The sequence below is a fragment of the Gordonia asplenii genome (assembly GCF_012933505.1).
Taxonomy (GTDB): domain Bacteria; phylum Actinomycetota; class Actinomycetes; order Mycobacteriales; family Mycobacteriaceae; genus Gordonia; species Gordonia asplenii.
Genome location: NZ_JABBNB010000002.1, coordinates 173,015 through 230,186 on the forward strand (window position 1 = coordinate 173,015; position 57,172 = coordinate 230,186).

Consider the following 57,172-nt stretch of genomic DNA (forward strand, 5'->3'; position numbering starts at 1 on the left):
CGCTGTGGGGCGTCGACGATGCCGCGCTCTTCGGCTCGCAACTACGTGATGCGTTGCGGGAGCAGGGAGTTCGGCGACTGCAGATCAACATGTCCGACGACGCCGTGGGCGCGGCGATGCGCATCGGCCACTACGCCGAGCCGATCGAGGCGGTGGTGTTCTGCGACGGCGGCGCGGCGTCGAACATCGTCGAATCGCTGTGTACCGTCGCCTCCGACGTCGCGGCGTGGGAAGCGGAAGTTCGCAAACCGCTCGACCCCGACCTGCCCACCGGAGTCCGCGTCGACGCGCTGTCGAATGTCGCGTTTCTGCGACGCCCCGCGGAACTCGAATACGCTCAGTGGCGTCGACGCTGGCTCGACGAACACACGCAGGTCGCCATCGACACCCAGTCGACGTTCGGCTACTACCAAAACATCGTGGTGAAACCGTTGACGGACAACGCAATCGGCGTCGACGCCGTCGTCGAGGAACTGTTTCCGATGGCCGCGATAGGCGATCTGCACGCCTTCTACGGCAGCGGCGGCGACAAAGCGCTGCTGCAGCAACGCCTCGCGGCGATGATGGCCAGCGTCGGGCGGATGGGCGCCGACCGCGACCTCGACCTGGTCCCGACGTCGCGTTACGACTTCCCGCTCGGCGAATGAGCGCGACCCTCGCCACCGACCTGGAATCGGCTGCGACGGCGGTCCATCACCTGGGCGAGGTGATCGGGACGGTCGCGTTCGCGGCGTCGGGGGCGTTGACCGCGGTGCGCCGCAACCTCGACATCGTCGGGATGGTGGTGCTGGCGAGTGCGACGGCGCTGGGCGGCGGCATCATCCGCGACGTGATGATCGGGCAGTTCCCGCCGACCGCGTTCACCAATCTGACCTTCCTGATCGCCGCGACGGTGACCGCGCTGATCATCTTCGTCAAACACCCGGCGCGGATTCTCACCGGTTGGTCGCTGGAGTTCACCGACGCCGTGGGGCTGGGCCTGTTCTGCGTGACCGGAACCGTCGTCGCCTACGACGGTGGGTTGGGCGCGCCGACCGCGGCGCTGCTCGGCGTCACCACCGGGATCGGCGGCGGCGTGGTGCGCGACGTGCTGTCGGGGGAGGTGCCCACCGTGCTGCGCCCCGACTCGCTGTATGCGATTCCCGCGACGGTCGGGGCGGTGGCGACCGCGATCCTGCTCAACTTCGGGTTGTACAACGCCTGGGTGGGGTTGATCTGCGCCGCGGTCACGACGTCGGTGCGGCTGCTCGCCGTGCGGTACGGCTGGCGCGGGCCGCTGCCGCACTACGTTCGGCGGCAACGGCCGGGGGAGTGATCAGCCGTGGCCTCGCGTCGCCCTTTGCCGGCTTGGCCCTGCCCACCGCTCGCCGAGTAGATCAAGCGAGCTTGCGAGCTTGATCGTATCGAGGTGCGGCGAGGTGCCTCGTCTACTCCCGCACCGGGAGGACGGTCGGGAGTGTTTTTGGCTGCGTTGGCATTTCGGCTCGCGACACCTCGATACGTGAGATCTCGCAAGCTCGATCTCCCTACTCGGCGGGCGGGGTGGCGGTGCGTCGTGACTCGTGAGCTCGATCTGTCTAGACGGCCGGCGCTATCCGCCGAATTTCGCGCTGGTGCCGAGGTCGACGGGCAGCGCGGCGCCGGTGATGCCGCGGCCGGTGTCGGCGACGAGGTAGAGCACGGCGTCGGCGATCGCCTCGGCCTCCACCCAGGGGAGGGGGAGCAGATTGAGTTTCTGCATGATCTCGGCGGTGTCGTCGAGGACGGGATCGTCGAGGTCGGGGCGGAAGCCGCGCACCATCGGCTCGTTGTCGATCATGGTGGTGCGCACATTGCCCGGGTGGATGGAGTTGACGCGGATGTTCGCCCAGCCCACCTCGTTGGCGATCGACTTCGCCATCCCCGCCACGGCATGTTTGGCGCTGGCGTAGTGCACGATTCCCGGCACGCCGCGCAGCCCGGCCATCGACGAGACGAGGATCACCGAACCACCGCGGCCACCCGCCAGGATGTGCGGTATCGCGACCTTGGTGGTCTGCCATACGCCGGTCACGTTGATGTCCATCATCTCCCGGAATGCCTCCGGTGCGAGATCCCACGACATGGTCGGAGCTGCGGCGATGCCGGCGTTCGCGACAGCGATGTCGAGTCGCCCGAATCGCTGGACCCCCGCGTCGACCGCGTTCTGCAGGGCGTCGAGGTCGCGGGTGTCGGCGATCGAAGCGGCGACGGTGCGCCCGGTGGCCTCGACGAGGCGGACGGTCTCGGCGAGATCGGCTTCGGTGGCCATCGGATACCGGGCGGTCTCGACGTCGGCGCAGCGGTCGACCGCGATGATGTCGGCGCCCTCGGACGCGAGCTTGACCGCGTGCGCACGTCCCTGACCGCGCGCGGCGCCGGTGATGAACGCGACCTGACCGGTGAGCTTGCCCATGGTTCTCCTGTCGTCGAGCAAAACTAGAACGTGTTCATTGTTACCCGACGAGGGTGGGCCCGCTCTCGTCGACCGCCGAAACACGAGCCGGAGCGACGACGACCCGGTTCCTGCCACGGTGCTTGGCCTGGTACAACGCGCGATCGGCACGCTCGAACAGGTCGTCGATCACGGCATCGAGATCGTCGAGACCAGTACTCGGCCGAGCGATCGCGAGCCCGGCCGACGCCGTCACCGCACCGCGCATCTCGCCGGACCGCTCCGAGCCGCCGCCGATCGCCGCGCGAACCCAATCGGCGCGACGAGCCCAGTGATCGGCATCAGCTGACTCGCCAGAACCGACGGGCGGGCCGACCAGCAGCGCGGCGAATTCCTCGCCGCCGACCCGGGCGACCGTGTCGGCCGGACCGATCGCCGCGGCGAGTGCGGATCCGGTCGCGGCGAGGAAGCGATCTCCGGCCGCATGACCGAACCTGTCGTTGTACGCCTTGAGGTGGTCGACGTCGAGCAGCAGGAGCGCCACCGGCTCGGAGCCGGACAGCCGGGCGCGCAGTGCGTCGATGAAGGCGCGTCGGTTGGGCAACCCGGTGACCAGATCGGTTCGGCCGAGTTCGTCCAGAATCCGGGTGCGCTCCCAGTCGATTCGCAGGAGCCGCTCCATCGCGAACGAGAATCGCGCGACGATGATGATCACGATCGCCCCGACGCCGACGGCGATGAACCGCTCGGCGTCGCCCGGCAGCACCCACATCTCGGCACCGAGTACACCGGCACCGAGCACGGCGATACTCGGCAGGAGCACGACGTGTCGGATCTGTACGAGCGCGAGGCTGACCAGGATCGCGACCGGGGCCAGCAACGGTACGAGGTCGGTTCCCACCGGAACGACGAGTCGCTGCGTCATCAGACCGGCGATCACCACGGCCATCGCGAGGATGTGCAACTGTGGGCCGAACCGGCGCGGACGCATCCGCGCCACGGCCATCGCCAGTACGAGCCCGGCCGCGTCGCAGCCGATCAGGGCGATCCGAATCATCTGGTCATGTGCGGTGAGGTCGGTGATCAGGAATGTCTGAACCGTGATGGTGACGGCGAACGCGGCCAGCGTCGCCATGGCCAGGACCAGTCGACTGCCGCATCCGTGCCGTTCGAACTGCTCTCGAAATTGTGCTTCCAGCGGGGGATCGGCGAATCGCATCCGGCCGCAGCGGGCGCGGAGGTTGCTCACCGTAGAGATGTCGTCGGCGCCGCGTGCCCGCTTCCGCCGCGAGGAGCCGGCGGCCGTCGGCACACAGGCAACCGGGGCCACGGTCTTGTCGCGACCGGTCGCCTTCGCTTGGTACAGGGCCTGGTCGGCGGCTCGGGTGAGGCTTTGCGCGGTCTCGTCGGCGGCGTCGTCGGGGCAGGTGCCGACCAGCGTCGCGACACCCGCGGACGCCGTCGTCGACCGCTCGACCGAATCCGCGGCGCTCACCGTTGCGACTTTCGCGCGCAGTGCTTCGGTTCGCAGCCGGGCGTCGGCCGGCGTCGTACGACAGAAGAGCACGGTGAACTCCTCGCCCGCATGTCGAGCGACGAAATCATCGGGCTTCGCCGCGTCCTGCAGTGCGGTGGCGATCGACCTGAGCCGGGCGTCGCCCGCGGGATGGCCATGGCTGTCGTTGAACGCCTTGAAGTCGTCGAGATCGAGGATCGCCAGACTCACCGGGGCCATCTCCGGCGAGCAGACGGCCGCGCGTAGTCGCTGCTCGGCGTGACGCCGGTTGGGGATCGACGTCAGGCTGTCGGTGTTGGCGAGCGCGCAGTAGGTTCGATCGGCGTCGAACGTGCGCCGGGAGGTGATCTCCACTCGGTGCACAGACACCAACGCCGCGACGGCTATCGCACATCCGAGAACGACGGTGTTGCGCTCGACGACGCCCATCGGGATGGTCAGCGCCTCGGTGACGGAGATCGCCGCGGCGAAGGTGATGATCACCGGTGCCACGATGATCAGTCGAAGCTGAGTCACGATCAACACCAGCGACAGGGCGATCGGGTAGGTCACCGGCAGCGGATCGTGGCCGGCTCGGTAGAGCACGATGCGGGTGGCCATCAACACGGCGACCTGCAGGCCGACGGCGCCGACGAACAATGCAGCCGAGATACGTCGGTGCAGTGGACGCGCCTGGCTGGCGAAACCCAGGCCGCTCGATAGGGCGACCGCGACCAGGAACAACGGCCCCAGCGTCGATCGATCCGATTCCGCGGGGCTGAAGAAGGTGAGATAAGCGCCGACGATCAGCGAGAAGATCGACACCGCCGTCCACGCCTCCAGGCGCAGGCGTCTGCCGTCCGCGTAGAAGGATTGGCGGAACCGCTCCTCGGTGGCCGGGTCGTCGAAGGCGGCGATGAGCATGGGGAGGCGGGGTCTCACCGGCGATCGGGTGCTCGCGTGAACTATCGCACTACCTCCCCTGAGACACCTGGATGATCGAAAACTCTTACCTGAACATCGTGAATCGAGGCTGCGACGTTATCTCCGGTCCGCCGATTTGGGATCAGACACGGACTTCTCTACACTAGAGCGGTTGCCTGTGCCCTCAGTGCACCGGTTTCCCATAACTGAATAGTCTCCGGTGCCGGCGAAAAGCCAGGGGCATCGGCGGCGAGAACCTATTTACAACTATCCGCTTCGTAGAAGGCCCACCGGAGAGAACGGGACGTCGAACTCCCGCGACCTGCGTTGCATGGGAACCGCTACGAGAAAGGTTGACGGTCAACCATGACCATGACTGACCCGATCGCAGACTTCTTGACGCGTCTGCGTAACGCCAACTCGGCGTATCACGACGAGGTGAAGTTGCCCGCCTCGAAGATCAAGGCGAACATCGCCGAGATCCTCAAGCGCGAGGGCTACATCACCGATTACCGTACCGAGGACGCCGAAGTCGGCAAGAACCTCGTCGTCACCCTGAAGTACGGCCCGAGCCGTGAGCGCAGCATCGCTGGTCTGCGCCGCGTCTCCAAGCCCGGTCTTCGGGTGTATGCAAAGTCCACCAACCTGCCCAAGGTGCTCGGCGGCCTCGGCGTGGCGATCATCTCCACGTCCTCCGGCCTGCTGACCGATCGCCAGGCAGCCAACCAGGGCGTGGGCGGCGAAGTCCTCGCTTACGTCTGGTAGGGGAAGCGTAGATATGTCGCGTATTGGTAAGAATCCCATCGCAATCCCGGCCGGCGTCGACGTCACCATCGACGGCCAGGACGTCACGGTCAAGGGCCCGAAGGGCGAATTGAGCCTGACTGTCGCAGAGCCCATCGCCGTGGCCGTGGAAGAGAAGAACATCGTCGTCACTCGTCCCAACGACGAGCGTCGCAACCGCGCCCTGCACGGGCTCAACCGCTCGCTGATCAACAACCTGGTCATCGGCGTCACCCAGGGTTACACCACCAAGATGGAAATCTACGGTGTCGGTTACCGCGTGCAGGCCAAGGGCCGCGACCTCGAGTTCGCCCTCGGTTACAGCCACCCCGTTCCGATCGAGGCCCCCGAAGGCATCAACTTCGCCGTCGAGTCGCCCACCAAGTTCTCGGTCTCGGGTATTGACAAGCAGCAAGTCGGCCAGATCTCGGCGAACATCCGCCGCCTGCGTCGCCCCGACCCGTACAAGGGCAAGGGCATTCGCTACGAGGGTGAGCAGATCCGTCGCAAGGTCGGAAAGACGGGTAAGTAGGAAATGGCTGAAACAACCACTGAAACCAACAAGACCACCAAGCGCAAGCCGGTCGGCAAGGACGTCTCGACTCGTCGTCGCGTCTCCAACTCGCGCCGCCACTTCCGCCTGCGCAAGAAGGTCTCCGGCACCGCCGAGCGGCCGCGTCTGGTCGTCAACCGCAGCTCGCGGCACATCCACGTGCAGCTCGTCGACGACCTGGTCGGCAAGACCCTGGCCGCGGCGTCGTCCATCGAGGCCGACGTCCGGGCAGCGGGCGGCGACAAGACCGCGCAGAGCCGCAAGGTCGGCGAGCTCATCGCGGCTCGGGCCAAGGCCGCCGGCGTGACCGCCGTGGTCTTCGACCGTGGTGGACACGACTACCACGGCCGTATCGCGGCGCTGGCCGACGCCGCCCGCGAGGGAGGCCTCGACTTCTAATGAGCATGTTCGCAACTTTCACCACCAAGACCGGAGGAGTCCTCTGATGCCCGGACGTCAGCGTGACGGCGGGAACGGACCCGCCGGAGACAACAACAGCAACAACGGCAACGACCGCCGTGGCGGCGGCCGCGGCCGCCGCGACGATCGGAACAACGGCCGCGACCAGGATCGCAACCAGCTCGAGCGCGTCGTAGCGATCAACCGGGTGTCGAAGGTCGTCAAGGGTGGTCGTCGGTTCTCCTTCACCGCTCTCGTCGTCGTCGGCGACGGCCAGGGTCTGGTCGGTGTCGGATACGGCAAGGCCAAGGAAGTTCCCGCGGCGATCCAGAAGGGCGTCGAAGAGGCTCGCAAGAACTTCTTCCGCGTTCCGCTGATCGGCGGCACCGTGACCCACCCCGTTCAGGGTGAGGCCGCGGCCGGTGTCGTGATGCTGCGCCCGGCCAGCCCCGGTACCGGTGTGATCGCCGGTGGCGCGGTGCGTGCCGTGCTGGAGTGCGCGGGCGTCCACGACGTCCTCGCCAAGAGCCTCGGCTCGGACAACGCGATCAACGTCGTCCACGCAACGGTGGCGGCCCTCAAGATGCTGCAGCGTCCCGAAGAGGTCGCCGCACGCCGCGGGCTGCCGATCGAAGATGTTGCGCCTGCAGGCATGCTGCGTGCACGTGCGCTGGCACAAGGAGCGAAGTGATGGCACAGCTGAAGATCACCCAGATCAAGGGCACCATCGGTACCAAGAGCAATCAGCGTGACAGCCTGCGGACCCTCGGCCTTCGCGGCATCCGCAAGTCGGTCACCCGCGAGGACACCCCGGCCAACCGCGGCCTCATCAACGTGGTGCGCCACCTCGTGACAGTCGAAGAGGTTTAAGCAATGACCATCAAACTCCACCACCTTCGCCCCGCGCCGGGCGCGAAGACCGAGAAGACCCGCGTGGGTCGCGGTGAGGGTTCCAAGGGTAAGACCGCGGGCCGCGGCACCAAGGGCACCAAGGCACGCAAGAACGTGCCTGCCGCCTTCGAGGGCGGGCAGATGCCGCTGCACATGCGGCTGCCGAAGCTCAAGGGCTTCAAGAACCGCAACCGGGTCGAGTACCAGGTCGTCAACGTCGGCGATCTGGCCGAGCTGTTCCCGGCCGGTGGCACCGTCGGCGTCGCGGAACTCGTCGCCAAGGGCGCGGTCCGCAAGAACCAGCTCGTCAAGGTTCTCGGCGACGGAGAGCTGTCGGTGGCGCTGAACATCACCGCTGACAAATTCTCGTCTTCGGCCAAGGAGAAGATCTCCGCGGCCGGCGGCACGGTCACCGAACTGTAGTCTGCTCCCGTCGGGCGAGTGGTGGGCGAGGCCGGCCTGCAACTGCAGGTCAGCCTCGTTGACCACCTCGCCCGACGGTTTGCTTTTTCGCGTGCTGTTAGAGTTTCAAGCGTTGCCTGTTCGACTCGGCGGGGGTTGCCTCGCGTTTCCCGCGCCCGCGGTCGGACTCGAGAAGAACTTTGTTGTCAGTCGTCGACGCCGCGTCACCGCCAGACGCGCTCGTCCGACGCAGCCTAGGAGGAATTAGTGCTCTCGCCCCTCGTCGCGGCCTTTCGCACGCCCGATCTGAGGAAGAAGATCCTCTTCGTCGTCGGCATCTTGATCCTGTACCGGCTCGGTGCGACGCTTCCGTCGCCCGGCGTCGACTACCGCGCGGTCAATGCGTGCCTCGACGAAGTCTCGAAGGGGTCGTCGGCTGACATCTACTCGCTGATCAACATGTTCTCCGGCGGCGCGCTGCTGCAGCTGTCGGTGTTCGCGATCGGCATCATGCCCTACATCACCGCCAGCATCATCGTGCAGCTGCTGACCGTGGTCATTCCGCGCTTCGAGCAGTTGCGCAAGGAGGGCCAGTCCGGGCAGGCCAAGATGACGCAGTACACGCGGTACCTGACCGTGGGTCTGGCGATCCTGCAGTCCACCGGCATCGTGGCCCTCGCGGCCCGCGGCGACCTCCTGCGCAACTGCAGCCGCTCGAACGACATCATCCACGACAAGTCGATCTGGTCGTACATCGTGATCGTCGCAGTGATGGTCGCCGGAGCGTGTGTGGTCATGTGGTTCGGTGAGCTGATCACCGAGCGCGGCATCGGCAACGGCATGTCGCTGCTGATCTTCGCCGGTATCGCCTCCCGCATCCCCGCCGAGGGCAAGAACATCTACGACTCGGGCACCCTGCGCTTCGTGCTGGTGTGTGTCGCCGCCTTGGTGATCCTCGCCGGAGTGGTATTCATCGAGCAGGGCCAGCGTCGGATTCCGGTGCAGTACGCCAAACGGATGGTCGGGCGCAAGATGTACGGCGGATCGTCGACGTATCTGCCGCTGAAGGTCAATCAGGCCGGCGTCATCCCGGTGATCTTCGCATCGTCGCTGCTCTATCTGCCGCAGTTGATCCTGCAGCTGACCGGCAGCAACGACGGTGAGCAATCCGGGTGGCAGAAGTTCATCAGCAATTACCTGACCGATCCGGGTAACTGGGTGTACATCCTGGTGTACTTCGCATTGATCATCTTCTTCACCTACTTCTATGTCGCGGTGACCTTCAACCCCGAAGAACGCGCCGACGACATGAGGAAATACGGCGGCTTCATCCCGGGTATCCGCCCGGGGCAGCCGACGGCCGATTACCTCGGGTATGTGCTATCGCGTATCACGCTGCCGGGATCGTTCTACCTCGGTATCATCGCGGTGTTGCCCAACCTGTTCCTGGAAATCGGCAACTCGGGCGTTCAGAACATGCCGTTCGGCGGCACTTCCGTGTTGATCATGGTGGTCGTCGCGCTCGACTCCGTTAAGCAAGTCAATAGCCAGTTGATGCAGCGCAAGTACGAAGGATTCCTCAAGTGAGACTCGTTATCCTGGGACCCCCCGGAGCCGGTAAGGGCACACAAGCCGAACTGCTGTCCGAGGCCCTCGGCATCCCGCACATCTCCACCGGAGATCTGTTCCGCGCGAACATCTCACAGGGCACGCCGGTCGGCGTGGAGGCCAAGCGTTATCTCGACGCCGGTGACCTCGTCCCGTCGTCGATCACCGTCGACATGGTGCGCAATCGGGTCGCCGAGCCCGACGCCGCCAAGGGCTTCATCCTCGACGGCTTCCCGCGCTCGACCGAGCAGGCCGACGCGCTCAAGGGAATCCTCGCCGAGCTGGGCAACAAGCTCGACGCCGTGCTGTCGTTCGTCGTCGACTCCGACGTCGTCGTCGAGCGGATGCTGGCTCGCGGCCGCGCCGACGACAGCGAAGAAGTGATCCGCAACCGCCTCTCGGTGTACGCCACCGAGACCGCGCCGCTGCTGGAGTACTACGGCGACGACGTCACCACCGTCGACGCGATCGGCGAGGTCGCCGAGGTGCACAAGCGTGTCCTCGGTGCGCTCGGCGTCGGCGAGTAGGAGAACCCGCACCCATGGGCTTTCGCGGCCGCAGCAAGCAGGTTCCCTTTCGTTCGGCAGGTGAGGTCGATGCCATGGCGGCCGCGGGAGCGGTCGTCGGTGCGGCGCTGGTAGCCGTGCGGGAGGCCGCGAAGCCCGGGGTGAGCACCCTTGACCTCGATGCGATCGCCGAGGACGTGATCCGTTCCGCGGGCGCGGTGCCGTCGTTCAAGGGGTACCACGGCTTTCCGGGGTCGATCTGTTCGTCGGTGAACGACGTCGTGGTGCACGGCATTCCGAATGCGCAGACCGTACTCGCCCAGGGCGACCTGGTGTCGATCGACTGCGGCGCCATCCTCGACGGCTGGCACGGTGACTCGGCGTGGACCTTCGGCGTCGGCGACCTCTCCGACGCCGACGCCGACCTCAGCGAGGCCACCCGGTTGTCGATGGAGGCGGGCATCGCCACCATGGTCGACGGCGCGCGACTGACCGACATCTCGCACGCCATCGAGCTGGGCACCCGCGAGGCCGAGAAGAAATTCGGCCGGTCGTTCGGGATCGTGGCCGGCTACGGTGGGCACGGCATCGGCCGGGAGATGCACATGGAGCCCTTCCTCGCGAACGAGGGCAAGCCGAACCGCGGGCCGCGGCTGGTGATCGGGTCCACGCTGGCCATCGAGCCGATGCTGACCCTGGGGACCACGGAAACCTCTGTCCTGCAAGATGACTGGACCGTCGTCACCGACGACGGTTCGCGTGCCGCGCACTGGGAGCACACCGTCGTGGTCACGGCGGACGGGCCGCGGATTCTGACGACGCGGCCGGTCTAGGACTCGCTACCTCCGCCAGAAATCTGCAGACCGTCTCAGGCGTCAAGGGCACACCGCCCTTGGCGCCTTTGTCGTCTACCGATCTCCGTCCACCATCAGCCGCTCCACCAGGTCCGACACGATCTCTTCGGTGTCGGTGGCCGGGTCGATCGGTGTGGTCAGTCGGTCGAACATCAGTCCGTCGAGCGCGTAGTGGAACAGCGCGATCTCCCGTCGGCCCGCCGGGAAGTCCCGCGGCGTTATTGAATTCGACGTCGTCGTCGAAGCCGGCCTGGCGCCAATCGGTCAACGCGGCCCCGACGTCGGGCCGTCGGGCCGCTTCCAGCCGCAGTTCGAACAGCGCCAGCGTCACGTCACGCTGCGTCGTCAGCCGTTCGACGATGTACCGCACGAAATCGCCGAAGGTCCGCTTCGACGGCGGCTGTGCGGACAGTCGTGCGACGACGTCGGGGTCGGGGGCCAGCCGCTGCCCGATACGTTCCACGAGTGCGCCGATGAGTGCCGCACGAGTGGGGAAGTAGTTCGACGCCGTGCCCATCGGCAGGTGCGCGGCCCGGTCGACCGCACGGTGGGTGTGCGGCGGTTCGGTGCTGGCCGGTGCGCTGATCGGGCAGGTGGATCGGGTGGTCGTCAAGACCTACCCGGTGCTGCTCGGTGCGGGACTCCCGTTGTTCGCCTGAGCATCGTCGAATCACGTCGGACTCGATCACCTCGAGCACCGCTGGCTCGCACCGGGAATCGCGATGAATTGCTATCGTGTCCTCCGCTGAACCACGCGTCGTATCGAAGGTCGGGCAGTCCGGTCGCGTACGATTTGTAGATATTTCGGCGGCTGACGAGACGGGAATGCAGATGACGGATGACCGCGACGAGCGCCCGCGGTCATCCGCCGCCCGCCGCCCCCGCATCACCGTCGGCGAACTCCGTGAACGCATGCTCGACGCCGCGCTGGCGATGGTCGCCGACGCGGGGGGACTCACCGTCAGCCTCGCGCATTTGAATATGGAGGAAATCATTCGCACGGCGGGGGTGCCGCGCAGTTCGGTGTACCGCGAATGGGACACCAAAGAGGATTTCTACGTCGAATTGATGATCGCCCTGACGGCACCCGACCCCGCCCAGTCGGCGGGATTCGACGCCGAGACGATGCGTCTGGCGAATTCGGTTATTTCCGACAACACCCATCGCCTGACCTGCGAGGAGGGACGTCGGGCGGTGTTGTACGAGGCCATTCGCGTCGGAGCGAAACGGAATTATCAGGCCCTCTCCGGTTCGCTGAAATACCAGACGATCACGGCTCTCGTCGCGGCTCTGCCCGCGTTCGAACATCAGCAGCGCGCGCAGATCACCGCGGCGATGAATACCACCGAGCGATTCTTCACCGGGCGGATGGAAATGTTCTACAAATCGCTGCTGCCCCGCGTCGGATTCCGCATGAAACCGGGACTGACCGAACTGCAACTGGCCACCGCGGGAGCGTCGATCATCGAAGGAATGGCGCGTCGCAATTCGACGACGCCGGAGCGGGTGAATACGCCGGTGCGCTATCCGGGTATCGACGGAGAGATCGTGGACTGGCACCTGGCGGCGTTGACGTTGGTCGGGGTCATCGAATTCATGCTCGAGCCGATTCCGGGGTGGGTCGCGGCGAATCCAGCACAATCGTCACCGGGCCGTCGTTGACGAGTTCGACGTGCATGTGTGCGCCGAACGAACCCGTCGCGACCGTTGCGCCGGCCGAACGCAGGGCATCCACCACGGCGTCGACGAGTGGTTCGGCGACCGGACCGGGCGCGGCCGCGTTCCACGACGGGCGGCGTCCCTTCGCGGTGTTCGCGTACAGGGTGAATTGACTGATCACCAGGATCGGGGCGTCGGCGTCGGAGGCGCAGATCTGCCCGCCGTCGAGGCCGTCGAGGATCCGCAGCTGCCAGATCTTCTCCGCCAGCCAGGCCGCGTCAGCTGGGGTGTCGTCGTGCGTGACGCCGACGAGCGCAACCAAACCCTGTGCGGGAGAGGCTAATTCGAGAGCGCCGACGATCTCGCCGTCGACCGTGACGGAGGCATTGCTGACCCGTTGAAGAACTGCGCGCATGGCCTCGACGATGCCAGAGCGGTGTCGGAGCGGAATAGTCGGACCGGCGCCGCGGTTGGCAACGACTATGAGCCAGGACACCGACGTTCGCGAAGCAGCCATCAAACAGTTCGGCACGCACGGCGCATGGGGGTGGTTCAAACAGTTCTCCGCCGAGCAGGTCGCGCGGATGGAGGAACTCGGGTTGGGGACCGTCTGGCTGGGCGGCTCGCCGAAGCATCTGCAGCCGGTACGCGACGTGCTGGCGGCGACGTCGTCGATCACCGTCGCCACCGGCATCGTCAACATCTGGAACACCGATGCGCGGGTGATCGGGGAGGAATTCCTCGCGCTCGACGCCGAGCATCCGGGCCGCTTCTATCTCGGTATCGGAGCCGGTCATCCGGAGGCCACGCAGGAGTATGCGACGCCCTACGAGGCGGTGAGCCGCTATCTGGACGTGCTCGACGAGGTCGGGGTGCCGGTTCATCGCCGCCTGCTCGCCGCCCTCGGCCCGCGCATGCTGCGACTGTCGGCGGACCGCTCGCTGGGCGCGCACCCGTACCTGACGCCGCCGCCGCACACGAAGATCGCCCGGGAGACGCTCGGGTCGTCGGCGCTGCTGGCTCCCGAGCACAAGGTCGTCGTCGACACCGATCCGGTCGCCGCGCGTGCGGTGGGACGGCCGCCCGTCGACCAGCCCTACCTGCATCTGCGCAACTACGTCAGCAATCTCAAGCGGCTCGGTTTCACCGACGCCGACATCGCCGACGGCGGCAGCGACGCACTCATCGACGCGTTGGTGGCACACGGCGATGCGGCGACGGTGCGCGCGAAAGTCGACGAGCATCTCGCGGCCGGTGCCGATCACGTGACCATTCAGGTGCTGGGATCGTCGGACCCGACGGTCGAATTGGCGGCGATCCTGGGCAAGTAGCGGGCGGCAGCCTAGTCCAGCTGGTACTTCACCGTCACGGTGAACGTCAGGGTCTGCTGCCCCGGCTCCACCGGGATCGGTGCCGCGGCGACGTCGGCCCGGCTGAAGGTGCCCGGCGTCTTGGCGGCCTGATCCTGCCCCGTCGTCGCCTCGGTGATGGTGAGGACTTTGCCGAGGGAATCGCCGGCGAGGTCGGCGTACTGTCCGGCGCGCGAGCGGGCATCGTTGAACGCGGCCTCGCGGGCCTGGCGCATCAGGTCGGAGTCGTCGTCGATGGAGAACGACACATTGGAGATGCGGGTGTTGTCCCCGCCCGCGGTGGGCGCCGCGGCCAGAATCGTCGACGCCTTGGTGAGGTCGCGGATGGTGATCCGCAGCGAATTGGTGGCCTGGTAGCCGGAGATCTGCGACGTCCCGCCGGGCAGTGGCGAGGAATACTGCGGGTTCAGACTGACCGTCTGCGTCTGGATGTCTTTGCGTTCGACGCCCGCTGCGACGACGGCGTCGGTGACCTTCTTGACCTTCGCGCTGGCCTGATTGAGCGCCGACGTCACGTCGGCTCCCTCGGCTTCGATCCCGACGTCGGCTTTGAGCGTGTCCGGGGTGCCGGTCACCTTGCCGCTGCCGATCACGGTGATGCTGCGCGCCTGATCGACCGGGTCGTCGGTGCCGCACGCGGCGACGCCCCCGATGAGCACCGCCGCCCCGAGCGCCGCGGCGAGTCGTCGAGTCCAGATCTTCATCGAGTGCACCTTCCCATCGGTGTCGATCCCACCGCTGTCGGTCCCATCGCTGTCAGTCATTCGACGTCAGGATCGACAGCGCCCAGCTGACGGCGGAGATGACCAGCGCGCCGAAGATCGCCGACCAGAAGAAGTCGTCGACCTGCAGGCCCCAGTGTGTGGTGTTCTTGGTGATCCACGCGGTGATCTCCAGCATGAATGCGTTGATGACGATGTGAATCAGTCCGACGGTTAGAATATAGAGCGGGATCGCGACGATCTGTACGATCGGCTTGATCACCGCGTTGACCACCCCGAAGATCAGCGCGACGACGAAGATGATGCCCGCCTTCTGCCAATTGTCGTGGTACCCGACGAAGTCGATGCCGCCGACGATCAGCGAGGCGATCCACAGCGCGAACCCCGTGCAAACGGTGCGAATCAGAAACGGACCCATACCGAGATAGTGCCATGAACGTGTTCTCGATGTCGGCAGCCGCGCCCGGGGAGAGTTCGGGGTGCAGTTCAGGGGAACGACCGGTGGCGAGCGGCCGGTTACTCCGGTTGGATGACTACGGTCGTCCAAACAACACACGTGTCAGGGGGATATGACAGCATGGCGGATGTGTCGTCGTTCAATCCCTTTGGGCCGTCGAGCGATTCGGGGAACCACCCGGGCGCACGCCCCGGCCCGCCGTCGGGCTCCCCGTTCGGGCCGCCGTCGTCGGTGCCCGGACCCTCCGCAAACCAGCCGAATCCGACACCGGGTCGGGCATTCGACGTCGCCGGACCGCCGAGCGGACTGCTGTTCGCCGCGGGCGCGTCGGCGCTCGTCGGCCTGGGCGCCGCCATCGCGGGCGTGATCGAGCGAAACTGGATCTCGGTGATCGGGTGGGCCTTCGCGGGACCCGTCGCGATCATCGTGCTCGGGCTGTTCGTCGCCGCCGACACCAAGCGGCAGGCCGAGCCGGTCTACGCGCGGCCGGGCTGGTTGTCAGTGGTGTATGGGATCGTCGCCGCATTGATCGTGATCGGGATCGTCGTGGCGTCGGTGGGTGTCGCCCTGTGGATCGGACACATATGAGAATCGTTCACACCGGCCGCCGCGTCGGCGCGTTGATAGCGGCAGTTCTGCTGGTCGCGCTGACGTCGGTGCTGTGGTCGGCCACCGCGCACGCCGACTCCGACGACGCGGGTGTCAACCGGTTCGGAGCCTGCCTGGCCGCCAACAAGTCGGGTCAGGTGCTGTTCCTGATGGACGAGTCGTACAGCCTTCATGACACCGACCCGCAGGCCGCGCGTGTGACGGCGTCGAAGTACCTGGCCGAACAACTGCAGACGTTCGCCGCCGACACCGGTGCGAAGATCGACGTCGCCGTGTCCTCGTTCGCGCAGGACTACACCGAACTCAAGGGGTGGCAGGAGCTGAGTTCGTCGTCGATCGGGTCGATCACCGACACGCTCGCGACGCTCAAGACCCGCAACACCGGCCAGGACACCGACTATCTGACGGCGCTCAGCGGAGCGCAGAAGACGCTCGCTGCGCGCAAGCCGGCCAACGGGGCGTCGGGCTGCCAGCTGATTGCCTGGTTCACCGACGGTTCGATGGATTTCAACGTCGACAACCGGCAGGGACCCAAGACCAAGGACTACGCGCCCGGGGTGGAGCTCAACGGGCCCGCCGACGTCGCGAAGGTGACCGCCGCGGCCACCAAGGGCATCTGCCGGTCCGGTGGTGTCGCCGACCAACTGCGGTCGTCGGGCGTGATCACCATCGGCATCGGCCTGCAGAGCACCGCGGGCGACTCGTCGACCTTCGATCTGATGAAGTCGATCGCCACCGGTCAGCAGACCTCGACGGGGTCGTGCGGCGACATCACCTCACCGACGCCGGGCAGCTTCTATCCGGTGTCGAACATCGACGATCTGCTGTTCGCGTTCGACAAACTCAGCACCCCCGGTCAGCCGCCGATCACCTCCGAAGCGGGTGCGTGCGTCAAGACCGTCTGCGAAAAGGGCAAACACAAGTTCGTGCTCGACACATCGGTCGGCAGTGTCTCCATCCTGGCCTCTGCCGATCGGGAGGGCCTGGTCCCGGTGCTCGTCGCGCCGAACGGCAGCGAGACCCGAATGACCTCGGCCGGCTCGTCCGACGTCGCCGGGGTGACCGTCGGCTATCGCAACCCGTCGAGCAAGACCGTCGCGGTGCGGATGACCAACCGCGACGCCCCCGGCTGGTCGGGCGTCTGGGCGCTGGTCTACATCGCACCCGACGGCGCCGCGGCTGCGCAGACCAGATCGAGCATCCACATCACCGGTGACCTGCTGCCGTCGTGGCCGGGCAAGGCGACCACGAAGCTGCACAGCGGTGACACCTCGGTCGGCATGACCTTCGCCGTCACCACCACCGACGGCAAGGCGGTCGACGCCGCGGCGATTCCGGGCAAGGCGGCGCTGTCGGCGCAATTGGTGACCGCCGCGGGCAAGACCATCCCGATCACCTCCACCGACCTCGACAAATCTCAGATCACGCAGAAGCAGACGGTCAGCCTGGCCGGCGTCGCGCCGGGTAATGCCACCCTGCGGATGACGCTGAAGGTCACCACCGCGCCCGCCCGAGATCGCACCGGAACGATGGTCGCGGGCACGGTGCTGTCGCCGCAGAACGTCGATCTGCCGGTGACCGTCTCCGCGCCGGTGGGCTATCCGCAGCTGGGTTCCTCGATCGACTTCGGCCGCCTCGACGGCGCCGGTTCGTTGACCGGCGCGCTGGCGATCACCGGCCCGGGCTGCGTCTGGATGAACTCCTCCACGCCGGCGAAGATCCTCGCCTCACCGGTGGACAACCCGACGGTGACGTCGGGCTCCGACGCCAAGTCGAACTGCGTCAAGGTGGCCGACGGGCAGACCGGCCAGTTGCCGCTCACCCTGTCGGTACCGGGCGAGGCCAATGGCACGGTCAACGGCAAGGTGTCGATCATGGTGGCACCCACCGACGGTTCGGCCGCGCCGGTCGCCGTCGACGTGCCGTTCACGGCGTCGTTGAGCAAGAAGCTCGACGTCGAGCGCGCCATCGGTGCATTCGTGATCGCGTTGATCCTCGGACCGCTGATTCCGCTGCTGCTGCTGTATCTCGTCAAGTGGCTGAGCTCGCGCATCCCGGCGAAGGCCTTGCGGTCCGAGCAGATCCGCGTGCAGGTCAACGGTTCGACCGTGCTGCGCGACGGCGCGCCGTTCGCGCTGCGCGACAACGACCTCGTGCGGATGGTGCCCGGGCTCGACGCTCCGGCCCGCCGACTCGACCTCGGCGGGGTGGCGCTCAAGGTCCATCTCGGCCTGGCCCCGTTCGGTACCGGCTTCGTCGTCGCGTCCGCATCGGGGGCGGCGGGTGCCGCCGGTAAGACCGGGGATACGCACGGCACGACCCCAGACGCGAAACTGCCGCTGGCGGTTCATAATTCGTGGTTCATCCTGCACGACCCGAACGGTCCCGCCGACGCCGCGACCGTCGTCGTGCTGGCCGGCGCCGACGCGACGGCGACGGTGCGCGCGCGGATCGAGTCGGAGATCAACTCGACGCTGCCGCGTATTCTCGGCGAGCTTCGGGCGAAAGCTGCTCCGGGACAACCGAATTCATCCGGTGGCCCGGGGGATCAGCCCAACCCGTTCGGTACCGGGCCCAGCGCGCCGCCGCCGACGAACCCGTTCGCGGGAGGGGCGCCGAGCGCGGACCCGTTCGGGCACACGCAGGTGCGGCCCGGCTCGGGTCAAACCCAGTACGGTCAACCCCCGCAGGGGCGGCCCCAATACGGTCAGCCCCAGTATGGTCAGCCCCAACCCGGCCGGTATCCGCCCGGGCCGCAGCAGGGTGGACCGAATCCGTTCGGACCGAGCGGACAACAAGGCGGGCAGCAACCGCGAAATCCGTTCGAGCGGTAGCGGTCAGCCCATGCCTGCACATTCGTCGATTCCAGTGAGGACCGCACCGGCTATGAAGAGAGTTCCGTGATGAAGAGATTTCTGATTGTCGGTTGCGGCGGCTCCGGCGGCGCCACGTTGGCCTACATGATGGATCAACTCCGGTCCGACCTCGCGGCGCACGGCATCAACCGGCTGCCCGCCGGATGGCAGTTCGTCCACCTCGACGTCCCGACGGCGCCGTCGCCGGTCGAGGGTGTCGGGAGCGTGCGCGATCAGGGCGGCGTCTACGTCGGCACCGGACCGGAGAGCGACAGCTACCGCGTGCTCGACAACGCGTTGAGCCAGCGGCTGGCGGCCAATTCGGCCCTGGACACCGTCGCCACCTGGGCGCCGCGCGATCCCGACACCGTCTACACACCGCTGTCTACGGGTGCCGGGCAGTACCGGGCGCTGGGCCGGATGATCACGCTGAGCCGTCTCACCGCCGTCCGCAACGCGCTGCAGCGCGCCTGGGACGAGCTGTACCTGAACTCCACCGACACCGAGATGCGTTCGCTGCACATCCCCGGCACCGGCGGCTACAACGCCGAGGACCAGCCGATCGTGCTGGTGGTGTCGTCGATGGCGGGGGGCGCGGGCGCATCGATGGCCCTCGACGTGTGTCGCATCCTCACCCTGGTGTCCGGCGTGGACCCCAAGCTGATGGGCGTGTTCATGGTGACGCCCGACATCTTCGAGTCGCTGCCCGATTCCGCGGTCACCGGAACCCGCGCCAACGCGTTGGCGATGCTCGGTGAGATCGTGGCGAGTCAGACCGGGTCGGCCCGCGAGACCGACGTCGCGCTGCTGCGTGCGCTGGGCCATGAGAACGGCCAGGGCGAACGCATCCCGTTCGCCCGGGTGTTTCCGGTCGGACGCTACGTCGGGGCTCAGCGCACCGTCTTCGGCGACGGCACCCCCGGCGCGGTCTATCGTGGCCTCGGTCGCGGACTGTCCGGATTGATCCTGTCCGGTCCGGCGACCCAGCAATTCGTCGAATGGGATCTGACCAACGCCGTCGGCGATCAGGGGTCGCTGGAGTACCTCGGCTGGGGCAACCAGCAGTGGAACAACGTGCCATGGGGCACCTTCGGTTTCGCGAGTCTGTCGATGGGCCGCGATCGCTACGCCGAATACGCCGCCCAGCGCCTGGCCCGCTCCGCGGTCGACAAGCTACTGCACGGCCACCTGCAACGCGGCAACGAGGCGTCCGACGAGGAGCAGGTCAACGCCATCCTCGACAATCAGTGGGGCAATATCTGCGCGACGCTCGGCCTTCCGGCGGTCAACGATCCGTCGTCGGCGGGTATCGGTCCCTGGCTGGCCACCACGGTGCTGCCGGGCAACCAGGTCGCCAACCACGCGGTGAGCATCCTCAATTCCGCGGTGCGCCCGTACATCGACCAGACGCCGGGCGTCAACGGCGAACAGTGGGTGGCCCGGGTGTACCAGGTGCTCGGCGAGCGCCGCCAACTGCTCATCGAGGGGGCGAACAACGCCGCCTACGGCGTCGCCTATCACTGGCATCTGAATTTCGTTGCGGCACTTGAGCTTGCGACGTCACGGGCGATCGCCACCCAGGGGCTGCCCTACGCCACCGGTTTGGTCAAACGGGTGGCACGGATGCTGCAGGACGTGATTCTTCCTGCGACGCAAGACCTTTCGAACTTCGGTCCGCGGGACATCGCCGAGCTGCCCGGCCATGTGCAGATGGCGTTGGCCTCCATCAAGGGCACGCTGTCCAACCCGGCGGCACCGGCCGAGGCGATGCTCGACGGCGCCCGCGAGACGGTGGAACGCCAGGTGTACGCGGCCTTGTCGCATCACGTGTCGATCGCCGTCGGCGCGATGATCAACGAGGTGTTCGAGCCGCTGGTCGACGCGCTGAACGAGTCGCAGACCGTTCTGCGGCAGGCGGCGTCGTCGACGCGTCGCGAGGTGGGGCTGGCGCTGCTGCAGACCACCGAGTACGCGGCGTGGCCCGCCGACCGCGACGACATGGTCGCCGAGCGTTTCGCGGAGGCCGACAACGAGGTGATGCTCACTCGCTCAGCGGATTTCAAGCAGCGCTACGAGTTCGACCTGCCGATGTCGGTCGGCGCGGCCAATCCCGACCCGCGCTACTTCGCCGAGGGGGTGTCACGGGCGTCGGCGCATGTGATCACCGGCGAGTGGTCGACCGTCGCGGGGCTGCGTGCACCGGCCGAGGACCGGCCCGTCGTCGAACGCACCTCGACGTGGCTGTCGCGGGCGTTCCCGCGGCATCCGGAGACCGGGGACGGACTGATCACCGCGCGGGCCGCCTACGACGTCCACGTCCGGCCGGCCGAGTTGCTCGACCGCGCCCGGCGATTCATCGCCCGCCCGGGTGAATCCTTCGACAGATTCTGCTCGGTGTCGTTGCGCGAGTACGTGATCGGAGCCGACGCGCTCGAATCAGAGCTGGCTGCGCGGCGCGCGGACGTCGTGCTGCGGTTCCGCGAGGCGATCAACCTGGCCCGGCCGCTGGCCAGCGTCAACGAGAACGCGATGCAGGCCATCCACGGCGTCGCCGAGATGGTCTACCGCTACAAGTTCTCCGCGATCCCGTTCCAGGGGCTCGCCGTCGCACCGGAGATGGAAGCCGCTCTGGCACAACAGTCGCGAGTCGACAAGAAGAGCGCCGACGCCCTGCGCAACGCCCTGACCGATGAAGCCAGGATCAAGCGCATCGACATCTTCGGTTCCTACCCGAACTACTCGCCACTGGCGTACGAGTCGGTCGTCGAGCCGGCGTCGAGGCAGTGGCTGGCGTCGTCGACGGGCCAGCGCAAGGCGTTCTGGACGATGCGTCGTTCGCGGCCGTTGGAGGCGAGTCTGCCGATGCACGAGAATGAACGCCGCGCGATGGTCGCCGGTTGGGTGCTCGGCCGCGCCATCGGTCGCGTCCAGGTGCCCGCGGCGCCCTTCACCCAGGCCGCCCACGTGTGGGATGACGAAGTGCACCAATGGATTCCGTTCCCCAATCCGTTGTTGACACCGCCCTCGGAATTCCTCGCCGACTACGACTGGCTGCCCGCGGTCCTGGAGAGCGTGCTGCTCGCGATGGCGCAGTCGCATCAACCGCCGGCGATGGCCTCGATGAAGCCGTACCGGGCGCTGCGTCGGATTTACGACGCGGGCAAGGAGAACCAGACGTCGGGCCTGGACCAACTGGCCGGCTCGATCGCGCTGGCCGACTGGCTGCGCACCGGTGAGACCGGTACCGGGGTCGCGTCGGTGATCACCGAGACCGGCCCCAAGGAGACCATCGAGCATCGGGCCGAGCGGCTGCGCGGCTATCTGGAGGAGTACCGCGCGTTCGTCGGGCATCACTACATGAAGCCCGGGTCGGGCGGCGGGCCGGGCACCCCCGGGGCCGCCGGCGGCGGCATCTTCTCCGTCCTGTCGGTGCGTCAGCAGGCGTCGAAGACACCGGTCTTCCGTGACCTGGCTCCCGACGTGTACTGGGCGACGACGCAGTTGATCGATCTCATTCCGGGTGCCGTCGAAGCGGCCCGACGCGCGCCCATGCCTGCGCCGGGTCCGTTGCCCGCCGGTCAGGGCGGCCAGAGTTTCGAGGTGCCGAGGATGGATTCGAGTTTCGAGGCGCCGAAGGGCGGTAATTTCTGATGACTGCCGACATGTGGGCCGGTTCGCCGGGACTGACCGTCTTCCTCGCGCCCGCCGGCGCGGGCGACGGCGTCTACGCCGCACTGTCGGACCTGTCCGCGGCCGGTCTCGTCGGACCGTTCGCGTGGGTGGGTTCGGAGGCCGAGCACGCGGTGAACTCGGTGATCTACGTCGACGGCGGCCGCGCCGTCGACGTCGCCCTGCCCGACCTCGTGTCGTCGCGGCAGACGGCGGTGTTGCGTGTCGTCACCTTGGTGCCGGTGCCGTCGTCGGTGCTGGACAAGGGGATCGGGCAACTGTCGATCAACGCGACCGCCCGCGCCGCCGAACTGCTCGCCTCCACCACCGGCGCCCAGCGCGTGGTGCGGATCCGCTGCCTGCTCGCGCGGGGCGGCGGCATCGCCGGCGACACCTCGACGCTCGCGATCGACGGCTGGCACAACATCGTGATCTCACCGGAGGACGCCCGCGGCCCCGACTTCGGGCGGGTACAGCTGCCGCCGAATCCGTCCGACGCCGACGCCGGGCGGTTCGCCGCACCGGTGATCGCCGGACTCACCGGGCTGTGGAGTCAGGTGAACCATGCGCCGCTGGACAACGCGCCGGTGCTGCCCGGACAGGTGGTGCGCCTGGCCCGCTCGTTCTATCGCAAGCTGGAGACCGGCGACGTCGAGGCCGCGCTACGCGCCGAGGTGCTCACCCAGAACGGGACCCTGCCGCTGCCGAGCGATCAGCGCTCACAGGTGATCTACGTCAACGACGTCGGGCTCGCCACCGCCACGATGGCCGATTCGCTATGGCGCAAGCACGCTGCGGTGCTGCGCGGTCCGCGCCTGCCCTACGACGTCTCCGCGCCCGAACGCGTCGGTGCGTGGGCGGTGCTGAAGATGTTCTTCGGCTTCCTGTGGGCGTCGATCCGCAACGCGCCCGGTGCCTGGTACCGCAAGGTCGCCGACGGGGTTGCCGGCAGCATCGCGCTGAGCGTGCAGAACGCCGTCTTCACCGGCGCGCCGGCCGCCTACGAGGTGGTGGTGCGCGGCCGGACCGCGAACGGCGTGCTCGCCGGCTGGGCCGACATCGGCGCGGCGTCGGGCCAGCTCGCCGGGGCGCTGGACCAGACCGAGAACATCCACGACGGGGGTGCGGACCTGTCGGGCGTGTGGCAGGACTACACCCGCGCCACCCTCACTCTCGCCGACGCCGGAATGCGCACCTCGGACCTGCCGCCGATCCAGGTGGGTTCCGCGCGGGGCATCATCGGCGCCGCCGACGATCTGGTCCCCGGACCGTCGAGCCGGTTCACCGCGATTCCGGGCGTGATCGCCGCGGCCGTGCAGAGCGACGGCGTCGACGCCACCGACCCGCTCGGCATTCGTGAACTGCGCCAACGCCTTTCCGAAGTCGAGCGCACCCCGGATCAGGGGTTGGCGGCCCGCGCCGTGCTCACCGACCTCAACGAGTGGGAGCGGCGGACGTCGCGCAGCTTCGGCGCCGCGGTCGGCGGTCGGCTGGCGGGTGCCTTCTTCAGTTCCTACGGCGAGGTTCAGCAACTCCTGGAACGGTTGCGCACCGCACAGCAGCCGCCGGAGGCACACAGCTCGAACATGAAGCTGGCCCGCGCCATTCAGCTCACCCTGGTGGTCCTGCTGCTGGTCACCGGGTTGTTCGCCTACCTCGCGATCGCAGGCAAGGTCGCGTGGTGGATCGCCCTGATCGTCGTGCTGGTGATGTTCGTCATCTGGTTCGTCGCGTTCGCCTTCGTCTTCATTGCATCACAGCGCACCATGTTCGCGATGCTGCACCAAAGACGTGCGGCGATAAGCGAATTCGAGACCGACAAGCAGAATCTGCGGACCGCGTTGCGCGATCTGCGCCGACTGTCGCAGGCCTACGGACAGTTTCTGTCGTGGAGCCGCGTGCTCGGCAGCTTCCTCGCGGCGCCGCTCGGTCCGGACAACTTCCGGCCGACCCGGTCGCTGCAGGTCTCCTGGGGCCTGCCGATGTCGACCGGCGTCGGCTCTGCTCAGCCGGCCGCCGCCGACGTCGCCGATGCGGCCGGGTATCTGCGCCGTGAACTGTTCCACCTCGGCTGGCTCAGTTCGTCCTGGGACAACCTGGTGGTGTCGTCGATTCCGCCGGTCCCGGGCAGTCGCAGCACCGGCGCCGAGGCGTCACCGGTGTGGGGCGACCGCGGGCGGGGGACCGGGTCGTCCCTGGACCGTTGGTCGAACGATCTGTTCGCGGGGGTGATCACCTCCACGGGTGCCGAACTCGTGTGGCAGCGCGCCGTCGCCAGCCTCGGCGGATCGATGTCGGAGCTGGTGCCCCGACTCGTCGGATCGGTGAAAGTGGCCGGCGGACCGGTGGTTTCGCTGCCGGAGTTCGTCGTCGGCATCGACCGCGACGTGCCCCCGGCGGGCACCTTCGATCGGTCCCTGCTCACCGACCTCGCGGTCACCGGCTCGGCCGCCGACGTCGCCGTCGACATCCGCAGCCGCGCACTGACCGGCCTCGGCCGGGTATGCGTTGCCACCCAGCTCAGCGACGCGATGCCGCTCGACGCCCTGGTGCGCTCCGACGCGCGCACCGACGTCGGCTGGTCGGCGGCCAATCCGGTGGCTCCCGACGCCGCGGGACCGGTAGGCGACCGCACGCCGGGACAGTCGCCGCCGTCGTCGTCGAATCCCGACGACGCCGATCCGTTCCGTGCCCCGGACCTGGGCGCGGGGTTCGGGTTCTAGCGCATGGCCACCGCAGAGGATCTCCTCGCCGCGCTGACACTGTGGGCGGGCGAGCAGCACCGTCCGGTGCCCGACGCCGAGCAGTTGGTCCGGATCTCCCGCGAGCCCGACAACTGGTCGTCGGGTACCGTGCCCGACGTCGTCGCGGTGTGGACCCCGACCATCGAATACCTCTTACGTCAGGTGCGGCTCGGGGTATTGGCGCCGGTCGCGGCCGCGCAACTGCCCGACAGTTTGCGCAGACCCGTTCGAGAGCCGCAGGCAACTAACCCCGCGCCGGCATCAGTCGTGCCGGAAGCCGCCCTGCCGCAACCAGATCCAGAACCGGAGCCGGAGCCGGCGGGGCAGCGGACGAAGGTTGCGACGAGACCGGGCGTGGACGCCGACCCGGACAACCGGGCCGCGGTGGTCGCCGCGCTCATCGAATGGCGGGGCCGCCAGATCGCCGACGGCGTCCAGGGCGCCGACGCGATCAAGGACGTCACCCTGCGCAACCTGGTGAAATACCGGCAGACCAGCGAAGAACAGATCCGGATGAAGCTGCCCGGATCAGCCGCCGGACTCGCCGGGGATCTGGCCCGCGTCTTCGCCGAGCTGGGTGTCGGAGGACAGCCCGTCACGGCGCCCGCGCCGGTCCACCAGGCGCCCCAGCACTCCGCGACGCCCACGCCGGTGGTGTTGAGCGGGACCAATCCGCTGCCCGATCCGACGCCGGGGCCGACCGTCGATCCGAACCGGCTCGATCTGACCCACAACGACTTCGTCGCCTACGACTTCTCGCCCGCCGAGGTGAGTCCGGGCGGCATCGGCATCACCGCCGCCCCCGACGGCGTCGCGCTGAGCTGGGATCCGTGGCCGATCGCGCCGGGGCAGACGGTCATCTACCGCGTGGTGTCCGGCGACGACTCGCCACCGTACAAACCCGAAGCGGGCGATCTCGTCACGGTGACGACCGCACGCGGGTGCACCGACGGCCGGTTCCTGGTGTCGGCGGTGCGCGCCTATCAGGTGTGGGTGCACGTCGGCCCCGACGTCGCGGCCGCCCGCATGACACAGCCGGTGATGTGGGCGCAGGGTTCGGAGATCAGCCCCGTCGACAATATGACCCTCACCGAGGACGAGGGCCGGGTCATCGGGCAGTGGTCGGTGTTCCCGGGAACGAAAGCCGTTCGCGTGTACCGCATTCCGCTCGAAGGCGGCGGCACGCCCGGCGACGATCCGCAGTATCAGATCGCCGTCGGCGACGCCAACCTCACCGGCTTCGTCGACGCCGACGTTCCGCGTGGCCGCCGCTACCTGTACCGCGCGCTGGCCGAGGTGGAGGTCAACGGGTCGAGGCGGCTGTCGCGGCGCACCCAGCAGGAGATCCTCGTCTCGGTGCGGCTCACGCCCGTCGCGGACCTCGCGATCACCATCAGCGACGCCGATGCTCAGTTCGATCTGAAATGGTCGACGCCGGACACCGGCATCGTGCACATCTATCGGTTCAACAAGCAGCCGACGGCGGGCCTCGAGCGGGAGGATCTCGACGCCGCGGCGCTCGAACTGCAGGGATTCAGCGAGGCGACCCGCATCAAGCAGCCGATCAGCGCGCTCGACGAGACGACCTCGCAGATGCTCGGCGTCCCGTGGCCGCAGGGCTGGGATCGCGCCTATCTGACGCCGGTGACGGTGTCCGGCGGACGCGTGCGCATCGGCACGACCCGCGTGCAGGCGCGACCGCTTCCGCCGGTCCAGGCGCCCCGGCTGATCGAGCGGTTCCACACCGAACTGATCACCTTCGGCTGGCCGTCGGGCGCGGCGAGCGTATTCGCCTACATCGGTTACGGCAATGCCACCGTCGAGCAGAACACGTCCGGGGCGCCGTTCGCCGAGGTCAGTTTCAGCGCGCATCAGCGCGACGGCGCACTCACCTTCCCGCGCCCGCTGCCGGCCACCGGCTGCACGATCTACCTGGTGCCCGTCGCCTATTCGGCGGGCCACGAAATCCGCGGCGACGTCACGACCCTGGAGTACCCGGGCCTGGCCCGGCTGGACTACACCTTCGTCGCGATCAACGCCCGCCCCGGTCAACTCCTGGTCCGGCTGTACCTCAAGGCGGAGTCCGACATCGACGACCCACCGGCCTTCGTCCTGGTGCACAACCCGGACCGCCTCCCGCTCGACGCCGCCGACGGCCGCAACCTGAGCTTCCTCAATCAGGGATTCAGCGTGCCGCACTGCCAGCTCGACCGGATCGGGCGCGGCGTGAACACCACCGACTGGACGGTCGACCTGACCGGCGTCGAAGGGTTCCTGCGACTGTTCGTCAGCGACAATCGGCGCACCCGCCGAATCGCCCTGCTGGATCCGAAGATGGATCTGCTGTGGCTGCCGCCCGCGCAGCAGGGGTATTGACATGGCCGCACCGCGCAGCATCCTGCTCGACAAGGCGACCACGGCCCGTTACGCGCAACTGACCTACACCTCCTACGACGACGGCTCCGGACGCGGCGGCTGGCAGGTCAAGCAGGAGACCGGCGGTCTCGACGCCGTCGAGCAGCAGAGTCTCACCGCCCGGATCCTGACCCGCTTCGATCTGCTGCCGGTCATGCCCGACTTCCCGACGCCGGAGCAGACCGCCGCCCGCCCGGCCCGGCTCAGCTATGCTCCGCTGCCCGCTGCGGGCGCCGGTCATGCCGCGTACTGGCACACCGTCGACGCCGGGCGCGATGCGTCGGGCCGGCCCGGCAACGTGTTCGCGCACGTGGTCCTCGACCGCGACGTCGCCGCGCCCAGCCCGGTGCGCCCCGTCGAACTGTGGCGCTCGCCCGGCTGGCTGCGGCCCTACGGCGTGCCCGACGTCGCCGCGGCCCAGCTGACCAGCGCTTATCCGCCGCCCGCCAATCCGGCGATGTCGATGGCTGCGTCGGTGGAATTCCTATTGGCCCATCACGTCGACCGACAGTCGGTGTTCCGGGTGATGCTCGACGCGGTCGCTGCCGCGCTGGCAGGCGGGCCGGCGCTCGCGCTGCTCGTCGACGACCACGACGAGGCCGCCGCGTGGATCGCCGCGATCAGCCACTTCATGTCGCCCGCCGCCGCGCAGCGGTTCGCCTTCAGCACGCACGATGCGCCGGAGGCCGCCCTCGCCGGCGTCGAAGCCGGATTGCAGGTGATCGTGGTGCCGCGCTCGCGCATACCGGAGAAATGGGAGCTGCCCGGAGCCGTCATCGTCGACGCCGCCGAGCAACCGAATCTCGGCGACCTCACCTCGGGTATCGCTCATCGAGTGGCACGCGGTGCCATTCCGGTGACCCCGTGGTCGGCGCTGGCCGAAGGCGTGCTCGCCGACGACGAGATCGCGACCGCGGTCCTCGCCAGGCAGGACGAGATCGCTCGCGAACTCGGCGACACCGGGACCTCGCCCGCCTGGTCGCTGGCGATCGCGGTGACGCGCCATCCCGACCTGGCCGAGTTCGCGGCCGAGGCGCAACGCGTGATCGCCGACGGCGGATCGTCCATCGTCGGCGACGTCGCGTGGGCGAAAGAGCTGGTGGCTCAGGCCCAAGCACGGTTCCCGATGACGGTGGGACAGGTGCTGGCACGGCTGGTGAGTGCGGCCGAACGTGGCGAGGACACCTCGGGCGTCGCGCATCGTCTGCTGCACGCCGTTCTCGCCGAACCCGATTGGCTGTCGTCGACGGCAGTGTCCGGCGTGCCGGTGGTGAGTTCGCTGGCACTGAGTGCCGACGACGTCCAGCGGCTCGTGGCACTGAGTGCAACACTGCGGGCCGACGCGGCGATCGATACCGGCCAGGCCGTCGTCGCCGCGCTGCGGCTAGCCGAGCTGCTCGACCGACTCGTCTTCGACTCCTACACCAGGGTGCGCGCCGAATTGCTGGCGACGGTCAACGCCGGCGGCGTCGAATTCCTGTGGACCACCCCGCAGTGGGTGGAGTCGGGCGGGCTGAACGCCTTGGCGACCCAGGTGCGGGCGACGTTCATCCGGCCGTTCGTCGCGCAGGAGTCGCCGACGCGCGTCGCGACGCTGCGTCCGCAGGTCGTCAAGTGGCTCTACGACGTCGAAGTGGCCGGCGGCGTGCGGTTCGAACTGCCCGCCAATCCCACCGAGGCCGATTCATTCCTGTTCCCCCTCGCGGTGCGCACCGTGCTGTCGGCGCGCGAGTACGCGATTCCCGTCCCGATGCGTCAGGACTATGTGCTCGACGCGGTGAAGCTGGCCGTCGACGATCCGCATTTCGACGATGCGAGCTGCCGCGACCTGGTCTCCGACCTGGTCGCCCTGCAGGTTCCCGACGCGAGCGAATTGATCGCGCTCTCGACCGAATACCCACGGCGGGTGTCGCCGCTGGTGCTGGCGACCGTCGTCTACCGGGGCCCACGCGATGACACCGTGATGCGCAAGGTCGTCGACTCCGACGATGCCGATCCCGCGCTGGTCGCCGCGGCTACTCTGCGCGGCTGGCACGGCAGCGGTCTGCTTCCGCCGCGCGAGGAGTGGGCGCACGACGTCGAGACGCTCGCCGCCGGTGACGACCACTCCTGGCTCGGCGATGCGGCGCCCGATCTGGTCGCCATGCTCGCGGCCGGGTCCGTGGTCGCCGCGCAGGACGATCGCAGCGCCGCCACCGGATTCACCGGCGCGTTGGCCGCGCGGTTGCCCGCGCTCACCTCATCGATCGCCGAGCTGATTCGCGGTGCCCTGCGGGGTGGCCAGCTGGACACGAATTGGGTTGCGGCACAATCATTCCTGCGTCAACTTCGACTGTCGGCGACGACGACGCCGCTCGACGATCCGGCGTTCGGCGGCTGGCGGTGGGACGAGGCCCTGCTGCGCGAGGCGATCGCCGCCGGAACTTATCGAGGGCCGCGCAGCGCCGTCGAATTGCGTGACTGCACCTGGCCGACGGTCGCCGCGGCGTCGGCCGACACCGCGGAACGCTTCTTCGCCGGCTACCGGGACGCGGCGCACGCCTGGCTGGCCGGGCTGGGACTCGCCGCCGACCACGAGGGGTGGGGGAATCGGCTGTGGAACCGAGACGAGCCCTGATGACCGTGACGTTCACCGAGCGCGTGACTTTCACGCCGAACAACCGAGGAGACCAGCGTGGCCACCTACATCCTTGACGGCAAGGCGTCGGCGAGTCTGCCGCGTCGACCGCTGACGGTCACCATGTCGACGTCGGGCAGCAGTGGCACGGTCAGCGCCCGGTTGGCGGCACGCCGGCCGGGCGGCACCGACGAACCGACGGCCATCGTGCACTCCGCGGCGATGGTGATCCTGCCGCGCGTCGACGGCGAGGTGATCGTCGTGGCCGTGCCCGACGCCGGGCGCTCGCGCTTCGACGACGGCACCGTCTTACACGTGTCCATCGGGCCGGACACCGGCGTCGGCTACGACGTCGACGTCGCGCAACTGACCCCGCGCGACGTGTCCGGGCTCAGCTTCATCGAATTGGCCACCGTCGCGCCGGCCGGTGCGGACACGCTGCTGGTCACCACCCGCCTCGCCGTGCCCGACGCCCCCCTGCCGCCGCTGGGCGCACAGGCGCGGGTGGCCTGCCGCGGAGTGCTGCGGGTGGACCAGATGCACGAGACCGCGACCCGCAACGTCGTGTGCGTCGTCGACACGTCGTTGTCGATGTCGAGCGCGTTCGCGGCGGGCGACGTCGCCGCCGCCGGTGACATCGTGGCGGGACTCGCCGCGGTGATCTCCGGGCAGACCGGCGTCGACGTCGTGATCGCCGGGCCGAGCGCCGATCGGCGTCGCGTGCAAGGAGCGGAACTGGGCGCGGCGTGCTGCGCGCCGCCCGCGGCGGGGTTCGGCGTGGGAGTGGATCTGCTCGCCGCGCTGGGCGATCCGGTCGATCCGACCCTCACCGTCGTGATCACCGACGACGCCGGTGCGGCGCTGGTGACCCGCGCCATGGAGCGGGCGCGCGCGGGCAGCGGCGACCTGGGGTCGTCGAACGCGGTGGCATCACGCAATCTCGTTGCGGCTGTGGTGCTTTCGGCGTCGACTGCCGTTCGACGTCGGAGCGGGTTCGTCGGAGCGGTGATCGCGCCCGGCCGCGGTGATCTGCGTGCCGAGTTGGCCGCCCAGCCTGACCGCGTCCGGGCGATCGTCGCCGACGTGCTCGGCCCGTTCTTCGGTGGGGAGCTGCGATGACCAAGTGCCCGCGCTGCTTCAATTTTCTGCCGCCCGACGATTTCGCGTGGGTCGACGTCGCGCCGAGCAGCCAGCAGGTCGATCTGGTGGCGTCGCAGTACGTCGGCCACGACGTGCGCAGCGGCGATGTCCACACCGGGTCGCGGCCACCCGGGGCCGGGCCCGACTGGACGCCGTTTCCCGCCGGAGCGACCGACCTGGTCGAAGTGTGTCCGACCTGTCACTACGAGTTGCCGCCGAACTGGCGGTTCGGGATCGCGACGTGCGTGACGATGGCCGGTGCGCGCTACACCGGCAAGACGGTGTTCATCGCGGTGCTGATCAAGCAGCTGCAGAAACACGCCGAGCGCCTGGGCCGAGAGGTGGTGCCCGCCAACGCGATCACCCAGCGTCGCTACCGCGACGAATACGAGCGCCCGCTGTTCGACGAGCGCGGCATCGTGCAGCCGACGCCGCGAGCGGCGCTCGCCGGCAGTTATCAGCACGAGCCGCTGATCTTCAACCTCGGCCTCTGGGGTGAGGTGCGGCGGTACCTGGTGATCCGCGACGTCGCCGGTGAGGACATGGAGAGCGCCGACATCGGCGGAACACCCTGGCAGTTCTTCTCCCTCGCCGACGCCGTGATCTTCCTGTTCGATCCGATGCGCGTCAGCGAGATCGCCGATCAGCTGCGAGATCTGGTGCCGGAGTCGGCGCAGGTGGGCGGCGACCCCCGCGAGGTGCTCCGCACGGTGATGCGGCTGATCGGCTACGGGAACCCCAAATTGGCTGTGGTCTTGTCGAAATTCGATGCGCTGCAAGCGCTTTCGGAAGTGAGCAGCAGTCGTTGGGGGCGGATGATGTCGCATCCGGGTGCCGCGTTCAACCGTGATCCGGGACTTCTGGGGCAGGCTTACGACGAGCAGGACGGGCTCCTGCTCAACGCGGAGGTGCAGAGTCTGCTGCAGCGCCTGGAGGCGGGTCCGCTACTGACCCGGTTGGAGAATTACGTGACCGGCCACACCTATGAGCACCGGTTCTTCGCGGTGTCGGCGCTGGGGGAGACACCGGAGGGGGAGAAACTCCACCGCAGCGGCATCTCACCGTTCCGGTGCGCGGACCCCATCCGCTGGGTCTTCGCGGCCGACGGCGTGCTGCAGGACGTCCGCTGATGGGCAACCCGTTCCAGCCCGATCCATTCCGGCCCAGCCCTTTTCCGCCGGGTCGGAGCGCGAGTGCTGGCCCAGTTCCGCTGGTTGAGCCGGGTCGGAGCGCTAGCGCAGACCCGAGTCGAAACCACTACCCGACGCCGCCATTCCCGAAACCCACACGGCCGCTCACGGTCTGGATCGCGGTGCTCGCGCTTGGCGTCGCTGCGGTCGGGGCGATGGCGCAGATGGTGATAGCCGTGGTGGTGTTCAACACGGTCGACACCACCGTCACGAGCGACGGCCGGTGGATTCATGTCACCGATCAGTACCGCACGATGTCGGGATGGGCGGTGGCGGTCCTCACCGTGATCGCTGTCTGCTTCGCCGTCGGATACTGCGCGCTGGCCGTCGCAGTGTGGCGGGGACTGGCGTGGCCCCGGTACGCGGTGTCGGTGCTGGCGGTGTTCTCGCTGTTCGGCCTGCTCGGCGGTCCGGTGATTCTGGTGATGGTGATCGCCGGCGCGTTGGCCGCGGTGATGCTCTGGCTGCCGTCGTCGATGTTGTTCTGCACCGGCATCGCGATGAGCAAGGCGCCCCCGCCGTCGAATCCCTTCGCGCCGTCCGGCCCGCCCCATCCGAATCGGTACCAACCGAATCAGTACCAACCGAATCAGTACCAGCCGGATCAGTACCGACCGAATCACTGGCCGCCGGATCCGCGGCACCCGACTCAGCAGGCGAATCCGTGGCAACGATGAGTGAGAAGATCGCGCTCCCAACACTTTCCGAGGTGAGTTGATGAATGCAGACGCGCCGTCGACCGTCGGGTCGGTAACCTTCGGCATCGGCTGGGACGGTGTCGCGGCCGGGGGACGGCCCGATCTGGACCTCGACCTGTCGGCCTACGCGCTCGACGGTGCCGGACGCATCGTGTCCGACGCGCACTTCGTGTTCTTCAACAATGCGATGTCGCCGGAGCGGGCGATCGTGCACGTCGGACTGCCGTCGGCGCAGTTCCAGGAGACGATCGCGGTGCACACCGGGCAGTTGCCGCCCGCGGTGCAGCGCGTCGTCGTCGGGGTGACGGCCTACAACGGTGAGGGCAACTTCGGCCGGTTCAGCGGAGGACACGTCGCGGTGTCCGACGCCAACGGCGGCCCGCTGGCCCGCTACGACTTGTACCTGCACATGGCCGGAGCACTGGCCGTCGCCTATGGCGAGGTCTACCGCGACGGCGCGGTGTGGCGCTTCCGAGCGCTGGGGGATCGTTTCGACAGCCTCGGTGCGATGGCCGCGGCGTACGGGGTGAATGTGTAGGGCCGTGCGCCCGCCGTTCTGATTGGCCGAACTTCAACGCATCGCGTAATATTGAGCGTTGGTGCGCACAGCGCGCCGAACCGAATCAAGTATTGGCTATCACACGCGAAGGCGTGAGCCGGGATCGCGGAGGATATGGCGAAGAAAGACGGGGCCATCGAGGTTGAGGGACGCGTAGTCGAGCCTCTGCCCAATGCAATGTTCCGCATTGAGCTGGAGAACGGCCACAAAGTTCTCGCCCACATCAGCGGGAAGATGCGGCAGCACTACATCCGTATCCTGCCCGAGGATCGCGTCGTCGTTGAGCTGTCGCCCTACGACCTCGCACGCGGCCGGATCGTGTACCGGTACAAGTAAGCCGGTCTAAGGCCCGACCGGTCGAGTCGGCCGGTGCAGCGTCGCCCCCGCGATCAGGATGGCGAGCGCTGCCAGGGCGAACCCATTGCCGATTATCTGCTGCCACCACGACCACGTCAGCTCGACGCCGTGGTGGCGCGGCAGGTACAGGTGTGCGCCCACGGCGTACACCACGCAAGCTCCACCGCCGGCCCAGGCGAGGCCGCGATTGACGCGGCCGGTCATGATCGCGTGGCCGAAGACGAGAATCGCCGGTGCTACCCACACCCAGTGGTGTGACCACGACACCGGCGAGATCAACAGCAGCACAACCGCATTCACCAAGAGTGCGGAGACCTCGTCGTCGGCGTCGAACAGTCGGCGCATCCAGATCCCGCCCAGCACGACACATGCCAGTCCGATGGTCAACCACAGCACCGTCGCGGCGGACCCGCTGAGGCCGAGCCGGAACAGCATTCCCTTGAGGGACTGGTTGGTCGCATAGAACGGCTGCCCGATCCGCGACGTGTCGCTCACCACGTGCAGCCAGTACCGACGCGAATCGTCGGGGGCGAGCGCCCATCCGACGCCGGTCGCGACGATCCCGGCGGTGACCGCGGTCGCCAGCGCCCGCCAGTCGCGCTTGACGAGGAAATACAGCAGGAATCCCGCGGGCGTGAGCTTGACCGCCATGGCCACGCCGATCAACACACCGCGCGGCCAACGGCGCGATCGCGTCAGGGTGTCGAAGGTCACCATCGCCATCAGAACGATGTTCACCTGCCCGAAGCTCAGGTTCTCCCGCACCGGTTCGAGAAATACGCTCAGACCCGCGGCGCCGAGAACGATCGCCAGCGCCCGGTACCGGTCCATCCCGGGTGCGATCCGGCGCAGGATCAGCCACAGCGTGAACGTCAGCGCCGCGATCGACGCCAGAAACACCACGGCTTCGGCGACCGGCAGGGACAGGACGGTCAGCGGAGCGAAGACCACGGCCGCCAACGGCGGATACGTGAACGGCAACCAGATGCCGTCGACGTGTGCCCACACGCTGTACAGATCGCCGTCGAGCCACATCGTCGCACCGTCGCGGTAGACCTGTAGATCGATATAGCCGCGCCACAGTGGAATCGCGAAACCGATTGCGACGCAGCTGATGAGAACGGCGAAGCCGGCCGCCACCTCGGCGATCTGACGCGCCGACGGCGGGCTGGGGAGGGGCACCGATGAAGAATAGCGGGCACCGCCGGTCACCTGCGGTTTGCCTCGGTTGAACCACGTCGCGTAGCATGGACCGCTGGTGTGTCGATGACGTGTGGGCAGGTCTCATCCGCGTGGCGCACCGACCCGCGGTTCACTGGTGTCGAACCTAACACGACGACGCCGCGACCGCAGCGAACTTCTTTGGCATCCGCCAGGGGAAATCAGTTCTCGACGCCGCAGGCACAGCCGTGCCCGACGCCGAGTGGGACAACAGGAGAAGCTGACGTGAAGGTCCAGCCGAGCGTCAAGCCGATCTGTGAGAAGTGCAAGGTGATCCGCCGTAACGGTCGGGTCATGGTGATCTGCGAGAACCTGCGTCACAAGCAGCGTCAGGGCTGATCAGCGCCTTTCTACAGGGACGCTTGAGAACAGCGCACAACTGAATATCGAGACGAAACTTCCAGCACCAGCGGAGACACACGGGTCGCCGCCTACCTTCGGACCAGAGGCCGGAGCCTGAAAGCAAGCAGGGCGGACTGGGAGCAGACCTCTGAAAAGTTAAGGAATACCCCACATGGCACGTGTTGCTGGTGTGGATCTTCCCCGCGAGAAGCGGTTGGAGATCGCACTTACCTACATCTACGGAGTTGGTCGTACCACCTCCAAGGAAATCCTGGCTGGTACCGGTCTCTCGGCCGACCTGCGCGCCAAGGATCTGACCGACGCAGACGTCACCAAACTGCGTGAGTACATCGAAGCCTCGGTGAAGGTCGAAGGTGACCTGCGCCGCGAGGTTCAGGCCGACATCCGACGCAAGATCGAGATCGGCTGCTACCAGGGTCTGCGCCACCGTCGTGGCCTGCCCGTTCGCGGTCAGCGCACCAAGACCAATGCCCGCACTCGCAAGGGCCCGAAGAAGACCATCGCCGGGAAGAAGAAGTAATGCCTCCGAAGTCACGTAGCGCAGGCCCCAAGAAGGGCACTCGTCGTCGCGATAAAAAGAACGTTCCGCACGGCCAGGCGCACATCAAGTCGACGTTCAACAACACCATCGTTTCGATCACCGAGCCCAACGGCAATGTGATCAGCTGGGCCAGCTCGGGCCACGTCGGCTTCAAGGGTTCGCGTAAGAGCACCCCGTTCGCCGCGCAGCTCGCCGCCGAGAACGCCGCCCGCAAGGCGCAGGAGCACGGCGTCAAGAAGGTCGACGTATTCGTCAAGGGGCCGGGCTCGGGCCGCGAGACCGCGATCCGTTCGCTGCAGGCCGCCGGACTCGAGGTCGGCACCATCTCTGACGTCACCCCGCAGCCGCACAACGGTTGCCGTCCGCCCAAGCGGCGCCGGGTCTAGCGGGAAGGTAAGGAACTAGGACAATGGCTCGTTATACCGGACCAGCAACTAAGAAGTCCCGTCGTCTGCGCGTCGACCTCGTCGGCGGAGACCAGGCGTTCGAACGTCGCCCCTACCCGCCGGGCCAGCACGGCCGCGCGCGCATCAAGGAGAGCGAATACCTGCTCCAGCTGCAGGAGAAGCAGAAGGCTCGCTTCACCTACGGCGTCATGGAGAAGCAGTTCCGTCGCTACTACGAGGAAGCCAACCGTCGCTCCGGCAAGACCGGTGACGAGTTGCTTCGCATCCTCGAAACCCGTCTGGACAACGTCGTCTACCGTGCCGGCCTCGCCCGCACGCGTCGTCAGGCACGTCAGATGGTCAGCCACGGCCACTTCACCGTCAACGGTGTCAAGGTCGATGTGCCCAGCTACCGCGTCGGCCAGTACGACATCATCGACGTCCGCCCGAAGTCGTTGGCGACCACTCCGTTCCAGATCGCCAAGGAGCTCGTCGGCGATCGTCCGGTTCCGGCGTGGCTGCAGGTGGTTCCGTCGACGCTGCGCATCCTCGTGCACCAGGTGCCCGAGCGCGCGCAGATCGACGTGCCGCTGACCGAACAGCTGATCGTCGAGTTCTACAGCAAGTAGTCCCACGGGGGCTCCGCCCCCCGTGTACCCCGGACCGAGGCTCGTTCTGCGCAGTCTCGGTCGCCGGCCCGGCAACAGTGCCGGTCGGTTCGTAACCTAGGGCGTCAAATAGCGGGCGTCCACAAGGAGAAGCAACACAGTGCTCATTTCACAGCGACCCACTCTGTCCGAAGATGTACTCGCCGAGAACCGCTCGAAGTTCGTCATCGAACCCCTCGAGCCGGGCTTCGGCTACACCCTGGGCAACTCGCTGCGGCGCACGCTGCTGTCGTCCATTCCGGGCGCGGCGGTCACCAGCATCCGCATCGATGGTGTTCTCCATGAATTCACCACCGTCCCCGGTGTGAAGGAAGATGTCACCGACATCATCTTGAACCTCAAGGGCCTCGTGGTGAGCTCCGAAGAGGACGAGCCGGTCACCATGTACGTCCGCAAGCAGGGACCGGGCGCCGTCACCGGTGCCGACATCGTGCCCCCGGCCGGTGTCACCGTGCACAACCCCGACCTGCACATCGCGACCCTGAACGACAAGGGCAAGCTCGAAATCGAGCTCGTCGTCGAGCGTGGTCGCGGTTACGTCCCGGCCGTACAGAACAAGGCCAGCGGTGCCGAGATCGGCCGTATCCCGGTCGACTCGATCTACTCGCCGGTCCTCAAGGTGACCTACAAGGTCGAGGCCACCCGTGTGGAGCAGCGCACCGACTTCGATCGTCTGGTGCTCGACGTGGAGACCAAGAACTCGATCACCGCTCGGGACGCCCTGGCGTCGGCGGGCAAGACGCTGGTCGAGCTGTTCGGTCTGGCACGCGAGCTCAACGTCGAAGCCGAGGGCATCGAGATCGGGCCGTCGCCGGCCGAGGCTGATCACATCGCCTCGTTCAGCCTCCCGATCGAGGATTTGGAGCTGACTGTGCGCAGCTACAACTGCCTCAAGCGCGAAGGTGTGCACACCGTGGGTGAGCTCGTTGCACGGACCGAGTCCGACCTCCTCGACATCCGCAACTTCGGTCAGAAGTCGATCGACGAGGTCAAGGTCAAGCTGCACGGCCTGGGCCTGTCCCTCAAGGACAGCCCGGCCAGCTTCGATCCGTCGCAGGTCGCCGGTTACGACCCGGCCACCGGCACCTGGAGCGATGACGCGCAGCTCGACGCCGACGCCGGCGAGGACTTCGCCGAGACCGAGCAGCTGTAGTAGAGACCATCACCTGATCGTCCTCGTGCGCGCGCGCCCCGCGCGAGCGGGGATGATCCCGCCACAACATCAGGACCAACGGAGACCACAATGCCTAAGCCCACCAAGGGTGCCCGCCTCGGCGGGTCGGCCAGCCACCAGAAGGCGATCTTGGCGAACCTCGCCACGTCGCTCTTCGAGCACGGCCGCATCACCACCACCGAAGCCAAGGCCAAGCGCCTGCGGCCGTACGCCGAGAAGCTCATCACCCATGCGAAGGCCGGCAAGCTGGCCAATCGTCGTGAGGTGCTCAAGAGCATCCGCGACAAGGACGTCGTGCACGTCCTGTTCGAGGAGATCGGCCCGTCGTTCGCGGACCGCAACGGCGGCTACACCCGCATCATCAAGACGCTGAACCGCAAGGGCGACAACGCTCCGATGGCTGTCATCGAGCTGGTCACCGGTTCGACCGCATCGTCGGAGGCCAACCGCGCCACCCGCGCGGCGGCGTCGAAGAAGGCCGCTGAGGCCAAGGCCGCCCAGAACGTCGTCGCCGAGGTCGAGGCCGACGCCGACGACGCCGCGGTCGCCAACGCCGACGCGGTCGCAGAGGCCGTCACCGACGAGTCGTCGGCCGTCGCGGCTGTCGAGATCGCAGGTTCGCATGCTCCTCTCGAGGACGGCAGCGCACCCGAGGGCTTCCCGATCAAGGGCAACGAGCAGTCGAAGCTGTACCACCGTCCCGGTACCCGCTTCTACGACAGCACCGTCGCGGAGATCTGGTTCGCCACCGACGCCGACGCGGAGGCCGCCGGCTACCAGCTGCCGCCGTCGCAGCAGCAGGATGCCGACGAGGCTTCGGAAGACTGATTTCCTCTACGACAGCCCGCCATCGAGTCTCGGTGGCGGGCTGTCGTCGTTTGGGGACGTATCCTGAAATCGAGTCGTTGGCGAGGCGCCGGCGTGGGCATTCCCGCTGATCGTGCCATGCTGATTGAACCGGACCGAGCGCCGAGCTGAGCGAGCGCAACGAGTCGAAATGACGAGGGCCGGATTAGAAGCTTATGCACGTTGGCCGCCAGGGCTGGGTGCGGTCCGTTGTGTTCGGTGATCTCGGTGATCAGTCCTACTACTTCGGCGTGTCGTGATTGAGGTTGATGATGCGGTCCGCGCTGAATGCGGCGGCCAGCGTACGCAGTTCCTCAGCGCGCTCGCGGCTGTCGGGTTCCGCGGTGTTCTCCTGGGTTGAGCGTATACCTCTTTAGAAGCGTTGCTATCCCGTGATTATCGTCCGCTAGGTCGGAGCGAGGCGGGATTTGCGTGGTTCGCTCCGGGGAGCGAATGGGTCATGTGTTGGCGTGTTCATTGAGCCACTCGCGTAACGCCCCTTCCACGATTGTCTGGACCGATCTGTGCTGCAGCGCAGCGGCAACCTTGATCTGGACTATCAGGTCATCGTCTAGTCGTGTACCGAATGGTCGGGTATGTCGCTTACCCACCCTTAATAAGTATCACCTTCGTATGCCTCATGTCGCAAGAATGAAACATTCTCGCGTACGTGAAATATTGTAGTGATGCAATCGTGTTAGCAATGAAACTCTCTTGCCTATTTGATGGTCAAATAGCAATATGATTGACCAGCGAACATGTGTGTAGCATATTTAAATAACTCATTGTCAACGGGTTGAATAAGGTTGGTAAACACCGAACTATTGGGGATGCATCCATTCACCAATCCCGATAGGACACGCATGACAATGAAACTCACGGCACGACGTAAAAGGCTCACGATCGCCTACATGGTGGATGTGATGAGCATGACTCTGTTTCTTCCACCTGCCGTCACTTCTGCCGGCGAGCCGATGATCAATCTCGTTGCCAGCGACACGACCCTGATACCCGGAGACATCACATCGCCCGACTCCCCGAGCAATCCGGGCGACACCACCGAACCCGCAGAACCGGAGACATCATCACCTGATCAGCCCCCGACGCCAGGCACATCCTCGCCCGACCAGGAGCCCAGGCAGCCCACCCCGGAGGATCCCGTCACGACCCAACCCACCGCTCCCTCAACCAGCGCCCCCAATCCCACCACCCCCAAACCGCAGGAACGTCAGGCGCCGTCGGCTGCGCTGCTGGCAGGCTGCCAGGCGTACCCGCCGACCACCTTCCAGGTGTGCGGTCGCATCAAGGACAAATACAATCAAACTGGAGGACCTAGCGGGTTTCTTCTCTTCCCGAAGTCGAACGAGCTGACTAATCCGGGAAACACCGGAAAGCGCTCAGAATTCCTCGGTGGCAACATCTACTGGTCCGCCGCCACCGACGCCCACCCCGTCGCCCACGAATTCCTCACCAAATGGGGCGAAAAAGGTTACGAGAGCGGCTACCTCAAGTATCCCACCACCGACGAAGTCATCCTCTCCGATGGCGTCAACCGACGCCAAGAGTACCAAGGCGGATCCATCTACTGGGCCGCCGGCATCGGCTCACATACCATCCAAGGAGCGATCAAAGACAAATGGATCGCATTGGGTGGATTTGATGGCCCTCTTGGCTTTCCTACGTCCGACGAGAAAGTCGCGCCCGACGGTATTGGCCGCTACAACACCTTTCAACACGGGGCGATCTACTGGAAACCCGCAACTGGAGCGCACGGAATTGTTGGGCAGATCTATACCGCCTGGGCGAACGCTGGGTATGAAGCTGGTTTCTATGGTTATCCGACAGGCGAGACAGTGATTGACGAGAATTTCCCAGAGGGTGCATCGCAACAATTCGAACACGGAATGATTTACTCCTATGCTTGGGCTGTTCCGGTTGACGGAAATGGGTGCACTGCATCCGATCCCGTCGGCTGCCGCATGACGACTGAAAACTCACTCGCGGAATGTCGCGCGAAACTGGTTCCAGATGATGCCCAAATCGCGATCTACTCAAACGGAGTGAGGCTGATCTGCAGAGACTATCGCGAGAAGATCGTACCGTCACATTTCCCGCCCGTCATCACGCCTCAGGACGAGCACGACTTCCTGCAGTGCACCGCGAATGCAATCGTCTTCGGCCAGGATTGGCCCGACGCTCAGCAGGGCGACGGACGAACCACGTCAAACACCTCCGGGACCAGGGGACGAGTTATTATTAGGGGAGCCGAACAAGGGGTGCTGGCGCGAACTGTGTACAACGCCTTCACCACCGGAGATGGGAAAGATTGGGGCGGATGTGTCCGAGACAGTACTCCCTAACGGGGAAGAACCTGCGGTTGCGCTGATCCACCGCATCATCAACGCCGTAGTCTTGGGGCGCGAGGATGAAGTCGCCGATAGCATACAAGAACCCTTGCGCACAAGCATCCGGGAACACGCAACAACTCCCGGAAGCCTGCATGAGGTGATACGACGCATGGGGCCGGTCCAATCGCTCCCGGTGCCCATGCTAGTCAGCGATCGCCGGGCCGCTCTCGTGCTCTTCTACGTCCAAGCGAACGATTGGAAGACCGCAGTTCCCATGTACGCCGCGATGACACGCCTAGGTCCCACTTCCCCGTGGACAGTGTTCGAGCTGGCAGAACGCACCGTAAGCGGCGCAGAGTACAAGCAGGATTCCGATCAGACTGAAAAGGTATCTGAGACCGGAGGCGCGACAGCTCACTGAATACGCTTCAGTGCCTGCGCAGCAAGCGCTCGACCGCACCCGCGACGGTGACCGTCGCGGGTGCTCGCCGTCATGGGCCGCGCTGAGCCGACCGATTCTGGTCGCGTGCCGGCGCCGACGACGTGCGCAGGCATTGACAGTTCCGACCTCGCCGCAACCTTGCGTTCATGATCGAGGACCCAGGGGCATGGGGGACGCTGATATCGATGTACTGTGGCGGCCACGATACTGTTCTATGGGAGATCCTCATCGTGGATCTTCCAGATATCCCGTCCGACTTGTCCATTCAGTGCGTCGACGCCGTTCGTCGGGTCTCGCTCGACTTAATGGCATGTCAGCATGATCTTCGCATCGCCTTTGACGATATGATCTGGGACATCGAGTCGAGAGCACGCAGTGTCTCTTGGCTGGCACAGCAGGAGCGGTGCAGTCTCGCCGTTTCGATTCGGCAATGGATTCACGCTCGATTGCTCGCCGGCCCAGTGCACAGCATGGACGGCAGAGTTAGTCCAAGACCAGCTCGCAGGCTACGAATACCGCCTGTGGCCATCCGGGGAGGCGGGGTCTACTCGCCGCGAGTGATCGACAACTCCACCGTGTGGACCACACCCACCGGCATCGTCATCTCCAGCATCGGGGAACTGCCGCCGCAGAAGTCTCCATGATCTAACCGGTAGGACAGCGACGCGATCAATCGACCGCTACTACGTTCACCCGCCATCGCCGACGTCATCCCTTTGACCATCTGCGCTGGGGTGGCCCGCCAAACCCGGTCCAGGCGATCCCACCGCTACGGGTGCCCGCGTAGTCAAGCGGTGGAGGTGAACTTAGAATGCCAGCGACACCGGTGAATTCAGGCTCAACCAGCGGACACGGCCAGCGGGGGAGACCGACGCAGGCACCCGATAGGCTGAACGGATGCGTATCCGGCTCGACGTCGCCTACGACGGAACAGACTTCGCGGGTTGGGCGCGTCAGCCGGGCAGGCGAACGGTCTGCGCGGTCATCGAAGACGCGCTCACGACGGTACTGCGCGAGCCGATTCGGTTGACCGTCGCCGGGCGCACCGACGCCGGTGTGCACGCGAGTGGACAGGTCACTCACTTCGACGTCCCCGACGTCGCGCTGGCCACCCGCTCGATCGGTGGCGACCCCGCGAATCTGGTGCGGCGCTTGGCCAAGATGCTGCCCGACGACGCGCGGGTGCGTTCGGCCGTCGCGGTGACCGACGACTTCGACGCCCGATTCTCCGCGCTGCGCAGGCATTACCGCTATCGGCTCACCGACGCGCAGTGGGGCGCCGAACCCATGCTCGCGCGGATCACCGCCGAGTGGACTCGGTCGCTGGACCTCGACGCGATGAATGAGGCGTCGTCGACGCTGGTGGGGCTCAACGACTTCGCCGCCTTCTGCCGCAGGCGCGAGGGTGCCACCACGATCCGCGACTTGCAGCGGTTCAGCTGGACACGCGACGACGACGGCGTACTGATCGGCGCGGTCACCGCCGATGCATTCTGCTGGTCGATGGTGCGTTCGCTGGTGGGAGCTGTTGCGTCCGTGGGGGATTCGCGTCGGACGGTGCAGTGGTGTGCGGGTCTGCTCGACGAACGGGCGCGCAGCGCCGAGGTTCCCGTTGCCGCGGCACGGGGACTGTGCCTCGTCGGCGTCGACTACCCCGACGACGCACAACTGGCCGAGCGCAACGCGATCACCCGCGACGTGCGCTCGACGACGTCGGGGTGCTGCGGAGGTTAGCCTCCGCAGCGGGCGTATCCGACACGGGGCACTAGGGCGTGTCTCCCTAGGAGCGCAGCTTGCGACCTTGGGCGTCTTTGACGCTGCCGGTGAGCATCATGATGCCGTCGACCAGGGCCCAGATGCTGATGCCGAGGACGATGAAGATGCCGACGATCACGACCGAGGTGATCCAGCCGAGGACGGTCAAGCCGAGCATGATCCCGCCGGTCTTGTTGTCGCCGATGTAGAACCGGCCCACACCGAACCCGCCGAGGAAGATCTGCAGCAGACCGGCCGCGACCTTGGACTTGTCCGACAGCGGCTCGCCGGTATACGGATCGCGGCCGAACGGTGCCATCGCATCGGCGCCGGGGTAGCCGCCGTAGGCCGGCACGGGCGCGGCGTAGGGCTGCGGCTGCCCGGCGCCGTAGGGCGCGGGGCTGTACGGCGCACCGCCGTACGGGGAGGGATCTGATTGCCCGGGGAAAGGCTGCGAGGGCTGCGGATCATAGGTCGGGGGAGTCTGACCGTACGGCGAGGAACCGTTGTTCGGCGTCGACGGCGGCTTGCTGAAATCGATCGGCTCTGGATGCGGAGCATCGGGGTTCGTCATCTCACTATCGAACCACAATCCTGTGACAACGTCGTTCAGCGGTCCGACGCCGCCGTGTCCGTTATGTCGCGCTGCGTTCTGCTTCAAAGACCTCAAGCACGGCTTCGACGGTCTCGACGTCGCCGGCGAGGGCAGACGGTTGACGCCCCTCGGTGAGCATGACTCGCCACGCCGCGGGGTCGAAGGGCACCGAACCGGTGTTCGCGACGAAGTCGACGACCAGTTCGGCGAATCGGGCGGGATCGGAACGGAATGGGAAATGCCCGCTGCCGCTGAAGGTTTCGAGTCGTGAGTGGCCGATCGCCGAGTGCGCGAGCAGGGCATGCTGGTAGGGGATGACCGAATCGTCGTCGCCCCAGACGATCAGCACCGGCAACTGCGCGGTGAGGTAGCTGCGGTCCAGCATGGTCACGATCTGCCCGCGCCAGTCGACCACCGATCGCAGGGTTCGCTGAAACGCCGCCCGCGCCGACGAGTCGGTCAGCCCGGACAGGATGCGCACCAGGTCGGCGTGGTCGGTGAGGTGATACGCCGGCGACAGGTTCTTCCACCGCGGCATCGCCGGGGTGCGCGCCGCGGTACGGACGGCGGCGTCGAGCGCCGACAGGGCACCCGGCACCCGTAGCAGGCTGAGCAGCTGCGGAACAAACGGCAGCGACGCCGCGCGCAGTGCGGGCGAGACGTCGGTGGTCACGCCGCCCGCGGCGACCAGCACCAGGCGCGACACCATCCGCGGGAACTGGTAGCAGAACTGCATCGCGACGCCGCCGCCGAGCGAATGTCCGACGACGGTGACGCGGTCGTAGCCCAGGACCCACAGCAGGTCCCGTACACCGTTGGCGAATGCGGCGACCGAATAGTCGGCGCGCGGTTTGTCGGACAGTCCGTGGCCCAGCAGATCGGGGGCGATGACGGTGTGATTCGGTGCGAGGAGCGCGATGATCTCGTCCCACGTCGACGAGTTGTCGCCGATGCCGTGAATGAGGACCACGACCGGGCCGGTGCCGGCGATGCGGTACGCGCGGCGATACCCGTGCACGACGCGGTATTCGATGCGGATCTCTACTGCGCTCGCGTCGTCGGGGACCGCGCGCAGCGGCGGCCGGGACGCGGTTGGCTCGGTGCGGCGTGGCATCGCACTCTCCGATTCTCCTAGGCACGTGTGGGCTGTGTCACAACGAAAGTGACACGGTGTCGACCATCCGGTTGTAGCCGAGTTAACCCCAGATGCCGACTCGGCGCACGCAATGTTGCACGGTGTTAACGCAGCTCGGGGTGGTTACGCTGGAAACCGATGAATCCCTTTGCGATCAACGATTTCTTGGCGACCGGTGGCCTGATCGCCCTCTGCGTGCTGATGTTCGTCGAGACCGGGCTGCTGATCGGTTTCATCTTTCCAGGCGACTCGGTGTTGTTCACCGCCGGTGTCCTGATCGCGTCGCCGCAGCCGTTCACCTCGCTGTGGCTGGCCTGTCTGCTGGTGACCGCGTCCGCGGCCCTCGGCGACCAGTGCGGTTACTTCATCGGGCGGCGACTCGGTGAAAGCATGCTGCAGGGTCGGCTGATGAGACTGATCGGTCCCGAGCCGTTGGAGAAGACCCACCGCTACTTCGAGAGATACGGTCCGTTGACGGTGTTCTTCGCGCGGTTCATCGGAGTGGTGCGCACGCTGACACCTCCGGTCGCGGGTTTCACCGGGATGTCGCACCGCAAATTCACGGTGTTCAGCATCTTGGGCAGCGCCACCTGGGCGGCGGGGATCATTCTGCTCGGCTACTTCCTGGGGCAGGTGGCGCTCATCCGCGATCACCTCGACCTGCTGATTCTCGGGTCGGTGCTCACGATCGTCGTGCCGACGTCGATTCACCTGTTTCGACGCTGGCGCACGCTGCGGCGGGAGCAGAAGCAGCAGGCGTCGACGTCGTGAACCGACCGCGCGGTCGCCCTATGGGGTGAACGGTTCTTCGCGCCGCAGCACGGTCCCGCCGAAGTCGTCGGCGATCACCGCGGCCAATTCCAGTAGCGCCGCACGTGCGTTCTTACCGACCAGATCGAGATCGACATGCGAGCCTTCGGCGAGGTGGTCGTCGAACGGGATGCCCTGCACCGCGCGGCAGCGTGACAGAAAGTGCGCGGCGAGTTGGTCGGTGTCGATCGTCGACGACCCCGGCCGCGACGAACTGAGCACCAGCACCGACCGCGGCACCAGGTGGCCGTAGCCGTGCGCTTCGAGCCAGTCGAGGGTGGCGCTGGCGCTGCGCGCGCCGTCGAGCGCCGGTGAACTCACCAACACGATCGCGTTCGCCGAGTTGAGCACGCCGCGCATGGCTGAGTGGCTCAGGCCGGTGCCGCAGTCGGTGATGATGATGTTGTAGTAGCGCTGGAGGATCTCCATCACGCCCTTGTACTCGTCCTCGTTGAACGCCTCGGCCATCGCCGGATCTCGTTCGGAGGCAAGCACTTCCAGTCGGCTCGGAGCCTGGGAGGTGTGCGCACGCACGTCGGAGTAGCGGTGCACGGCCTCGTCGGCGAGCAGATCGCGCACCGTTGAATCGGTCTGCTGCGGCACCCGCTGGGCAAGTGTGCCGAGGTCGGGGTTGGCGTCGACGGCGATCACCCGGTCGCCGCGCATCGAGGCGAACGTAGAGCCGAGGCCGATCGTCGTGGTGGTCTTGCCGACGCCGCCCTTGAGGGACAGCACCGCGATCCGGTAATCGCCGCGGACCGGCCGATTCACACGTTCGACGAGTTGCTGATGGGTGATCTCGGTGGGTGACTCACCCGGGTTCACCCGGCCGCCGGTCGCCCGATGCACGGCGCGGCGCCAGCCGTGGCCCGGTGCGCGACGGGCCTTGCGCAGCAGCGTCGCGTCGTCGAGTGCGGGCGGCCCGGCGGGCGGTCGTTGGTGTGCCGGATGTCCGAACGGCGGCGCGGGTTGCGCCGGACCCGCGATGAACTGGCCCTGCGGCGGAAGAAATCCGTGGGTGGGGAACTGCCCGTGCGGGGAGAACTGTCCTGGACCGGAGCGGCCCGGCGCGTCGAACTGTCCGGAAGTGTTCGGCATGTGCGATCGCGCGTCGAATTGTCCGGGAGGGCCGGGCCGGGGCGGGATCGGCTGCGCCGTCGTCGCGGCGTCGCTGAATGGGGCGGCCGGAGTCGGGCCGGACTCGAGGGGAGCGTTTCGGGGTGGGCTGGGCGTCACGGGGCCGGACTCGGGCAGCCAGGGCGGCAGCGGTGCGTCCGGAGTGGACGCGTCATCCGACGTCGCCGCCGGAGTCGCGACGCTCGCCCGCGCCGATGCGGTTGATGGACCGGTGTCGTCATTGGTCACGATTCCCCCTGGATGTCACGGTTCCCCTGAATTCGGATTTGAAGACGAGTGTGAGTGTAGCGGCAGGGTCCGACAGGCCGCGCTCGGCGAGCGGACAAAGCGGACTTTGGAACAAATTTCAATATTTGTTCCGTTTGGGGTTCCCCCGTCGACGTCCATGCGGTGTACTCGAATCGTGACCAGCAACACGACAACTGCGCCCACCGCCGACCACGCGGCCCACCGGATCACCTGGCCGTCGATGATCAACGGCATCTGGGAGATGCGCCGCGACCTGCCGCAGATCGCCAGGCAACTGCCGATCATGGCCAACCACGACCCCGCGCGTAAATGGACGGTCGGCCAGGCGTTCGCGAAAGCCGCTGCGGCGCATCCGGATCGGCTGTTCCTGCGTGCCGCCGAAGTCGACTGGACCTACGGCGAGTGCAATCGTCGCGCCAACCGGTGGGCCGCGGAACTGAGTGCGCGCGGTGTCGTACGCGGCGACGTCGTCGCGATCTGTGCGCACAACAGCCCAGAGGTGGTGATCGCGATGCTCGCGGTCGTGAAACTCGGCGCCGTCGCCGGAATGATCAACTACAACCAGCCCGGCGATGCGCTCAGCCACAGCTTCGGACTGCTCGCGGCGGCCAATCGGGCCGGACCCCGGGCCACCGTCGTCGTGCTGCACGACGACGCCACCGCTGCCGGACTCGCCGACGTCGACGCGGCGTCGGCGACGATCGAGGGCCTGTCGTTCGCCGACCTCGACGCGCACGCGGACGCCCTGGCCGCCGCCGACGCGACGGTCAACGCCGACCCGGCGATCACGCAGACGCTGCCCGCTTCCTCGCCCGCCTACTACATCTTCACCTCGGGGACCACTGGGTGGCCGAAGGCCAGCATCATGAGCCATTCGCGCTGGCAGTCCGCGATGGCGGGGATCGGCGGAGCGGGCATCCGGTTGCGCTCCGACGACGTCATGTACGTCGCGCTGCCCTTCTACCACAACAACGCGCTGACGATCTCGATCGCCTCCGCGCTGTCCGCGGGTGCGGCCTTGGCGATCGGCAAGAAGTTCTCGGCCTCGCGGTTCTGGGACGACGTCATCGCCAACGACGCCACCGCCTTCTGCTACATCGGTGAACTGTGCCGCTACCTGCTCGCGCAGCCGGCCAAGGCGACCGACCGCGCGCACCGCGTTCGGCTGATCGCGGGCAACGGTCTGCGCCCGGAGATCTGGGAGGAGTTCGTCGAGCGCTTCGGCATCGGGCGGGTCGTCGAACTCTATGCGGCCAGCGAATCGAACATCGGTTTCGTGAACATCTTCGGGCAGTCCAAGACCGCGGGCTTCTGTCCGCTGCCGTACGCGGTCGTCCAGGCCGACGAGGAGACCGGGCAGCCGATCCGCGATGCGAACGGACACGTCATCAGGGCTCCGCAGGGCACTGCGGGACTGCTGCTCGGGCAGATCAGCGACCGCGCCCGCATGGACGGGTATACCGACCCCGCAGCCACCGAGACGAAAATCGTGCGCGACGCGTTCAAGGCGGGCGACGCCTACTTCAACACCGGTGACCTCGTCGCCGAGCAGGGGTTTCGGCACATCGCCTTCGTCGACCGACTCGGCGACACCTTCCGGTGGAAGGGGGAGAACGTCGCGACCACCGAAGTCGAGGCCGCCCTCAACGCGATCGACGGAATCTCGGCGTCGGTCGTCTACGGCGTGGCGGTGCCCGGCGCCGACGGTAAGGCGGGGATGGCCGCGGTCGTCGTCGACGACCACTTCGATCCGATCGCACTGGCCACGCAGGCGCGCGCCCGTCTTCCGCATTACGCGGTGCCGCTGTATCTCCGGATCGTCGACGAGCTGACGCACACGTCGACCTTCAAGAATGTCCGCGTCGACCTGCGTAAACAGGGCTACACCGACGTCGGCGGCGACCAGCTGTACACACTGACCGAAGGTGGCTACGCGCGGGCCTGACGTCCGGGGCGAAAATTGGATGGAACCAAACGCGGCTCCGCTGCGTCCAAGTAGGCACAGATCACCGACTTCGGTGCCTACTCGAGGGGGACTCATGGACGTCAGATCGGTTGTCGGATCCGACGAGGGGGGAGTATTCGGCGCGGCGAGCCGCCCGGCGCAGGTGCGATCACGATCGGGAGGAATCGCGGTCACCACCACGCCGGCCGGCTTGCCGACGTCGATCACCTTCGACGACGCTCAACTACGACGCGACCCGGATCGGCTGGCGGCCCAGATCGTCGCACTGTGCCGACAGGGCACCATGGTCGCCGGGGTGCGGTTGCGAGAAGAGTTGAGCCGCAACGGCTTCGACGCCGACGCACTCGCGGCGTCGGGGTTGCCGACCCTCGACGATCTGGCGCGCGCCGAACGCGTCGCCGACCTCGCGCAGCGGTAGGGGCGCCGGCATGGCATGGGCGATGGATGAACTCGAGGCCCGGGCGCACCGGCAGCTCGAGGCGCTCTACAGCGTGCAGGACGACATCGGCGCGGTTCGCGTCGTCGAGGAGTCCGCGGACGGGCGCGTGCGCGTCGACGTCGACGGCGCGGGCGGCCTGGTGGGACTCACCCTGTCGCCGACCGCGGCTCAGCTCGGTGCCGCCGAACTGGCGCGAGTCATCGTCGACACAGCGGCCCGCGGTGCGCATCGGGCACTCGCGCAGCGCGCGTGCATCACCACCGAATTCCTCACGCGATTCGCCGAACTGACCGCGCCGCCGGGCGACGCGACGACCCGGACGAGCCGCGAAACACCCTCCGCAACAACCCAATCCGATTCGAGGAGCTGACATGGACAATCTCACCGTTTCCCCCGATGCACTGGACGGCTTCGCCGCGGCTTCCGCCTCGACCGCCGCGCTCGTCGCGACCGCGGGCACCGTCAACGCGGCCGCCAACACGACTGCGATGATCGGCGTGTTCGGCCTCATCGGGCAGGAGTTCCTCGCGGAATTCATCACCGCACAGGCCAACCATCTGTTCTCCGTCGGCTCGCTCGCCGCGGTCCACGCCGGGACCGCGGTCACCGCGGCGGCCGGTGCCGCCGACTACCGGTCGTCTGACGCGTCCGGGGCGGCCGGCATCGGATCGGTCTGATGACCGAGTGCCGCACCGCGGTTCCCGCGGACAACCACCTCACCGTCGGGCAGCTCGTCGACGCGACGCCCCTCGGCAAGATCCTGGACACGCCGGTCGCCGACGTCCTCGCCGGACTGAAGCTACCCGCACTGCCGGCCCTGCCGCAGTTGCCCGCGCTGCCCGGACTGCCGACCCTTCCCGCGCTGAACTTCGACGTGTTGCTCAAGCCGCTGACCGATCTGCTGAACAGTTTCGGCACCGGCAATCTGTCGACGGCGGCAATCGACCCCAGCAAGGTGCTCAGCGTGCTGTCGCAGTTGCTGGAGTCGACACTGTCGATGTCGTCGGCGGCATTACGCGCCCTCGACGGACTGTGGTCGGGTTCGGCGGCGACGTCGGCGACGGCGAAAACCGCGAAGACCGGCGCCGAGACGACTGCTCTGGCCACCCAGGGCAGCGGCATGTCGATCGACGTCGGCGCGGCGGCGTCGATCGTCGCGGCCGGTCTCGCGACCCTGCAGGGAATCGTCGTGAAGACCGTCGGTCTCCTCGCATCGACCATCCCCTTGATCGCCACGCCGATCGGGCAGGGGATGGCGTTGGCGTTCATCACCACCGGAGTGGCCGAGGGGACCGCGGCGGTTGCGGCGACTCGAGCCCAATTACTCGGTCCCACAACGCATATGGCGGCCAACGGCACGCCGGTCAAGATCTCCGGTGCGCCGTCGTCGAGCACGACGTCGCCGTTCGCCGTGGCGGCCAACGCCCTCGACGCGGTCGGCACGCCGCTCAAGACGATCAGTTCGTCGCTCACTCAGGCGCTGGGCACGGTGACCACGAACACCGCGACCACCGGCGCCCGCAAGACACCGACCACCACCAACCCCCGCAACGACACGCCGGACACCTCGAAGACGAAGGGCGACAAGACAACCGCCTGCCCCGACGGCAAAACCCCGGCGTCGACGACGCCCGCCGGACTCGGCGGGGGCGTGGGCGGCGGTGCCGGCGCACTGGGTGGTGTCGCGCCGGGCGTAGCAGCGTCGACGCCGTTGTCGGCGCGCCCGACGACGGCGACCGTCTCCACCGCGCCGGCATCGTTGACCGCGACCACCGGTGCCGTGACGGCGACGTCGGCGACCACCGCGTCGACGATGCCCGCCGCGATGGGACCGATGATGGCCGGCGGGCTGCGCACCGCGTCGGGCGGTTCCGTCGCCGGTGCGGTGGCCGACCACCTGATCACTCAGGCCAACGGTGCGCATCTGGTGGGTGAGCCGGCCGACGAGACCGGACCGGCCGTGCTCGGCGACGAGCCGCAGGCCCTGGCCGCCGACATCGACCTGAGCCTGATCGACATCGGCCTCAACCTCGGCGATACGCCGCTGCGGATGTAGTGCCGCCGCACAAGACCTGGCCGGGCGCCGCCCGGCCGCGATGAAGGAGGAACACTCATGCCCAACGGACTCGATCTCGACGTCACCGCCGGACTTGCCACCACGAAATCCGTGGCAGGCATCGTCGACGAGATGCAGCAGGTCATCCGCTCGATTCAGACGTCGTCCACCGAGGCGGTGTCGATGTGGAAGGGCCGCGCATCGTCGGCCTTCGACACCACCCAGGCCGACTGGAACTCGTCGGCAACCAAGCTGCAACTCGCGCTCGACGACATCAAAGCCAAGCTGGCGTCGTCGTTCACGAACTACGGAGACCAGGACGATCAGGGTGCGTCGAGCTTCAGCGGCGTCGGCACCCTCAACATCTGACCTCATCACCCACCGGAAAGGACACTCCCATGACACTCATCAAATACGACTTCGCGTCGCTGGAACGCCTCACCACCGACCTCGGCAGCCAGTTTCAGCGGCTGGAGACGCTGGCGTCGGACCTCAAACGGCAGGTCACCGCACTCGGCGACAACTGGCAGTCGGCGCAGGGCGCCACGAGTTACCAAACGGCGCAGGCGACGTGGGACCGCGTCTTCACCGAGGCGCGTGGCAACCTGACCAGCTTGAAGACCGCGGTCCACAATGCGTCGACGAACATGAGTTCGACCGATCAGGCAGTGGCCCGCAACTTCTCCGTGTAGGGCGCCCGTCGGTGCGCGGGATAGGCGTTTCGCCGGTTTCGACGCCTATCCCGCGCCGAGCCGGTGGCCCTCACATAGAGTGAGAGCCGATTTTCGGCGGCGAACAGGCGAGCAGAGGAGACCATTCGTGTCGGCAGAGGGATCCAAGAAGGCCATCGTCGCCGCGCTGGCGGCCAACGCGGGCATCGCCGCGGCCAAGTTCATCGGCTTCGCGATCACCGGGTCGTCGTCGATGCTGGCTGAAGGCGTGCACTCGGTCGCCGACACGTCCAATCAGGGCCTGTTGCTGCTGGGGCAGAAGCGTGCCGGTCAGGCAGCAGACAAGCTGCATCCCTTCGGCTACGGGCGGGCCCGGTACTTCTACTCCTTCATCGTGGCGCTGGTGCTGTTCACGCTGGGGTCGCTGTTCGCGATCTACGAGGGCGTCGAGAAGATCCGGCATCCGCATGAACTGGAATCGCCGATGATCGCCGTCGGCATCCTGGTGGTGGCGATCTGCCTGGAGGGTTACAGCTTCGCGACGGCGTTTCGGGAGTCGAGGCCGCTCAAGGGCGACGCGTCGTGGTGGCAGTTCATCCGCAATTCGCGCAGCCCGGAACTACCGGTCGTGCTGCTCGAGGACAGTGGAGCGCTGGTCGGTCTGGTACTCGCCCTCGGCGGTGTGGGACTCACGGTCGTCACCGGCGACGCCATCTGGGACGGTATCGGCACCGTCGCGATCGGCGCGTTGCTGGGTGTCATCGCCATTGTCCTGATCGTCGAGATGAAGAGTCTGCTCATCGGTGAGGGAGCCACCGAGCAGGAGGAGGTGGCGATCGTCGACGCACTCAACGGGGCGCCCGGCGTCGAGCGGGTCATTCATCTCAAGTCGCAGTACCTGGGGCCGGAGGAGTTGCTCGTCGCCGCGAAGATCGCCATCCCGTCCGGCGCGGGTGCGCGCGACATCGCCTCGGCGATCGACGCCGCCGAGGCGCGGATCCGTGCGGCCGTTCCGCAGGCGCGGGTGATCTACCTGGAGCCCGACATCGACCGGGGCGTGTCGACGTAGCGGTGTGTTGCGCTACTGGCGTTGATATCTTGCTCGCACCCCGCTGGTCGAGCGAGGCGAAGCCGAGTCGAAACCACTGTGACGCTGCGGGTTTCGTCATTGCCCGGCCGGTGGGGTTTTGACTCGCTCACCCGCCGGCGCGAGCGACCCGAGTGGGCGGATCATCCGATTCGCCTTCTCGACGCCGAGCCGTTCGCTAGCGTTTGCGGTGGCGCCATCCGCCACATGGTGTGGCGCCCGCAGTCCACCCATGCCGATCGCACTTTGGGAGGTTTTGATGTCGAATCCGTTGACCCGCACCAAATCCGTCGAGCAATCGATGGCCGACACCGATGAGCCGGGACATAAACTCCGCAAGAGTCTCGGCGCGTGGGACCTCACCGTCTTCGGTGTGTCGGTGGTCATCGGCGCGGGCATTTTCACCATCACGGTGTCGACGGCGGGCGACAAGGCGGGACCGGCGATCTCGCTGGCATTCGTGATGGCCGCGGTCGCGTGTGCGCTCGCGGCACTCTGCTACGCCGAGTTCGCCTCGACGGTTCCGGTGGCCGGATCGGCGTATACCTTCGGCTACGCCACCTTTGGTGAATTCCTCGCCTGGATCCTCGGCTGGGACCTCATCCTCGAATTCGCGGTCGGCGCGGCCGTCGTCGCGAAGGGCTGGTCGAGTTATCTCGGGAACGTCTTCGGCTTCGAGAACGCGATAGTCAATCTCGGCGGGGGAGTCACCTTCGACTGGGGTGCGGTGATCATCGTCGCAATCGTCACCACATTGCTCGTGCTGGGCACGAAGATCGCCGCGTGGTTCTCGGCAGCGATCACCGCGGTCAAGGTGTCGGTGGTCATCATGGTCATCGCCGTCGGCATGTTCTACATCAAGTCGGCCAACTTCACCCCGTACGTGCCGCCCGCCCAGCATGGCGCCGGCGAAGCGAAATCGATTGAGTCGACACTGTTTTCGCTGATCACCGGCGGTGGTGACAGCAACTACGGCTGGTACGGCGTGCTGGCCGCGGCGTCGATCGTGTTCTTCGCGTTCATCGGCTTCGACGTCGTCGCGACGACCGCCGAGGAGACACGGTACCCGCGCAAAGACGTGCCGCGCGGAATCCTGGGCTCGCTGGCCATCGTGACCGTGCTCTACGTCCTGGTGACGATCGTGGTGACCGGCATGGTCAGCTACAAGCAGTTGCAGACCACCACCAACGCCGACGGCACTCCGAACCACAAGAACCTCGCCTACGTCTTCGAGGTCAACCACATCACGTGGGCGGAGAAGATCATCGCCGTCGGCGCGCTCGCCGGTCTGACCACGGTGGTCATGGTGCTGATGCTCGGCCAGTCGCGGGTACTGTTCGCGATGTGCCGCGACGGTCTGCTGCCGCGCGAATTGGCCAAGACGAGTGACCGGTTCGGTACTCCCGCCCGGCTCACCATCCTGATCGCGATCGTCGTCGCAGTCGTCGCGGGATTCTTCCCGATCGGCAAGCTGGAGGAGATGGTCAACGTCGGTACGTTGTTCGCGTTCGTCGTCGTCGCCGGCGGTGTCATGGTCCTCCGTAGAACTCGCCCCGATCTGCCGCGCGGCTTCCGGGTACCCGGCGGCCCGGTCCTTCCGGTACTCGCGATCCTCGCCTGCTTGTGGCTGATGTTGAACCTCACCGCGCTGACCTGGATTCGATTCGTGGTGTGGATGGTGATCGGCGTCATCGTGTACTTCAGCTACGGCATGAGGCATTCGGTCGTCGGCAAACGCGAACGCGGCGAGATGCCGTCGTGGGACGGTGAGCAATCGGCGGCGGTGGGGGCGCCGGAGAAGGAGTAGCCGGCCGCCCGATGTGGCCGAAAACGGGTTCGAGTGGACGTCGGATAGCCTGAGCAAAGCTAATCGCACGTCCACGAACTTCGTTTTAGGGGAATTGATGACAATGGTGCGCAAATCCGACCCGACGGTCGATACCCGCAACGGGATCGACTTCAAGGTCGCCGATCTGTCGCTGGCCGACTTCGGCCGCAAGGAGATCGAACTGGCCGAGCACGAGATGCCCGGCCTGATGTCGTTGCGTCGTGAATACGCGGATGTGTTGCCGCTCAAGGGTGCTCGCGTGTCGGGCTCGCTGCACATGACCGTGCAGACCGCGGTGCTGATCGAGACCCTCACCGCACTGGGCGCCGAGGTCCGCTGGGCGTCGTGCAACATCTTCTCCACCCAGGATCACGCTGCGGCGGCCGTCGTCGTCGGGCCGAACGGAACCGTCGACGAGCCCAAGGGCGTCCCGGTCTTCGCCTGGAAGGGCGAGACCCTGGAGGAGTACTGGTGGGCCGCGGAGAGGATGCTCACCTGGCCCGAGTCAGACAAGCCCGCCAACATGATCCTCGACGACGGCGGCGACGCCACAATGCTGGTGCTGCGCGGCGCTGAGTTCGAGAAGGCCGGTGTGGTCCCGCCCGCCGACGATGCCAACTCGGCCGAGTACAACGTCTTCCTCGAACTGCTGCGCAACAGCTTCGAGGCCGACAAGACCAAATGGACCACCATCTCCGAGTCGGTCAAGGGCGTCACCGAGGAGACCACCACCGGTGTGCTGCGGCTCTACCAGTTCGCCGCGGCCGGCGATCTGGCCTTCCCGGCGATCAACGTCAACGACTCGGTCACCAAGAGCAAGTTCGACAACAAGTACGGCACCCGCCACTCGCTGATCGACGGCATCAATCGCGGCACCGATGTCCTCATCGGCGGCAAGAAGGTGCTGATCTGCGGTTACGGCGACGTCGGCAAGGGCTGTGCCGAATCGCTGGCCGGTCAGGGCGCCCGCGTGCAGGTCACCGAGATCGACCCGATCAACGCGCTGCAGGCCCTGATGGACGGCTTCGACGTCGTCACCGTCGAGGACGCCATCGGTAATGCCGACATCGTCATCACCTCCACCGGCAACCTCGGCATCATCAGCTTCGAGCATATGAAGCAGATGAAGCATCAGGCGATTCTGGGCAACATCGGCCACTTCGACAACGAGATCGACATGGCCGGGCTGGAATCGGCGTCGGGCGTCACGCGGATCAACGTCAAGCCGCAGGTCGACCAGTGGGTCTTCGACGACGGCCACTCGATCATCGTGCTCTCCGAGGGACGCCTGCTCAACCTGGGCAACGCGACCGGCCACCCGTCGTTCGTGATGAGTAACAGCTTCTCCAACCAGGTGATCGCGCAGATCGAGCTGTGGACCAAGAACGACGAGTACGACAACGAGGTCTACCGGCTGCCCAAGCACCTCGATGAGAAGGTGGCGCGGATTCACGTCGAGGCGCTCGGCGGCAAGCTGACCAAGCTGACCAAGGAGCAGGCCGAGTACATCGGCGTCGACGTCGAGGGTCCGTACAAGCCGGAGCACTACCGGTACTGATTTTCCGC

55 protein-coding genes (1 of these 55 only partly in view) are annotated in these 57,172 nt (G+C 66.9%); 44 read left to right on the top strand and 11 right to left on the bottom strand.

Annotated elements, in window-relative coordinates; all coding sequences use genetic code 11:
• Both HH308_RS02775 and HH308_RS02780 read left to right on the top strand, forming a co-directional pair.
• Positions 1–647, top strand: partial view of an EthD domain-containing protein gene (locus HH308_RS02775; RefSeq protein WP_170192650.1) — the 3' portion only. It extends 31 nt beyond the left edge of the window; the window shows 647 of its 678 coding nt (coding positions 32–678); its start codon lies off the left edge, out of view; its stop codon occupies positions 645–647.
• Complete coding sequence (locus HH308_RS02780) at positions 644–1,315, top strand: trimeric intracellular cation channel family protein (protein WP_170192651.1); 672 nt, start codon at positions 644–646, stop codon at positions 1,313–1,315. Before HH308_RS02775 ends, HH308_RS02780 begins: the two co-directional genes overlap by 4 nt.
• Positions 1,316–1,591: 276 nt before the next feature.
• Here the strand turns inward: HH308_RS02780 and HH308_RS02785 are convergent, their stop codons facing one another.
• Together HH308_RS02785 and HH308_RS02790 are read right to left on the bottom strand one after the other, a co-directional pair.
• Positions 1,592–2,434: a mycofactocin-coupled SDR family oxidoreductase gene (locus tag HH308_RS02785; RefSeq protein ID WP_170192652.1), complete on the bottom strand. Its 843-nt coding sequence runs from the start codon at positions 2,432–2,434 to the stop codon at positions 1,592–1,594.
• A gap of 40 nt (positions 2,435–2,474) precedes the next feature.
• Positions 2,475–4,832: a GGDEF domain-containing protein gene (locus HH308_RS02790; protein WP_170192653.1), complete on the bottom strand. Its 2,358-nt coding sequence runs from the start codon at positions 4,830–4,832 to the stop codon at positions 2,475–2,477.
• A gap of 366 nt (positions 4,833–5,198) precedes the next feature.
• On the opposite strand from HH308_RS02790, the gene rpsH reads away from it, so the two are divergent.
• From rpsH to map, 9 genes are all read left to right on the top strand, one after another.
• Positions 5,199–5,597 (top strand): 30S ribosomal protein S8, encoded by a 399-nt coding sequence (rpsH, locus tag HH308_RS02795; protein WP_170192654.1) that lies wholly within the window; start codon positions 5,199–5,201, stop codon positions 5,595–5,597.
• 13 nt (positions 5,598–5,610) lie between these two features.
• Positions 5,611–6,147 (top strand): 50S ribosomal protein L6, encoded by a 537-nt coding sequence (gene rplF, locus HH308_RS02800; RefSeq protein ID WP_170192655.1) that lies wholly within the window; start codon positions 5,611–5,613, stop codon positions 6,145–6,147.
• A gap of 3 nt (positions 6,148–6,150) precedes the next feature.
• Positions 6,151–6,567, top strand: coding sequence for a 50S ribosomal protein L18 (gene rplR / locus HH308_RS02805; RefSeq protein WP_170192656.1), 417 nt, complete (start codon positions 6,151–6,153; stop codon positions 6,565–6,567).
• A 46-nt stretch (positions 6,568–6,613) separates the two neighbouring features.
• Positions 6,614–7,258 carry a 30S ribosomal protein S5 gene (rpsE, locus tag HH308_RS02810; protein WP_170192657.1) on the top strand — a complete coding sequence of 215 codons (645 nt, stop codon included), beginning with the start codon at positions 6,614–6,616 and terminating at the stop codon, positions 7,256–7,258.
• Entirely contained in the window at positions 7,258–7,437 is a 180-nt protein-coding gene (gene rpmD, locus HH308_RS02815; RefSeq protein WP_170192658.1) for a 50S ribosomal protein L30, read from the top strand. Before rpsE ends, rpmD begins: the two co-directional genes overlap by 1 nt.
• Positions 7,438–7,440: 3 nt before the next feature.
• Entirely contained in the window at positions 7,441–7,881 is a 441-nt protein-coding gene (gene rplO, locus HH308_RS02820) for a 50S ribosomal protein L15 (RefSeq protein WP_170192659.1), read from the top strand.
• 246 nt (positions 7,882–8,127) lie between these two features.
• Positions 8,128–9,447 (top strand): preprotein translocase subunit SecY, encoded by a 1,320-nt coding sequence (gene secY / locus HH308_RS02825; protein ID WP_170192660.1) that lies wholly within the window; start codon positions 8,128–8,130, stop codon positions 9,445–9,447.
• The gene (locus HH308_RS02830; RefSeq protein WP_170192661.1) at positions 9,444–9,995 is read left to right on the top strand and encodes an adenylate kinase; all 552 of its coding nucleotides are present in this window, start codon (positions 9,444–9,446) and stop codon (positions 9,993–9,995) included. Before secY ends, HH308_RS02830 begins: the two co-directional genes overlap by 4 nt.
• 14 nt (positions 9,996–10,009) lie before the next feature.
• Entirely contained in the window at positions 10,010–10,807 is a 798-nt protein-coding gene (gene map, locus HH308_RS02835) for a type I methionyl aminopeptidase (RefSeq protein WP_170192662.1), read from the top strand.
• Here the strand turns inward: map and HH308_RS30755 are convergent.
• On the bottom strand, positions 10,764–11,345 hold the full coding sequence (locus HH308_RS30755; protein WP_246284158.1) for a TetR/AcrR family transcriptional regulator: 582 nt from the start codon (positions 11,343–11,345) through the stop codon (positions 10,764–10,766). The genes map and HH308_RS30755 overlap by 44 nt on opposite strands.
• Here HH308_RS30755 and HH308_RS02845 point away from each other — a divergent pair.
• Positions 11,338–11,487: a dihydrofolate reductase family protein gene (locus tag HH308_RS02845; RefSeq protein ID WP_170192663.1), complete on the top strand. Its 150-nt coding sequence runs from the start codon at positions 11,338–11,340 to the stop codon at positions 11,485–11,487. The genes HH308_RS30755 and HH308_RS02845 overlap by 8 nt on opposite strands.
• A 166-nt stretch (positions 11,488–11,653) precedes the next feature.
• The gene (locus HH308_RS02850) at positions 11,654–12,490 is read left to right on the top strand and encodes a TetR/AcrR family transcriptional regulator (protein WP_170192664.1); all 837 of its coding nucleotides are present in this window, start codon (positions 11,654–11,656) and stop codon (positions 12,488–12,490) included.
• Here HH308_RS02850 and dtd read toward each other — a convergent pair.
• Entirely contained in the window at positions 12,423–12,902 is a 480-nt protein-coding gene (gene dtd / locus HH308_RS02855) for a D-aminoacyl-tRNA deacylase (RefSeq protein WP_170192665.1), read from the bottom strand. The genes HH308_RS02850 and dtd overlap by 68 nt on opposite strands.
• A gap of 67 nt (positions 12,903–12,969) precedes the next feature.
• Between dtd and HH308_RS02860 the strand changes: the two genes are divergently transcribed.
• Positions 12,970–13,818: an LLM class F420-dependent oxidoreductase gene (locus HH308_RS02860; protein WP_170192666.1), complete on the top strand. Its 849-nt coding sequence runs from the start codon at positions 12,970–12,972 to the stop codon at positions 13,816–13,818.
• Between the two features lie 11 nt (positions 13,819–13,829).
• Here HH308_RS02860 and HH308_RS02865 read toward each other — a convergent pair whose 3' ends face one another.
• Positions 13,830–14,561 (bottom strand): SIMPL domain-containing protein, encoded by a 732-nt coding sequence (locus tag HH308_RS02865; protein WP_170192758.1) that lies wholly within the window; start codon positions 14,559–14,561, stop codon positions 13,830–13,832.
• A gap of 52 nt (positions 14,562–14,613) precedes the next feature.
• The gene (locus tag HH308_RS02870) at positions 14,614–14,997 is read right to left on the bottom strand and encodes a phage holin family protein (RefSeq protein ID WP_170192667.1); all 384 of its coding nucleotides are present in this window, start codon (positions 14,995–14,997) and stop codon (positions 14,614–14,616) included.
• A 159-nt stretch (positions 14,998–15,156) separates the two neighbouring features.
• Here HH308_RS02870 and HH308_RS02875 point away from each other — a divergent pair, with 159 nt between their 5' ends.
• The 11 genes from HH308_RS02875 to infA all read left to right on the top strand — a co-directional run bounded on the left by HH308_RS02875 (position 15,157) and on the right by infA (position 33,868).
• The gene (locus tag HH308_RS02875) at positions 15,157–15,624 is read left to right on the top strand and encodes a hypothetical protein (RefSeq protein ID WP_211188111.1); all 468 of its coding nucleotides are present in this window, start codon (positions 15,157–15,159) and stop codon (positions 15,622–15,624) included.
• Positions 15,621–18,479, top strand: coding sequence for a VWA domain-containing protein (locus tag HH308_RS02880; RefSeq protein WP_170192669.1), 2,859 nt, complete (start codon positions 15,621–15,623; stop codon positions 18,477–18,479). Before HH308_RS02875 ends, HH308_RS02880 begins: the two co-directional genes overlap by 4 nt.
• Before the next feature lie 69 nt (positions 18,480–18,548).
• On the top strand, positions 18,549–22,151 hold the full coding sequence (locus tag HH308_RS02885) for a tubulin-like doman-containing protein (RefSeq protein WP_170192670.1): 3,603 nt from the start codon (positions 18,549–18,551) through the stop codon (positions 22,149–22,151).
• Entirely contained in the window at positions 22,151–24,892 is a 2,742-nt protein-coding gene (locus tag HH308_RS02890) for a hypothetical protein (protein ID WP_246284160.1), read from the top strand. Before HH308_RS02885 ends, HH308_RS02890 begins: the two co-directional genes overlap by 1 nt.
• A 3-nt stretch (positions 24,893–24,895) precedes the next feature.
• Complete coding sequence (locus tag HH308_RS02895; protein ID WP_170192671.1) at positions 24,896–27,289, top strand: SaeA-related protein; 2,394 nt, start codon at positions 24,896–24,898, stop codon at positions 27,287–27,289.
• 1 nt (position 27,290) lies between these two features.
• Positions 27,291–29,945, top strand: a complete 2,655-nt coding sequence (locus tag HH308_RS02900; RefSeq protein WP_170192672.1) for a GAP1-N2 domain-containing protein — start codon at positions 27,291–27,293, stop codon at positions 29,943–29,945.
• Positions 29,946–30,002: 57 nt separating this feature from the next.
• Positions 30,003–31,064, top strand: coding sequence for a hypothetical protein (locus HH308_RS02905; RefSeq protein WP_170192673.1), 1,062 nt, complete (start codon positions 30,003–30,005; stop codon positions 31,062–31,064).
• Positions 31,061–32,215 carry a hypothetical protein gene (locus HH308_RS02910; RefSeq protein ID WP_170192674.1) on the top strand — a complete coding sequence of 385 codons (1,155 nt, stop codon included), beginning with the start codon at positions 31,061–31,063 and terminating at the stop codon, positions 32,213–32,215. Before HH308_RS02905 ends, HH308_RS02910 begins: the two co-directional genes overlap by 4 nt.
• Before the next feature lie 182 nt (positions 32,216–32,397).
• Entirely contained in the window at positions 32,398–32,952 is a 555-nt protein-coding gene (locus HH308_RS02915) for a hypothetical protein (protein WP_170192675.1), read from the top strand.
• A gap of 40 nt (positions 32,953–32,992) precedes the next feature.
• On the top strand, positions 32,993–33,511 hold the full coding sequence (locus HH308_RS02920) for a TerD family protein (RefSeq protein ID WP_170192676.1): 519 nt from the start codon (positions 32,993–32,995) through the stop codon (positions 33,509–33,511).
• 135 nt (positions 33,512–33,646) lie between these two features.
• Entirely contained in the window at positions 33,647–33,868 is a 222-nt protein-coding gene (gene infA / locus HH308_RS02925) for a translation initiation factor IF-1 (RefSeq protein ID WP_007616247.1), read from the top strand.
• 6 nt (positions 33,869–33,874) lie between these two features.
• On the opposite strand, the gene HH308_RS02930 is transcribed toward infA, so the two are convergent.
• Complete coding sequence (locus HH308_RS02930; protein WP_170192677.1) at positions 33,875–35,071, bottom strand: glycosyltransferase 87 family protein; 1,197 nt, start codon at positions 35,069–35,071, stop codon at positions 33,875–33,877.
• Between the two features lie 264 nt (positions 35,072–35,335).
• Between HH308_RS02930 and rpmJ the strand changes: the two genes are divergently transcribed.
• From rpmJ to HH308_RS02965, 7 genes are all read left to right on the top strand, one after another.
• Complete coding sequence (gene rpmJ / locus HH308_RS29670; protein ID WP_005207978.1) at positions 35,336–35,449, top strand: 50S ribosomal protein L36; 114 nt, start codon at positions 35,336–35,338, stop codon at positions 35,447–35,449.
• Between the two features lie 175 nt (positions 35,450–35,624).
• The gene (gene rpsM, locus HH308_RS02940) at positions 35,625–35,993 is read left to right on the top strand and encodes a 30S ribosomal protein S13 (RefSeq protein ID WP_170192678.1); all 369 of its coding nucleotides are present in this window, start codon (positions 35,625–35,627) and stop codon (positions 35,991–35,993) included.
• Positions 35,993–36,400: a 30S ribosomal protein S11 gene (rpsK, locus tag HH308_RS02945; RefSeq protein WP_170192679.1), complete on the top strand. Its 408-nt coding sequence runs from the start codon at positions 35,993–35,995 to the stop codon at positions 36,398–36,400. Before rpsM ends, rpsK begins: the two co-directional genes overlap by 1 nt.
• A gap of 23 nt (positions 36,401–36,423) precedes the next feature.
• The gene (rpsD, locus tag HH308_RS02950; protein ID WP_170192680.1) at positions 36,424–37,029 is read left to right on the top strand and encodes a 30S ribosomal protein S4; all 606 of its coding nucleotides are present in this window, start codon (positions 36,424–36,426) and stop codon (positions 37,027–37,029) included.
• Positions 37,030–37,168: 139 nt separating this feature from the next.
• Positions 37,169–38,221 carry a DNA-directed RNA polymerase subunit alpha gene (locus tag HH308_RS02955; RefSeq protein ID WP_170192681.1) on the top strand — a complete coding sequence of 351 codons (1,053 nt, stop codon included), beginning with the start codon at positions 37,169–37,171 and terminating at the stop codon, positions 38,219–38,221.
• 90 nt (positions 38,222–38,311) lie between these two features.
• Entirely contained in the window at positions 38,312–39,070 is a 759-nt protein-coding gene (gene rplQ, locus HH308_RS02960; RefSeq protein WP_170192682.1) for a 50S ribosomal protein L17, sunset domain variant, read from the top strand.
• Positions 39,071–39,957: 887 nt separating this feature from the next.
• Positions 39,958–41,448, top strand: a complete 1,491-nt coding sequence (locus HH308_RS02965) for an LGFP repeat-containing protein (RefSeq protein WP_246284162.1) — start codon at positions 39,958–39,960, stop codon at positions 41,446–41,448.
• Between the two features lie 974 nt (positions 41,449–42,422).
• On the opposite strand, the gene HH308_RS02970 is transcribed toward HH308_RS02965, so the two are convergent.
• Positions 42,423–42,590 (bottom strand): hypothetical protein, encoded by a 168-nt coding sequence (locus HH308_RS02970; RefSeq protein WP_170192683.1) that lies wholly within the window; start codon positions 42,588–42,590, stop codon positions 42,423–42,425.
• Between the two features lie 185 nt (positions 42,591–42,775).
• Here HH308_RS02970 and truA point away from each other — a divergent pair, with 185 nt between their 5' ends.
• Positions 42,776–43,612 (top strand): tRNA pseudouridine(38-40) synthase TruA, encoded by an 837-nt coding sequence (gene truA, locus HH308_RS02975; RefSeq protein WP_170192684.1) that lies wholly within the window; start codon positions 42,776–42,778, stop codon positions 43,610–43,612.
• Between the two features lie 46 nt (positions 43,613–43,658).
• Here truA and HH308_RS02980 read toward each other — a convergent pair whose 3' ends face one another.
• Positions 43,659–44,207: a TM2 domain-containing protein gene (locus tag HH308_RS02980; RefSeq protein WP_170192685.1), complete on the bottom strand. Its 549-nt coding sequence runs from the start codon at positions 44,205–44,207 to the stop codon at positions 43,659–43,661.
• A gap of 61 nt (positions 44,208–44,268) precedes the next feature.
• Entirely contained in the window at positions 44,269–45,342 is a 1,074-nt protein-coding gene (locus HH308_RS02985) for an alpha/beta fold hydrolase (RefSeq protein WP_170192686.1), read from the bottom strand.
• A gap of 159 nt (positions 45,343–45,501) precedes the next feature.
• Here HH308_RS02985 and HH308_RS02990 point away from each other — a divergent pair, with 159 nt between their 5' ends.
• Positions 45,502–46,134: a DedA family protein gene (locus HH308_RS02990; protein ID WP_170192687.1), complete on the top strand. Its 633-nt coding sequence runs from the start codon at positions 45,502–45,504 to the stop codon at positions 46,132–46,134.
• A gap of 18 nt (positions 46,135–46,152) precedes the next feature.
• Here the strand turns inward: HH308_RS02990 and HH308_RS02995 are convergent, their stop codons facing one another.
• Positions 46,153–47,538, bottom strand: a complete 1,386-nt coding sequence (locus HH308_RS02995; RefSeq protein WP_170192688.1) for a MinD/ParA family ATP-binding protein — start codon at positions 47,536–47,538, stop codon at positions 46,153–46,155.
• Between the two features lie 175 nt (positions 47,539–47,713).
• Here HH308_RS02995 and HH308_RS03000 point away from each other — a divergent pair, with 175 nt between their 5' ends.
• The 10 genes from HH308_RS03000 to ahcY all read left to right on the top strand — a co-directional run bounded on the left by HH308_RS03000 (position 47,714) and on the right by ahcY (position 57,164).
• Positions 47,714–49,504, top strand: coding sequence for a long-chain-acyl-CoA synthetase (locus tag HH308_RS03000; protein WP_312870307.1), 1,791 nt, complete (start codon positions 47,714–47,716; stop codon positions 49,502–49,504).
• Between the two features lie 94 nt (positions 49,505–49,598).
• Positions 49,599–49,943, top strand: a complete 345-nt coding sequence (locus HH308_RS03005) for a hypothetical protein (protein WP_170192690.1) — start codon at positions 49,599–49,601, stop codon at positions 49,941–49,943.
• 10 nt (positions 49,944–49,953) lie between these two features.
• Complete coding sequence (locus tag HH308_RS03010; RefSeq protein ID WP_211188113.1) at positions 49,954–50,334, top strand: YbaB/EbfC family nucleoid-associated protein; 381 nt, start codon at positions 49,954–49,956, stop codon at positions 50,332–50,334.
• Position 50,335: 1 nt separating this feature from the next.
• Positions 50,336–50,641 (top strand): type VII secretion target, encoded by a 306-nt coding sequence (locus HH308_RS03015; RefSeq protein ID WP_170192691.1) that lies wholly within the window; start codon positions 50,336–50,338, stop codon positions 50,639–50,641.
• A complete protein-coding gene (locus HH308_RS03020; protein ID WP_170192692.1) occupies positions 50,641–52,020 on the top strand; it encodes a hypothetical protein in 1,380 nt (459 codons plus the stop codon). Before HH308_RS03015 ends, HH308_RS03020 begins: the two co-directional genes overlap by 1 nt.
• A gap of 57 nt (positions 52,021–52,077) precedes the next feature.
• Positions 52,078–52,389 carry a WXG100 family type VII secretion target gene (locus tag HH308_RS03025; protein ID WP_170192693.1) on the top strand — a complete coding sequence of 104 codons (312 nt, stop codon included), beginning with the start codon at positions 52,078–52,080 and terminating at the stop codon, positions 52,387–52,389.
• A 29-nt stretch (positions 52,390–52,418) separates the two neighbouring features.
• On the top strand, positions 52,419–52,712 hold the full coding sequence (locus HH308_RS03030; RefSeq protein WP_170192694.1) for a WXG100 family type VII secretion target: 294 nt from the start codon (positions 52,419–52,421) through the stop codon (positions 52,710–52,712).
• Positions 52,713–52,839: 127 nt separating this feature from the next.
• Positions 52,840–53,760: a cation diffusion facilitator family transporter gene (locus tag HH308_RS03035; protein ID WP_170192695.1), complete on the top strand. Its 921-nt coding sequence runs from the start codon at positions 52,840–52,842 to the stop codon at positions 53,758–53,760.
• A gap of 277 nt (positions 53,761–54,037) precedes the next feature.
• The gene (locus HH308_RS03040) at positions 54,038–55,585 is read left to right on the top strand and encodes an amino acid permease (RefSeq protein ID WP_170192696.1); all 1,548 of its coding nucleotides are present in this window, start codon (positions 54,038–54,040) and stop codon (positions 55,583–55,585) included.
• A gap of 97 nt (positions 55,586–55,682) precedes the next feature.
• A complete protein-coding gene (gene ahcY / locus HH308_RS03045; protein WP_170192697.1) occupies positions 55,683–57,164 on the top strand; it encodes an adenosylhomocysteinase in 1,482 nt (493 codons plus the stop codon).
• Positions 57,165–57,172: the final 8 nt, after the last annotated feature.

Coding starts and splice junctions, on each gene's coding strand:
- HH308_RS02780 (WP_170192651.1), top strand. CDS start 644: ATGAGCGCGACCCTCGCCACCGACCTGGAATCGGCTGCGACGGCGGTC.
- HH308_RS02785 (WP_170192652.1), bottom strand. CDS start 2,434: ATGGGCAAGCTCACCGGTCAGGTCGCGTTCATCACCGGCGCCGCGCGC.
- HH308_RS02790 (WP_170192653.1), bottom strand. CDS start 4,832: ATGCTCATCGCCGCCTTCGACGACCCGGCCACCGAGGAGCGGTTCCGC.
- rpsH (WP_170192654.1), top strand. CDS start 5,199: ATGACCATGACTGACCCGATCGCAGACTTCTTGACGCGTCTGCGTAAC.
- rplF (WP_170192655.1), top strand. CDS start 5,611: ATGTCGCGTATTGGTAAGAATCCCATCGCAATCCCGGCCGGCGTCGAC.
- rplR (WP_170192656.1), top strand. CDS start 6,151: ATGGCTGAAACAACCACTGAAACCAACAAGACCACCAAGCGCAAGCCG.
- rpsE (WP_170192657.1), top strand. CDS start 6,614: ATGCCCGGACGTCAGCGTGACGGCGGGAACGGACCCGCCGGAGACAAC.
- rpmD (WP_170192658.1), top strand. CDS start 7,258: ATGGCACAGCTGAAGATCACCCAGATCAAGGGCACCATCGGTACCAAG.
- rplO (WP_170192659.1), top strand. CDS start 7,441: ATGACCATCAAACTCCACCACCTTCGCCCCGCGCCGGGCGCGAAGACC.
- map (WP_170192662.1), top strand. CDS start 10,010: ATGGGCTTTCGCGGCCGCAGCAAGCAGGTTCCCTTTCGTTCGGCAGGT.
- HH308_RS30755 (WP_246284158.1), bottom strand. CDS start 11,345: ATGGGCACGGCGTCGAACTACTTCCCCACTCGTGCGGCACTCATCGGC.
- HH308_RS02850 (WP_170192664.1), top strand. CDS start 11,654: ATGCAGATGACGGATGACCGCGACGAGCGCCCGCGGTCATCCGCCGCC.
- dtd (WP_170192665.1), bottom strand. CDS start 12,902: ATGCGCGCAGTTCTTCAACGGGTCAGCAATGCCTCCGTCACGGTCGAC.
- HH308_RS02860 (WP_170192666.1), top strand. CDS start 12,970: ATGAGCCAGGACACCGACGTTCGCGAAGCAGCCATCAAACAGTTCGGC.
- HH308_RS02865 (WP_170192758.1), bottom strand. CDS start 14,561: ATGAAGATCTGGACTCGACGACTCGCCGCGGCGCTCGGGGCGGCGGTG.
- HH308_RS02870 (WP_170192667.1), bottom strand. CDS start 14,997: ATGGGTCCGTTTCTGATTCGCACCGTTTGCACGGGGTTCGCGCTGTGG.
- HH308_RS02875 (WP_211188111.1), top strand. CDS start 15,157: ATGGCGGATGTGTCGTCGTTCAATCCCTTTGGGCCGTCGAGCGATTCG.
- HH308_RS02880 (WP_170192669.1), top strand. CDS start 15,621: ATGAGAATCGTTCACACCGGCCGCCGCGTCGGCGCGTTGATAGCGGCA.
- HH308_RS02885 (WP_170192670.1), top strand. CDS start 18,549: ATGAAGAGATTTCTGATTGTCGGTTGCGGCGGCTCCGGCGGCGCCACG.
- HH308_RS02890 (WP_246284160.1), top strand. CDS start 22,151: ATGACTGCCGACATGTGGGCCGGTTCGCCGGGACTGACCGTCTTCCTC.
- HH308_RS02895 (WP_170192671.1), top strand. CDS start 24,896: ATGGCCACCGCAGAGGATCTCCTCGCCGCGCTGACACTGTGGGCGGGC.
- HH308_RS02900 (WP_170192672.1), top strand. CDS start 27,291: ATGGCCGCACCGCGCAGCATCCTGCTCGACAAGGCGACCACGGCCCGT.
- HH308_RS02910 (WP_170192674.1), top strand. CDS start 31,061: ATGACCAAGTGCCCGCGCTGCTTCAATTTTCTGCCGCCCGACGATTTC.
- HH308_RS02920 (WP_170192676.1), top strand. CDS start 32,993: ATGAATGCAGACGCGCCGTCGACCGTCGGGTCGGTAACCTTCGGCATC.
- infA (WP_007616247.1), top strand. CDS start 33,647: ATGGCGAAGAAAGACGGGGCCATCGAGGTTGAGGGACGCGTAGTCGAG.
- rpsM (WP_170192678.1), top strand. CDS start 35,625: ATGGCACGTGTTGCTGGTGTGGATCTTCCCCGCGAGAAGCGGTTGGAG.
- rpsK (WP_170192679.1), top strand. CDS start 35,993: ATGCCTCCGAAGTCACGTAGCGCAGGCCCCAAGAAGGGCACTCGTCGT.
- rpsD (WP_170192680.1), top strand. CDS start 36,424: ATGGCTCGTTATACCGGACCAGCAACTAAGAAGTCCCGTCGTCTGCGC.
- rplQ (WP_170192682.1), top strand. CDS start 38,312: ATGCCTAAGCCCACCAAGGGTGCCCGCCTCGGCGGGTCGGCCAGCCAC.
- HH308_RS02965 (WP_246284162.1), top strand. CDS start 39,958: ATGAAACTCACGGCACGACGTAAAAGGCTCACGATCGCCTACATGGTG.
- HH308_RS02970 (WP_170192683.1), bottom strand. CDS start 42,590: ATGACGTCGGCGATGGCGGGTGAACGTAGTAGCGGTCGATTGATCGCG.
- truA (WP_170192684.1), top strand. CDS start 42,776: ATGCGTATCCGGCTCGACGTCGCCTACGACGGAACAGACTTCGCGGGT.
- HH308_RS02980 (WP_170192685.1), bottom strand. CDS start 44,207: ATGACGAACCCCGATGCTCCGCATCCAGAGCCGATCGATTTCAGCAAG.
- HH308_RS02985 (WP_170192686.1), bottom strand. CDS start 45,342: ATGCCACGCCGCACCGAGCCAACCGCGTCCCGGCCGCCGCTGCGCGCG.
- HH308_RS02990 (WP_170192687.1), top strand. CDS start 45,502: ATGAATCCCTTTGCGATCAACGATTTCTTGGCGACCGGTGGCCTGATC.
- HH308_RS03005 (WP_170192690.1), top strand. CDS start 49,599: ATGGACGTCAGATCGGTTGTCGGATCCGACGAGGGGGGAGTATTCGGC.
- HH308_RS03010 (WP_211188113.1), top strand. CDS start 49,954: ATGGCATGGGCGATGGATGAACTCGAGGCCCGGGCGCACCGGCAGCTC.
- HH308_RS03015 (WP_170192691.1), top strand. CDS start 50,336: ATGGACAATCTCACCGTTTCCCCCGATGCACTGGACGGCTTCGCCGCG.
- HH308_RS03020 (WP_170192692.1), top strand. CDS start 50,641: ATGACCGAGTGCCGCACCGCGGTTCCCGCGGACAACCACCTCACCGTC.
- HH308_RS03025 (WP_170192693.1), top strand. CDS start 52,078: ATGCCCAACGGACTCGATCTCGACGTCACCGCCGGACTTGCCACCACG.
- HH308_RS03030 (WP_170192694.1), top strand. CDS start 52,419: ATGACACTCATCAAATACGACTTCGCGTCGCTGGAACGCCTCACCACC.
- HH308_RS03040 (WP_170192696.1), top strand. CDS start 54,038: ATGTCGAATCCGTTGACCCGCACCAAATCCGTCGAGCAATCGATGGCC.
- ahcY (WP_170192697.1), top strand. CDS start 55,683: ATGACAATGGTGCGCAAATCCGACCCGACGGTCGATACCCGCAACGGG.